Here is a 56001-nt window from a genome sequence, read left to right as displayed (position 1 = left end):
CGAGGTCGCGGCGGGCTACACCGCGATGGACGAACGGCAGGCGATCAAGGTGCTGCTGCGGCCCTGACCCCGGCTACCGGGACGGCGCCCGGCAGCTCCGGCGGCACGCAGTCGCAGCGCTCGCTGCACGGCAGGAAGCGGTGTGCCGGGTGCCCACACCGCGGGCATGGAAGGTCGTGTGAGAGATGGCGTGGACGCTCTCGGTCGGTGTCCCACATGCTCGGCTCCTCGGACGGTTCCTGCCTTGATCGGCAGCGCGACCGGACTCCTGAGGGATCCCACTCAGCCCAGTGCGTACGCCGTCACCTCGGTCGCCTTGACCGTGAAGACCACCGGCATCCCGGGGCGCAGGCGCAGTCCGAGCGCGGACGCCGCGGTGATGTCGGCGCTCAGCGCACCCGCACGGACCCGCACCAGGTCGCCGTGCGGCTCGATCGCGCTGACCTGTACGGGAAGCTCGTTGCGCGGCGACCCTTCGGTGTGCGCGGCATAGATGGCGACCGCGGTCGGGCGGAAGACGGCTCGACAGCGAACCCCGGGAGCGAGGGCAGGCGTCGGTGCCACGTGGATCCGCTGCCCGTCCGACGCGCGGACTGCCTCGCCGTCCCAGGCACCGTCGATCAGGTTGAGTCCGGCGATCCGCGCTGCGAAAGCGCTTCGCGGAGTGGCCAGCACCTCCGCGGCACGGCCGAGCTCGACCACGGATCCGTCCTCGATGACGGCGACCCGGTCTGCCAGCAGGACTGCGTCCAGCACGTCATGGGTGACGACGACCGTCGTCAGCCCCGGCAGGAGCTCGAGCAGGACCTGCCGGACCTCGGGCTTGGCGTCGATGTCGAGCGCGGAGAGTGGCTCGTCGAGCAGCAGCACCTCGGGGGCGGCGGCGAGTGCGCGGGCCAAGGCGACCCGCTGTGCCTGGCCGCCGGAGACCTGGTGGGGGCGTCGGGCGGCGAGCTCCGCCAGGCCCACACGCTCCAGAAGCGCCATCGCCTGTCTCTTGGCGGCAACCCGCTTGCTACCCAGGGCGCGCGGTCCGAAGGCGACGTTCTCCAGCGCGGTCAGGTGCGGGAAGAGCAGGGGGTCCTGGGCCAGCAGCCCGACCCCGCGCGCGTGCGGGGGAGTCCACACGGAGCGTCCCTCGGCAAGGTCGACGAGGGTGCGTGACCCCACCTGCACCCGTCCACTGTCCGGACGCACGAGTCCGGAGAGGACACCGAGCAGGGTCGACTTCCCGGCGCCGTTCGGCCCGAGCACCGCGAGCGTCTCACCGGGCTCGATCTGCAGCGAGAGCTGGACGCCGCGCTCGGCGACCGTCGCCTCCAGCTCGACGGCGACGCCCTCCGGACCGGAGGAGCCTCGAGCACTCACCATGCCCGCCCTCCTCGACGTGCCCAGCCCAGCACGACCACGGCGACGAGCACCAGCACCAGCGAGAGGGCCACCGCGGCGTCTGGGTCGGTCTCGCGCTGCAGGTAGATCTCCAGGGGCAGCGTCCGGGTCACGCCCTGGAGGCTGCCTGCGAAGGTGATGGTGGCACCGAACTCTCCGAGGCAGCGGGCGAAGGCGAGCACGGCCCCGGAGGCGAGGCCGGGCATCACCAACGGCAAGGTGATCCGACGGAGCACCGTGCCGGGTGAGGCGCCGAGCGTGGCCGCCACACGCTCGTACCGCTCACCGGCGGTGCGGAGCGCACCTTCCAGACTGACGACGAGGAACGGGAGGGCGACGAAGGTCTGAGCGAGCACCACCGCGGTGGTGCTGAAGGCGATCTCGATGCCGAGCACCTCCATGCTGTGCCCGAGCAGGCCCCGCCTGCCGAACGTGTAGAGCAGCGCGATGCCTCCGACCACGGGCGGAAGCACCAGGGGCAGCAGCACCAGCGAGCGCAGCAACCCCTGTCCCGGGAACCGGGTGCGGGCGAGCACCGTTGCCATCGGCACGCCCATCAGCACACACAGGAGCGTGCTCACGGTCGCCGTACGCAGGCTCAGCCAGAGTGCCGCGACCGACGACTCGCTGGTCACCAGTGCGAGGAAGTTCGTCCAGTCGACGCGCGCGACGATCGCGAGCAGCGGGACCAGCACGAAGGCTGCCCCGAGGAGTGCCGGAAGGAACACCCATCGGGGCAGCCCGACGCTGGAAGGCTCGCTCACGGAAGTGCGAATCCGGCACCCTCGAGGATGCTGCGCCCCTTCTCGGAGAGCACGAGGTCGGCGAAGGCGTTGGCGAGCTTCTCGTTGTCGCTGCCCTTGACTGTCGCGATCGGGTACTTGTTGAGGGTCGCCTCCGCCTCGGGGAAGGCGATGCCCTCGACCTTGTCGCCGGCAGCGATGACGTCGGTGACGTAGACCAGGCCGGCGTCCGCCTCGCCCGTGATCACCTTGTTGAGCACGTCGGTGACGCTCGCCTCCTCGCTGACCGGCTTCCAGTCGAGCTCGGCCGCCGCCTCAGCGCGGCCGGCGGCGGCACCGCACGGGACCTCCGGCGCACAGACGACGAGCTTGACTCCCGACTTGGCGAGGTCGGCCAGCGAGGTGATGCCTGCCGGGTTGCCCTTCGGCACGGCGATGATCAGGGTGTTCGTCGCGAAGAGCTGCGGCGCGTCGGCAGCGAGATCGTCGTCGACGAGCTTGGTCATGTTCGCCTCGTCGGCCGAGGCGAACACGTCGGCTCCCGCGCCGTTCTGGATCTGCGAGACCAGGTCGGAGCTGCCCGCGAAGTTGAACTCGACCTCCACGTCGTCATGCTGGTCCTCGAACTCGTCGGCCAACTGCTCGAAGGTCGTCTTGAGCGAGGCTGCGGCGTAGACGTGCAGCACTGTCTCGTCATCGTCGCTTCCGCAGGCGCCGAGGGTGCTCCCCAGCAGCAGGGCGGCCAGCCCGAGACTGACAAGCTTCGGGGTGCGGCGCATCTTCATGAGTGGTTGGCTCCTTCGACTTCCACGACGACATTGGTTGACTTGATCGAGGCGACCGCCACCGAGCCCGGCTCCAAGCCGAGCTCGCGGACCGCTTCGGTGCTCATCAGCGAGACCAGGCGGAACGGTCCGCACTGGATCTCGACCTGCGACATGACCCGGTCACTCACGATCTGGGTGACGAGCCCGACGAGCCGGTTCCTGGCGGAGCTCCGGGCATCGTGCGGAATCTCCGGTGCGACGGCATGGTCGCGAGCGACCAGCGCAACGTCCAGTCCGTCGACCACCTGACGCCCAGCATCGTCTGTCTCGGAGGACAGGAGGCCGCGCTCTACCCAGCGACGCACCGTGTCGTCGCTGACCCCCAGGTGGGCCGCCGCATCTTTTATCCGCAATTTCGGCACGAAGTGCAGATTGGTCCCGCATCTGCGGGTTGTCAAGGGTGTGGTTGGCTGTCTGCGTGTCGTCCTCCGCCTACTTCTCCCGCTCTGGCCCCGATCGCTTCGTCCCCACGGCACACGTCGGCGGCGCCTGGGCGCCGAACGAGCAGCACATCGCCCCCGCGTTCGGGTTGCTGTGCCACGCGGTCGAGCAGGACCGAGATCGGCGCCGTGCCGACGGCCTCCTGCTCAGCCGGCTCTCCTACGACATCCTCGGACCATTGCCGCTGGAGGAGGTCGCCGTCACGGTCTCGGTCCAGCGTCCAGGTCGCACCGTCGAACTGGTCGAGGCTGAGCTGTCCTGTGCAGGCCGGGTCGGCGTACGGCTACGCGCCTGGCTGCAGCGGCCGGAACGGACGGAAGAGCTGGCCGGCACCGAGCTTCCGGCGATGCCGCCCCGGGACCTGTTGCCGCGGGTCGCGAGCAGCGAGATCTGGCCGGGTGGGTTCATCGCCTCTCTCGACGTGCACCGCAGGCTCCTGACGCCCGGCCGCGGACAGGTCTGGGTGCACACCGACGTCCAGCTCATCGCGGGCGAGGAGGTCAGCCCGACCGCGAGCGCAGTCGGTCTGCTCGACGTGGCGAACGGCCTCTCCGTCCGGGCTGATCCCAGCAAGGTCTTCTTCCCCAACGTCGATCTCACCGCTCATCTCGTCCGCCGACCGGCCGGCGAGTGGATAGGGCTGGACACCACGGTCACCTTCGGTCCTGACGGCCTCGGACTGACCAGCACCGTCATCCACGACCTCGATGGGCCGCTCGGCGCCCTCCAGCAGGCACTCACCGTCCGTCCGCGCGCGGACCTGCCGGAGCGCAACGCATGAACGCACCCACGATCGTCGTGAGCGCGGTCGCGTTCGTGCGCGCCGGTCAGGTGCTCACGGTGCGCAAGCGCGGCACCGAGCGCTTCATGCTCGTCGGCGGCAAGCCGGAGCTGGGGGAGAGCGCTGCCGACGCCGCCATCCGCGAGACTCGTGAGGAGGTCGGCCTGGAGATCAGCGGGCTCCGGCTGCTCGGTGTCTTCGAGTCCGACGCGGCCAACGAGCCCGGTCACCTGCTCCGCTCGACGGTGTACACCGCCGCGTTGCCGGGGGAGCCGGCCCCCGCCGCGGAGATTGCCGAGCTCCGCTGGGTCCCTCTCGACAGCACGGACCCGCTGCTTGCGCCGATGCTGCGCGATCACGCACTCCCACGGCTGCGCGCGCTCGGAGAGACTGCGCGCAGCGCGACCGGCCCACACACCACGGAGTAGCGTGCCGGTATGAGCACTTCCACGCCTGCACTCGTCGTCGACCAGCCCGGAGGCCCCTTCGTGGCGCGCACGGTGGAGCGTCGTGCGCTGCGTGATGACGACGTGGCGATCGCGATCAGCCATGCCGGCATCTGTCACAGCGACATCCACCAGGTGCGCGAGGAGTGGGGTCGGGCCATCTTCCCGATGGTCCCGGGGCATGAGATCGCCGGCGTGGTCACCGAGATCGGTGCGGCCGTCACTGACGTGCGCGTCGGTGACCGGGTCGGCGTCGGCTGCATGGTCAACAGCTGTGGCGAGTGCGCGATGTGCAAGGACGGCTTCGAGCAGCACTGCGAGCGCGGTGCCGTGATGACCTACAACGGCCGGGACTACGACGGAGTCGTCACGCTGGGCGGCTACTCCCGGTCGGTCGTCGTGGGCGAGCGCTTCGTCTGCCCGATTCCGGAGGGGATCAGCAGCGCCGAGGCGGCGCCGCTGCTCTGTGCAGGCATCACCACCTACTCGCCGCTCCGGCGCTGGGGCGTCGGTCCCGGCAGCCGCGTCGGCGTGCTCGGCCTCGGTGGCCTGGGACACATGGGGGTGAAGTTCGCCGCCGCGATGGGGGCAGAGGTGACCGTCTTCTCGCGCACCTCGGCAAAGGCTGCCGATGCCTTGGCGCTCGGTGCGAGTCGGCACGTGGCCACCTCCGACCCAGACGCGCTGCGGCCGCTGCGCAACCACTTCGACGTCCTGCTCAACACCGTGAGTGCCGATCTCGACATGAACGCGCACCTCCGCACGGTCCGGCCCCGCGGGGTGATGGTCAACGTGGGTCTGCCCGGTGGCGACTACGGGGTCCGGCCGAGCATGCTGGTCGGCAACAGCCGGGTGCTGGCGGGTTCCAACATCGGCGGAATCGCCGAGACTCGCGAGATGCTGGAGTTCGCGGCGGCGCACGGCCTGGGCGCGAGCGTCGAGGTCATCGACGCCGACGATGTAGCCGACGCCTACGACCGTGTCGTCGCCGGCGACGTCCGCTATCGGTACGTCATCGACGTGTCGACGATCGAGGCCTGAGACACGGCGTGATGGGCTGAGTACGTGTACTAGCCACGGCCTAGGGGCCGCGCGATCGGCTGTTGCCGAGCAGCCAGGCGGCGGGCGGCGTGCCGCACCACGTCGCGCTCGGCTGGGTCGCGGACGACCTCGTGCGGGACGCCGCCCGAGAGCAGGGCCACCGGCTCGGTGAGCCAGGCCCAGGCGGCCCATGGTTCGACGCCCGCTGCCAGCAGTACGTCGAGGACACCGTCGAGATCGGTGCGCAGCTCGCCCATCGGGTCGAACTGGAAGGCGGGGATCATCGCCCCGCTCTCGGTGGGGACGATCAGGGCTCGACCAGCCGAGGCCGCCTTGTGCACCCAGAACCGGGCGGTGTCGAGGTGCTCGCCACGCAGTCTCCCGAGCGCCGCGTAGTCGAACCAGGGGGTGGTCACCAGGCGGGCACGCACTTCGGCCCGACGCCGGACCTGCAGCAGCCCGAGGGGAACGGCATGTGCGGGATCCTCACCCTGGTCACGCAGAGTCGCCTCCAGCTCGGTCAGCTCAGGCTCGGTCAGCGGCTCGCCCGTGCGCGGTGCTGTCCAGTGCACGCCGCGCGGGCTGCGCACGTAGGTCGGCAGGCCCGCCTCGGCAAGGGCGCCGGCCAGGTCCAGGGACTCGAGCCAGTCCGCGAGGTCGCGGCCGGCGTCGCGGGCCGCGGAACCCTCCGATCCAGATGTCATGGCGACTAGCCTGCCTCATGCCAACCACCGGGCGACGAGGTACTCTCCCGTCGTCGACCGGCTGCCATGCTGAGCTCCACGCTACGAACGCCGGAGCCCCCTCCCGACAGGCACCCTGAACCATGAGCGCACCGTCCACGCCCTCCCTTCACCGGACCTTCGTCAAGGTCTGCGGACTCCGTACCGCGGCTGATGTCGAGACGGCGATCACCGCGGGCGCGGACGCTGTGGGCTTCGTGATGGCGGCCGGCTCTCCCCGCCACCTCGAAGAGGCGGAGCTCGCCACTCTGGTGGCCGCCGTCGGCGGCCGGGCCCAGATCGTGCTTGTGCTGCGCGGCGTGCCGGTCGCCGAGGCTCTGGCGCTCCACGACCGCGTCGGCGCCGACGTGCTGCAGCTGCACGGCTATGCACCGGCAGACGAACAGCTGGTCGTCGCCGCAGGCGTGCCGCTGTGGATCGCCCGTGGCCCCGCCGACGCGAGCGGCGGCCAGGTTGGCGGGAGCGGAGAGACGGCCTGGCTCGTCGACTCGCCCGAGGCCGGCTCGGGCGAGGCCTGGGACCACTCGGCGTTCGTGCCGCCGCATGGCCGGTGGCTGGTAGCCGGCGGGTTGGCACCGGAGAACGTCACGGCCGCCATCCACGAGCTGCGTCCGTGGGGCGTGGACGTCTCGAGTGGCGTCGAGTCCACCCGGGGCGTGAAGGACCAGGCCCGGATCCGGGCCTTCCTTGCCGCGGCTCGTAGCGCATGACGCGACCCTGGACCCCCTGGCGGACGATCTTCGCCTTCGGGCTGGTGTCGCTGACCGCAGACATGGTCTACGAAGGCATGCGCTCGGTCGCCGGCCCGTTCCTCGGCTCGCTGGGTGCCTCAGCGCTTGTCGTCGGCATGGTCACCGGTGCGGGCGAGGCGATGGCGCTGGTGCTGCGCCTCGTGACCGGCCCGTACGCCGACCGCTCCGGCGAGCACTGGCGCCTCACCTTCGTCGGCTACGCGATGACGGCGGTCGCCGTCCCCCTGCTGGCGATCGCACCGTTCGTCGGCGGGGCCGGTCTGGTGGTCGGCAGCGCACTGATCCTGATCGAGCGCACCGGCAAGGCGGTGCGGTCACCTTCGAAGTCCGCTCTGCTGGCGGGGATGACCGAGACGGTCGGTCGGGGGAGAGGGTTCGGCGTACACAAGGCGCTCGACCAGGTCGGCGCCTTCGCCGGGCCTTTGGTGGTCGCGGCAGTGGCCGCCTGGACGGGTCACCTCTGGGCGGCGTTCCTGGTGCTCGCGATCCCCGGGATGATCTCGATCATGCTGCTGGCGTTGTTGCGCCGACGGATGCCTGTGGTGCTGGAGGGCGCCGACGGCGTGCCGCCCCCAGGAGTCGCTGTCGGGAAGCAGCGACTTCCGCTGCGCTTCCACCTCTTCTCCGCCGGCTGCGCGCTGAGCACGCTCGGCCTGATGACCTTCGGCGTGATCTCCTACGCGCTGGTCGAGCAGGGCACAGTCCGGGCCGCCTGGGTGCCGGTGGTCTATGCCGGAGCGATGGCGGTCGGTGCCGTCGCCGCTCTCGGCACCGGCGTGATCTACGACCGCGTCAGCGGGCGGATCCTGCTGGCCCTGCCGTTCCTGGTGGCTCTGGTGCCGGTCCTCGCGTTCCGTAGCTCCGTCGCTCCTGCACTGGCAGGCATCGGGGTGTGGGCGCTGGCTACCGGCGTCCAGGACTCCACCGTGAAGGCATTGGTCGCCGACCTGGTCCCGCGTCAGCGGCTCGGCAGTGCCTACGGCACCTTCGCCGCCCTGCTCGGCGTGGCGGCGCTCGCCGGCGGCACGCTGGCGGGCGCCCTCTACGAGCACCACGCCGGCACCCTGATCGCCGTCGTCGCGGCGGCGCAGGTAGCAGCTCTCGGCCTGGTCATGGCCGCACTGCGTGGGCGAAATGCAGTCCCCGTCGGCTGATCCGCACCACTAGGCTTCTCGGTTATGAGCAGCGCGCATCCAGCCGACAGCCACGAACTCATCCGCGTGCAGGGAGCGCGCGTCAACAATCTCAAGGACATCACGGTCGAGATCCCCAAGCGCCGGCTGAGCGTCTTCACCGGCGTCTCCGGCTCGGGCAAGAGCTCGCTGGTGTTCGGCACGATCGCCTCGGAGTCCCAGCGGATGATCAACGAGACGTACAGCACCTTCGTGCAGGGCTTCATGCCCTCGCTGGCCCGACCCGACGTGGACGTCCTGGAAGGCCTGACGCCTGCGATCATCGTCGACCAGGAGCGCCTCGGAGCCAACCCGCGATCCACCGTCGGCACGGTCACCGACGCCAACGCCATGCTCCGGGTGCTCTTCAGCAGGCGGAGCACGCCGTACGTCGGCCCGCCTCCAGCCTTCTCGTTCAACATCCCCACCCGCAAGGCAGGCGGCGCGATGATCACCGAGAAGGCGGGGGGCAAGGTCGAGAAGAAGGTGGTGCGCAACCAGGTCTATCTCGGTGGCATGTGCGCCGAGTGCGAGGGGCGCGGCACCGTCTCCGACCTCGACCTCAGCCAGATCGTCGACGAGAGCAAGTCGCTGGTCGATGGAGCCATCCTGGTGCCGGGCTACACCGCAGACGGCTGGATGGTGGCCGCGTTCAAGGTTGCCGTGCCGGCTGACGTGCCGATCAGCGAGCTCACCCCGGAGCAGCGAGCGGACTTCCTCTACGCCGAGCCACGCAAGGTCAAGGTCGAGAAGATCAATGTGACCTACGAAGGCCTCATCCCCAAGATCCGCAAGTCGATGTTCAGCAAGGACATCGACTCGCTGCAGCCGCACATCCGGGCGTTCGTGGAGCGCGCGGCGGTCTTCGCGGCCTGCTCGGCATGCGGCGGGACCCGGCTCAACGAGGCTGCCCGCAGCGCCACCATCGACGGCGTCTCCATCGCGGACGCCTGCCAGATGCAGATCACCGACCTCGCCGCCTGGCTGCGCAGCGTCGATCCGACCGGCATCGAGCCGTTGATCGCCTCGCTCCAGCATCTGCTCGACGCCTTCGCCGAGATCGGCCTGGGCTACCTCTCGCTGGACCGGCCCTCGGGGTCGCTCTCGGGCGGGGAGGCGCAGCGCACGAAGATGATCCGGCACCTCGGCTCGTCGTTGACCGACGTCACCTACGTCTTCGACGAGCCGACCATCGGACTGCACCCGCACGACATCCAGCGGATGAACGAGCTGTTGCTGCGACTGCGCGACAAGGGCAACACCGTGCTGGTCGTCGAGCACAAGCCTGAGACGATCGCCATCGCCGACCACATCGTCGACCTCGGCCCCCGGGCCGGTGGCGCCGGCGGGCAGATCACCTACCAGGGCGACCTTGCCGGGCTCCGGGCCAGCGACACGCTGACCGGGCGGCACCTCGATGACCGGACGACGGTGAAGGAGACGGTGCGCACGGCCACCGGGAGTCTGGAGATCCGTGGTGCCCGCGCGCACAACCTGCGCGACGTCGACGTCGACATCCCGCTCGGCGTCTTGGCCGTGGTCACGGGCGTAGCCGGATCGGGCAAGAGCACGCTGATCCACGGGTCGGTAGCCGGGCGTGAGGGCGTGGTCGAGATCGACCAGGGAGCGATCAAGGGATCACGGCGCAGCAATCCTGCGACGTACACGGGTCTCCTCGAGCCGATCCGCAAGGCTTTCGCCAAGGCGAACGGCGTCAAGCCTGCGCTCTTCAGCGCGAACTCGGAGGGTGCCTGCGAGGCCTGCAAGGGAGCCGGCGTGATCTATACCGAGCTCGGCTTCATGGACACGGTCTCGACGCCGTGTGAGGACTGCGGGGGTGTCGGCTTCCAGGCAGAGGTGCTCGACTACACCTACGGCGGCAGCAACATCGCCGAGGTGCTCGCGATGTCGGCGGCCGAGGCGCTCGAGTTCTTCTCCGCAGGTGACGCGAAGCTGCCGCCTGCGGCGAAGATCCTCGGCCGGATCGTCGACGTCGGGCTGGGCTACCTCACGATCGGCCAACCGCTGACGACGCTCTCCGGTGGCGAGCGGCAGCGTCTGAAGCTGGCCGCGCAGATGGCCGACAAGGGGGAGATCTACATCCTCGACGAGCCGACCACCGGCCTGCACCTCGCCGACGTCGAGAACCTGCTCGGTCTCCTCGACCGCCTCGTGGACTCCGGCAAGTCCGTGATCGTGATCGAGCACCACCAAGCCGTGATGGCCCACGCCGACTGGATCATCGACCTCGGCCCCGGTGCGGGCCACGACGGCGGGACCGTCGTCTTCCAGGGCACCCCGGCCGAGCTGGTCGCCGATGCCTCCACGCTCACCGGCCAGCACCTGGCGGCGTACGTCGCCCCCTGAGCAGCTCCCCAGAGAGGAATCATCGATGTCACGAGCGGTCCAGATCACCTTCGACGCCCACGACCCGCGCCGGCTCTCCCTCTTCTGGGCGGCCGTGCTGGGCTACGTACATCCGGCTCCGCCAGGAGTGGAGCTGGCCGAGGGCGAGGACCCGCTGGCCGCCTGGGACTGCTTCCTGGCGAGCATCGGCGTACCGGAGCAGGCATGGAACTCCCGTTCGGCGATCGAGGACCCCGCCGGCACCGGCCCGCGGCTCTTCTTCCAACAGGTGCCGGAGTCGAAGACGGTCAAGAACCGCGTGCACCTCGACGTCCGGATCGCCCCCGGGCTCGCCGGTGACGAGCGGATGGCTGCGCTCGAGGCCGAGTCGGACCGGCTCGTCCTGCTCGGTGCCACACGCGGCCAGCGCACGGATCCGGCTCCGCCGATGGAGGCCGGCTTCATCGTCATGGCCGACCCGGAGGGCAACGAGTTCTGTCTGGATTGAGAGGGTGACGGGCATGACGCAGAGCGCGCGTGTGGCGGCGGTCGCCAGGGAGCAGCTGCACACCTTCAGCAAGACCGTGCAGGACGAGATCACCCTGATCGAGGGAATGGGCGTCGCCGGGGATGCGCATGCCGGGACGCTGGTGCAGCACCGCTCCCGCAAGCGGCGCAACCCGAACGTCGTGAACCTGCGCCAGGTGCATCTGATCCACCGCGAGCTGCTCGACGAGGCCAGGGCCGCTGGACACGACGTACCGCCGGGTGCCCTGGGCGAGAACGTGCTGACCGAGGGTGTCGACCTGCTCCGACTGCCCACCGACACCCGGCTGCAGATAGGCGAGACGGTGCTCCGCCTGACCGGGCTGCGCAACCCGTGCAGCCAGATCAACGACTTCTCGGCAGGGCTGCTCAAGGTCGTGGTCGCACGTGTGGACGGCATCCACTCGGAGTCGGAGGTGGGGCTCGGCCCGACGGGAGGGGCAGAGAGCATCGACGGTGTCGGCATCGTGCGCAAAGCAGGGGTGATGGCGGTCGTCGAGCGGGGCGGCGTGATCCGAGCCGGAATGGAGATCGCTATCGAGCTGCCGCCCGCACCGCACCGCCCGCTCGCGCCGGTCTAGGCGGCGAGCGCATGGGTTGCGAGACCGAAGACGTGGAGATCCGCAGGGCCGGGCCGCGGGACGCCGAGCCGCTGGCCGACCTCCACCTGGATGTCTGGGAGGAGGCCTATACGGGCCTGATCCCCGAGCGGATTCTGCTGGAACGGCGCGACCGCCGTCGCGAGCGGATCGAACGCTGGCGGCAGATCCTGACGGTCGATGCCCATCCCTCCTGGGTCGCGGTGGATACCGAGCCTGGTCTCCTCGGCTTCGCCACCTCGGGATACAAGCCCGATGCCTCCTCCGCAGAGCTGCCGTCCCTGCGCCTCATGGCGCTCTACGTGCGCCAGCGCTGCTACGGCACCGGCCTCGGCTCCCGGCTGCTTGCTACGGCCGTCGGCGATCGTGCAGCGCACCTGTGGGTGCTGGACGGCAACCTGCGCGCGATCTCCTTCTACCGGCGGCACGGATTCGTCTTCGACGGGCACTCCGAGCTGGACGATCACGGCCGGGAGCGTCGCATGGTCAGGGCTCGATCGCAGGTGCGCTGAGTACGACGAGCTCGCGGGTGGCGCGGGTCATCGCGACGTAGCGGTCGACCCCGCCTTCGATGCCGCTCCCGAACTGCTCCGGGTCGACCAGGACGACGAGGTCGAACTCGAGCCCCTTGGCCAGTCCCGGTGTCAGCCACTGCACCCGAGGGTCGCCCGGCTGCTCGGCGGCGCCGATGACGCAGACGGTGCCCTCCGCATGGTGGGCACTCCACGCCGCCAGGAGCGTGTCGAGCTCGTGCACAGCACCCTGCCGCACCTCGATCCCAGAGGAGCGGACCGAGCGCGGGATGTTGGCATCGGGCAACACCTCGCGGATCTGCGCTGCAGCGCGCTCCATCACCTCGCGCGGAGTCCGGTAGTTCACCGTCAGCAGGGCGTGGCGGATCCGCTGCACCCCCACCCTGGCAAGACGCTCCGCCCAGCTCTCGCTGAACCCCCGGCGGGCCTGGGCGCGATCGCCGACCACGGTCAGGCTTCGCGCGGGGCAGCGGGCCAGGAGCATCTGCCATTCGGCGTCGGTGAGCTCCTGCGCCTCGTCGACCACGATGTGCGCGAAGGGACCGTCCAGACGCCCGATGTCCGAGCGTGCGGCGGGCGCATGCTCGACCAACGCGGCGCGCAGGTCCTCGCCGTGGAGCATCGCCATCACACCCTCACCGTGGATGTCGGAAGCCTGCAGGTGGCTGACCACGTCGTCCATCTCGGCGCGCTGTGCGGCCTCCTCGGCGGCAGCCCGCCGGGCGCGCCGGGCCGTGTGCCGGTCGCCGAGCCGGCGGCGGGCAGCGTCGATCAGGGGAACGTCCGACCTCGTCCAGGCATCGCCCTGCTCGCGTCGCAGCAGCCCACGCTCCGCTGCGGTCAGGTCGGGCGCGCAGCGGCGCAGGTAGGCAGGGACGGTCCAGAGATCCGCGACGAGTTCCTCGGCATCCAGCACCGGCCAGGCGCCACCGATGGCGTCGAGCAGCGCCGGACACTGGGCCAGCGCTCGCCGGGCGCCGGTAGGGGAGGCGCCGGACTCCAGCTGAGCGTGCTTGTCGACCAACCGGTCGAGTAGCGCCTCCCAGACCTGCTCCCGTGCCTCGTTGTGCGGCGTACCGGGGTCGGGTGCGGCGAAGGCCTCGGCCCAGTCCTCGGTACTCAGCCACACCTCGGCCCAGGGGGTCTCGACCAGGAGGCCCTGGCTCGGCGGCTCCTCGTAGAGAGCCACGGCCGGCTCGACGGCCTCAACCAGGTCGGCGCGCGCCTTGAGCGCGGCGACGTCCGGGTCGGCCTCCGGCGGCAGGTCCCGGCCGCCAGGGACGAGATCGAGCACCGTGCACGTGAGCACACCCTCCTCTCCGAGGCCCGGCAGGATGTCGGCGACGTAGTTGAGGTAGGGCTGGTGCGGTCCTACGAACAGGATCCCGCCCCGCCCCTCGCGCAGCCGCGGGTCCGCGTGCAGGAGGTACGCCGCCCGGTGCAGGGCGACGACCGTCTTGCCGGTCCCGGGGCCACCGTCGACCACGAGCGTGCCCTGGGATCCCGCGCGGATGATGGCGTCCTGGTCCGCGGCCAGCGTGCTCAGGACGTCCCGCATCCGCGCGGTCCTGCTGGCGCCCAGGCTGGCCAGGAACGCCGAGTCCGCGTCGAGAGCGAGCGGGGTGCCGATATCGGGTCCGAGCGACTCGTCCCAGTAGTCGACGATCTGCCCCTGCCACCAGCGGTAGCGCCGCCGGCTGGCCAGGCCACGCGGATGGGCCGACGTCGCCGCGAAGAACGGCTCGGCAGCGGGTGCTCGCCAGTCGACCAGGAGCCGTCGGCCGTCGCGGTCGGAGAGGCCGATCCGTCCGAGATGGATCACCTCACCCTCGGTGGTGACCATCCGCCCCAGGCACACGTCGAGGCCCGCGCGACGCAGGTGGGCCGCCCGGGCCGCGAGGCGGCGTACCTCCTGATCGCGGTCCAGCGCCCGCTGTCCTCCCCCCGCGTCGAGACGGCGGGCTGCGGTGAGCCGAGCCTCCACGCGATGGAGGTCGTCCGCGAGCGCCTCGGCGACGCTTCGGAGATGCTGTTCGTCGGCCTCGATCAGCTCGGCCGCGCGCTTGGCGTGCAACTCGTCGGGCAGGGCGAAGACAGGGGTCGGGGTGGGCGGCACTCGATCAACTCCGGGGCAGGCAGGGCGGGGGAGTGGCGATTGTGGGGCACGGTGGGGGCCTTGCCGCAAGGCCCCCACTCGGCTATACCTTGGAAGTGGCGGAGGGTTGCCTGACCCGACGGGTCACTGCGTCGCGCGGCCCATCTCCCGGAACTGGTCCACCATCGTCGCGAACGCGTCGGGGGCGTGTTCGCCCGGTTCGTAGGTGACCGACTGCAGGACGCCGGTCCACGGAAAGGTGCCCTTGCGCTGCGCCAGTTCCCAATGCACCGGGGAGCGGCGGTCGCGGCCGATGTTGAGCCCGTTGAAGGGCACCAGCCAGGTCAGCTGGACGAACTCCTCGCTGGTCGCCACCACGGCGCCGTCGATGAGCACCTCGACGAGCCAGCGCGCCTTGCCCGGGGCGGTGACTGCGACACTGATCCGGCGTGCGCCAACGGGCACCGGAGCGGGAGTCGTGCTCACCATCGGGCCGAAGGCGTTCTCGGCGAAGACGACATGGCCTTCCTCCACATAGAGGAGATAGCCCGCCTCCTGCCCGCCGTGGGCCACCAGCACGCCCTCGTCACCAGGCCGGTAGCCGGCCAGGTCGGCATGGATCTGGAACGACCGCCCGTCGATGAGGTGACTGGATCGGTAGCGTTCCACCGTGCCGTTCTCCGGGAGGAAGAGCTGGGGTCGGGTGGAGAGCTGCTCGTCGACCGGGTTGCGGGAGAACCAGTGCACCGGCGTGCCGTCGACCATCGGGAGCACCTGGTTCTGGTCAGCGGCCTCGTCCCATGCTGCCGTCAGCTCGGCGACCAGGTCTGGGTGCAGCTCCGCCAGGTCCCGCATCTGGTTGACGTCGGTAGCGGTGTCGTAGAGCTCCCACCGGTCGTCACGGAAGGGGGTGAGCGGCTTGCGGATCGCGACCGCCTCCCAGCCGTCGCGGTAGTAGGCACGCTCGCCGAAGCACTCCAGGTACTGCTCGGTGTGGGCGGTGGGAAGGGAGCCGTCGCGCAGGTGCGGGGCACAGCTCACCCCGTCGAGGGGATCGGCGGCGAGTCCTTGCCGCTCGGTTGCCGTCGGTACGCCCGCCAGCTCCAACAGGGTCGGCATGATGTCGGTGACATGCGTGTACTCGTGGCGGATCTGGCCACCGACCTCGCCCAGGCCGCGCGGCCAGGAGACGAGACACGCGACCTGGTTGCCCCCGCGGAAGCTCGAGAACTTGTGCCGGCGGAACGGGGTGTTGGAGGTGGTCGCCCAGCCGACCGGGTTCGCCGGCCACGTGCGTGGGCCACCGATCAGCTCGAGCAGGGGCAGCTCCTCGGGGATCCGCTCCTCCATCGGTCGCCTGGCGTTGCCGTTGAGCGACGACATGTGCTGCGGGTTGCCGATGTGCGTGCCGCCGTCGGAGGCGGCGCCGTTGTCGGAGAGGAAGACGAAGACGGTGTTGTCGAGCACGCCCAGCCTGTCCAGGACGCCTCGGATCCGGCCGACCGACTCGTCGATGGTGCCGACCATCGCCGCGAAGACCTCTTGGTAACGGGCAGCGAGGCGCTGGCCGCCCTCCGGCATCTCCGCCCAGGGGAGCACGGGCTTGTCCGGGGCGTCGCTGAGGGGCGGGAGAACGGCGTCCCCAGGCACCAGGCCCATCTCCTTCTGACGAGCGAAGCGCTCCGCCCGCACCTCGTCCCAACCGCGGTCGTACTGTCCGGCGAATTCGGCGATGTCCTCCGGCTTCGCGTGCAGCGGCGTGTGTACGGCGCCGTGCGCGTAGTAGAGGAAGAAGGGCTTGGCAGGCTGGTCGGTCACGGCGTCGGTGATCATCCGCAGCGCCCGCTCGGTGAGATCGTCGGTGAGGTAGTAGCCCTCGGGGTACTGGTCGACGTCGACCGGGTTGTTGCCCTCGTAGAGCTGGTGGGGATGGAAGAAGTTGGTCTGCGCCTCGAGGAAGCCGTAGAACTGGTCGAACCCGCGCTGGAGCGGCCAGGAGTGCTTGCTGCCCCCGACGCCGAGATCCCGCTCCTTGCACAAGTGCCACTTGCCGACCATCAGCGTGCTGTAGCCCTGGTCGCGCAGGGTCTCCGCGATGGTGGGCTGGTTCGGCGGGAGCTCGGCGGCATAGCCCGGGTAGCCGGGATCGACGTTGCAGACGCCGCCGATGCCGACCGCGTGCGCATTGCGGCCGGTGAGGAGAGCAGCGCGCGTGGGAGAGCAGGTGGGCGTCACGTGGAAGTTGGCCAGCCGCACCCCCTCGCCAGCGACGGCGTCGAGGTGCGGAGTCGGGATCTCGGAGCCGAACGGGCCGATGTCGGAGTAGCCCAGGTCGTCCACGATCATCACGACCACGTTGGGCGCGCCCGCGGGCGAGGACACCCGCGGCGGCCACCAAGGCTTCGACTGCGACATGGCATCGGTGATCTTGCCGGCGAAGGCGGGCGTGGGCTCGGGCATGCAGACTCCTTGGTGGGGGACCGCCCGAGGTTAAGACAGTGTCTTAACCAGGAGGGGTCGGGGTCCCGTCGAGTGGGCACCGCGACTACGCTGCCGGGGTGCCGCCACCGACCGACCCTCGCGAGGCGCTCATCGCCGTGGCTGAGCGCCTCTTCGCCGAGCACGGTCCGGACGGCGTCTCCCTGCGCGACATCGCCCGCGCGGCCGGGCAACGGAACAACTCAGCGGTGCAGTACCACTTCGGGGGCCGCGACCAGCTGGTCGCCGAGGTCTTCCGCCGCCGGATGACCGAGATCAACGCCGTCCGGGTCGCCCGGCTCGACGACGCGGAGGCAGGACCAGATCCCGACCTTGCCGACCTGGTGACGTTGGTGCTCGAACCCCTGGCCGACCACGTGCGGCGGGCGGGCTCCGGTTCGACCTACGCCCAGTTCATGGTGCGCACGATGACGACGGTGGACTTCCGCCAGTCCCTGTTGGCCGAAGCCAACGAGGTGCAGGTGCGGATCGGTGAGCGGATGCGGCGCCACCTCGCCCACCTCGACGATGCCACCGCCAGGCGTCGCATCGAGCTCGGGTTGGAGATGGCGGTCGGCGCCTTGGCCGCCTTCGAGCGCCGCTGGAACATCGGTGCCGTGGACGAGGGCGACCTGCCTGAAACGGTGGCTGAGATCGTGGCGATGACGGCCGCAGGACTCCAGGCGCCGGACGTCTCGTCAGCACGATAGGCAGCGGCACGAGCCCGGAGTACCGTGGACGAGGGGGTGGTTGCAGACGCAGGAGAGGAGCCCTGGCCATGGCACACGGCGACATCACTCACATCGACATCCCGGTGGCGGACATGGAGCGCGCGAAGGCGTTCTACTCCTCGGTCTTCGGCTGGCAGATCGCGGCGCCACCGGGCTTCGAGGACTACCCGATGTGGCAGGCACCGAACGAGATCAGCGGGGGAGGACTGGCGCCTCGCAGCCCCGACTTCCAACAACCGCGCTCCTATGTCGAGGTCGACTCCATCGATGACGCGATCGCCGCAGCGATCGACGGCGGCGGCCAGCTGGCGATGCCGCGGGCCCAGATCAGCCCCACCAGCTGGTGGGCGGCAGTCACCGACCCGGACGGCAACGTCATCGGGCTCTACGAGGGCAGCACCGAGGTCTCCTGACGCAGGGAGGTCGCTCAGGCGTCACGAGAGCGAAGCTCGATGACCGTGACGTCGGACGGCGCCCCCACGCGGGTGGGAGGACCCCACGCACCCGCACCGCGGGTCACATAGAGCTGCGTGTCGCCGTACCGCTCGAGTCCGGCGACCGTCGGATTGGCCAGGCCGGCCACGAGGTTGCCGGGCCACAGCTGCCCGCCGTGGGTGTGCCCGGAGAGTTGCAGGTCGACGCCGTACTCGACGGCCCGATGCACCTGGACCGGCTGGTGAGCCATGAGTACGACCGCCCGCGCGGGGTCGCGGTCGCCGAGTGCCCGCTCGTAGTCGGGCCCGGCGTCGTAGCGCGAGCCCATCTCGTCGTTGACGCCGGCGAGATCGAAGCCGGGGAGCTCGACGCGTGCGTTCTGGAGCGGGAGGAGCCCCAGATCCTGGAAGTGGTCGACCCACTGGCCCGCACCGGAGATGTACTCGTGGTTGCCGGTGACGAAGAAGGCACCGTGCCGCGCACTGAGCCGCGCCAGGGGAGCGGTGGCGCGGGCGAGATCCTCCACGTCGCCGTCCACCACGTCGCCCACCACAGCGACGAGGTCGGCGCCGGTGTCGTTGACCGTCGCGACCACGCGCTCGGCGAAGCCGCGCCCCAGTGTCGGGCCGAGATGGATGTCGCTCACCACGGCAATGCGAAAGCCGTCGGCCGAGCGGGGCAGCCGGTGCAAGGGCACCGTGACACGCCGGACCTTAGGTCCACGAAGCACCGACCACGTGCCGTGGCCGACCGTCGCCACTGCGACGCCCACCGCACCTGTCGCCACTGCCCGGGCGACCAGCTGACGGCGGTCCAGCACAGCCTGCACCGGTGCCGTGGGCGGTGGCGGCTTCGCTTGCTCCGAGACGGTGGATGCAGACTTCTCCCGAGCGATCCGGCGCGCGGCGCATCGCACGGCGCATCGCACGGCGTCGGCCGCGGCGAGTGCCAGCACCAGATAGAGGAAGACGGCCAGCCAGAGGTACCCCGGCCACGCCAGGAGCCGCACCAGCCAGAACGGAGGGTCCAGGAGCCTGGTTGTGATCGTCCCTGCCACGCAGAACGGGCCCGCCAGGAACAGCACCGTGCCGACGCGTCGTGCCCGGGTGGTGCGCGTCGTGTCACGCACCAGCCGTCGCCAGGCGTAGACGTGGGCGGCGATCACGAGACCGAGAACGGCGAGTCCGATGAGCACGCCGATCACGATCACCTGGGAAGTCTCACATGCCGCCCCAGCGATGCCGTCGCTCGCTACCCCTTGTCGCGCGGGGTATACGGTGTAGCAAGCGAGGCTTCCAGTGCGGCGGCCACTGCGGCGGCGTCGCGCTGAGCGAGCCCTTCCGGGTAGGCCGGCAGCAGGTCGTCCCAGACCGGAAGCCAGGATCCGAAGAACTGCGCCTGTCCCTCGGGGCGGGCGAAGAACCAGATGTGCAGATGCGCCCCGCCGTCACCGATGCGATAGGTGTGCGCACGCGCGACGTGGGGGAGAGCCTCCATGGCACGGGTGATGTGCACCTGCAGGACGCCCAGCTCAGCGGCGAGCTCGTCCGGGAGGTCGGCCATGTCATGGTGCGCGCGGGGGATCAGCATCAGCACCAACGGCACACCGACGCCGTCGATCCGCTTCAGGCGCCAACGCTCGTTGGACCAGACTGCATCGTCTTGTCGACATGTCGCGCAGGTAGCCGGATCCTCGTCGAAGCGCGGCTTCTCCGGCTCCGGGTCACGCAGTGGTACGACGCGCAGCCCGTCCTGCTCGAAGGGCGCCACCTCCCACATCGTCATGCGAGAGAGCGGGAGCCGGCGCTCGTCGTCGGCCGCTGACAGGGCGTGTTTGTGGAACTCCTCCGGTGTCATCGCCATGAGGCGAGCGTAGGTGCTTGCCCGCCACGGAGGACGTATCCCCGCGGAGTCCGGCTACCGAATGAGTCGACTCAAGGGCGGTCGGCGGGCGGCGTCAGCGTGTTCTGGCGACGAACGATCCACCAGGCGCCGGCGCGGCGTACGAAGACGTAGAGGGCGCTCATCTCCGGCGCCTCGCCCCGGTCTGCTTGGTCGGCGGTCGACCAGGCGAGCTTCGTGACCACTGCGACATCCGGCGCCACGAGGGTGAGGTCGCTGACCCGGCAGTGGGCGGTTGCGGTGGTGAGCGCTCCGCGGGCAAGTCCCGCCCGGGTCGCCTCATCGATGACGGGACGGCCGCGCAGCACCGCGCCGACGGCGGTCGTGACGATGGCGTCCTCAGCCATGCGTCGCATGAGCAGGTCGGGCTGGTTCGTGTTGAAGCCGCGCTCGACGTCGGCGATCACGGCGTGCAGTTCGGCGACGTCGGCGGCGGTGGGTTCCAGGGTGGTGGCAGTCATGGGTACAGTCGACTTCATCAAGTGCACTTGACGTCAAGGACGGACCATGACCGAGATCCCGAGTGCTGCGATCTGGCTGAAGCCCGGCCAGGTCGCCCGCCGTGCCGGCGTGGCCGTCTCCACGCTGCACTACTACGAGCAGGTCGGGCTGATCACAAGCCGGCGTACCCCGGGGGACCGGCGCGAGTACCGCCGCGACACACTCCGGTTGATCGCCTTGATCCGGGCGTCGCAGACGCTGGGAATCCCGCTGGCCCGGATCAAGGCGGCGTTGGACGAGCTCCCGCACGAGCACCCACCGACGAAGCGAGACTGGGCGCGCCTGGCTCGACAGTGGCGCACCGATCTCGACCGCCGGATCGCGCGCCTGGTTGCGCTGCGGGACAACCTGGCGAACTGCATCGGGTGTGGCTGCCTGTCGCTGACGTCGTGCCCCTACACGAACCCCGAGGACACGTTGGGGGAGGAGGGGCCAGGAGCGCGGCGCCTCGTCTCAGAGTGAGGCCGCGTCGTCGGCGCCGGGTAGTCCGGTCGGCAGGCCGTCGATGCTCCACCGGTTCTTCTCCTGCTGATAGGCGACCAGGCCGTCGTCACCCTTCTTGCGCGCCCAGCGCTCCATGAGGTCACGCTGGCCCTCGAACTCCATCAGCGGTACGCCGTAGCCACAGGAGGTCTGCACCAGGTCGACCTCGAGATCGTAGATGTTGCGGGCTCCGAGCAGCGGCGGAAAGAGGGCCTGGAGCTGGTCCCACTCCGGATCGCCTGCGTGCAGGCAGCGCGCGACGCCGTACAGGCGGAGGATCAGGGGCTCGCGTGCGAAGGAGCAGAACATCAGGGTCATCCGCGGCGTGTCCAACAGGTGCGCCGCAGTCTCGTTGCCGCTCCCTGTGCCGTTGACCCAGACAACGCGGTGGGGGGAGAGGACCCGCAGCGAGTCCAGGCCCTTCGGCGAGACGTTCACGCGCCCGTCGCGGGCAGCGGTGCCCACGAAGAACATCTGCTGCGCATCGATGAAGGCGCGCAGGCGGTCGGTGATCTGGTGAAGCTGCGTGGCCATCGTCCGCCCCTGTCGTCTGTGCCGGTGGGGTGACAGCCTAGGGCCGTGGGCTAGCCCTGCCCATCCGGAGTGCGCAACCGTTCGAGGTTCGCCAACGGCGTCCACGCACCCAGGACGGGATGGTCGATCACCACCCCCACCACGCCGCCGCGAGCGAACGCCAGCACCCAGTCGACGGCCTCCGGCAGCGGTACTCCGAAGAGCGGCGCTGGTTCCCCGTCTGCGATGAGCCCACTGGTCCGAGCCGCTCCGCTGGCACGCTCCGCGCTACTGAAGATGCAGAGCATCGCTCCTTGCGCTGCATCGACGGCGTAGGGCTTGGGCGCCTCAACGGTGCCGCGGTTGATGAAGAACCACCGGTCGAGCGCTGCGACCGCCTTCCAGAGCTGCACCTGCGGTGCGATCTCACGAGGGGCCGCGCGACAGGCCTCGCTGAGCCGGTCGAGCCGCGCGACAACAGCGGGATCGGTCTCGAACTCCATGGCCCCGACACTGACACAACACACCTGAACGCGCAGGGAAGCGCAGGCTCGACAACGCCTGCGACCTAGGTAAAGTGGTACCGTAACCTCGTACCACTCCAAGGAGGTCCTCGATGTCCGTGACCGCAAGCGAGGCTCGCAAGCAGCTCTTCCCGCTGATCGAGAAGGTGAACAACGACCGCATCGCGGTCGAGATCACCTCGCGGCGCGGCAACGCCGTTCTGATCTCCGCCGACGAGTTCGCGGCCCTCGAGGAGACCGCCTACCTGCTGCGGGTGCCCGCCAACGCCAAGCGCCTCCTGGAGAGCCTTGAGCAGGCCAAGACGGGCGATCGGCACGAGCACGAGCTGACCGAGTGAGGCTCGTCTTCACACCGCACGGCTGGGACGACTACAAGCACTGGCTCCGGGCCGACCGGCAGATCCTCAAGCGGATCAACCGGCTGATCGACGACGCACTTCGCGATCCGGCGGACGGCATCGGCAAGCCGGAGCCCCTGAGACACCTGTTCGCCGGCGCTTGGTCACGCCGCATCACCGATGAGCATCGGCTCGTCTACCTCGTCGACAACGAGGACCTGGTGGTCCTGCAGGCTCGCTTCCGCTACCGGTGAAATACTGCCGATAACTGACATTATGTCAATCCACGGTCTGTTTGCTGCACCGACTGACCTACGCAACCGCCTCCCCTGGGCCTGCTGCCCGACCTGGGCCTAACTGTCGACTCGTCCGAAGCGCGCCAGGCAGTGCCAGACCTGCTTGATCGCTTGGGGTGGATGCGCGCCCGTCCGGGCGGCGTCACCGACGATCCGCGGCGTCAGATCGTCTCCGAGCAAGCGAGCGAGTTCGACGATGTGGGCGCCGCGGTACTCCGGATCGAAGTCGTCCGGCGATGCGCGGAATCCCGGGTGAAACTCGATCCGGCACCCCAACCGGTCTGCAGCATCCGCGACATCCATCCCGATGAAGCATGGATCCAAGACGATGGCCTCCACATCGGCGCCGAAGCGAACCGCGCCGTGGACGTGCGCCTCGACGCACGCGTCGAGATCGTCGAAGCCCGACTCGGCGGCCATGCGACAAAGACGAGGGAGCAGTGTGGCGTCTCCGACATCCACCGGCTCCAGGACCGAGTCCGGGAAGCAGAAGGTTGACCTGTTGATCGCCTCAGGACGCAGACGCACGTACGACGAGCCGAACCGAATCGCCCCGCCGTACGGATCGGCCCGACGGTTCCAGGCGCCATAGACGGGTCGCTCTGACGCGGGCCCGTCGTCGTACCTCCCGGCGAACAGCCTGCTCTCCCACCGCCACCGGTCGCCGCCGCGGAACGCCGTCAAGCCGCCGTTGGAGATGCCCGTCGCGAACTGGGACCTGTAGTACCGGTCAGCGACCATCGACTCGATCACCTTGCCGGTTCCATGCGGCCAATCCGGATGGAACTGCAGCGTGACGGCCTCAACGCGAGCGGCCGGCAGATGGCCTCCAGCATCCTGCCGCTCATGAGCCGATCGGGTCATGAACGGATCCTACGAAGGTTCGGCCCCTCGCATGCCCTAGGCTGCTGGCATGTTCAAGCGGGACTAGGGACCAGGTGGCCGACGACTTCGCGGTCGTCGGCGCATTCAGCGTCCCCACCAACGCGGCCCGTGGCCGCACCGTCCCGAAAGATGCTCATGTCCGGCACTCTCGTTGCCGGGGGCTACGCCCATCTGTTCCGACGGCCAGGCGTTGCGCGCACGTTCGTGCTCGCTCTCGCTGGCCGCCTCACCTACGGCGTTCTCCCGCTCTCGCTCCTCTTCACCGTCCAGCACGCCACCGGCTCGTTCTCCACGGCAGCGACGGCCATGGCGCTCAACGGCCTCGCCTCGCTCTCCATGCCGCTCAAGTCCCGTGCCATCGACCGCTACGGGCAGCGGCTCGTCCTGCCCCTGATAGCAGCTGCCATGGTGGCTGTACTCGTCCTTGCCGCCGCCATGGCTCACGCCAGGATCGCGACGCCGCTCCCCTGGCTCGTTGCCGGCTTGACCGTCGGGTTGGCTAGCCCACCACTGGGGTCCAGCATGCGAGCTCAATGGCGCACGCTTGTGCCGGAGGAAGCGATCGGCAAGGCCTACTCCCTCGACGCCGTGGGCGAGGAGACCCTCTACCTCATCGGCCCGATGATCGCGGCGGGCATCATGGCCTTCGCCCCGGCGTATGCAGGTCTTCTCATCTGCGCGGCGTTTGTCGTCGTCGGAGCCGCCGGTCTGGCAGCCTCCCCCGCAGCTTCCGCGCCACTGGCTCTGGAGCAGCAGCGAATCGCCCGTGGCCCGCTCCGACATGTCGCGTTTCTCAGATTGCTCCTCGTCATGGGAGCCGTTGGCGCGGTGAGCGCAACGATCTACACCGCCACCGCAGCGCGGGCACTCGCTGCAGGTCATCCGTCCTGGGCTGGTCTGGCGGATGCCGGCATCGCCGTCGGATCGGTCGCCGGCGGTCTCCTCTGGGGCCGCCTCCAGCCAGCCTGGTCGGCCTGGCGGAGCCTCTGCCGGCTGCTGGCGGTGATCGGCGCGGCTGCCCTCATGGCGAGCGCAGCCACTCCGTTCTTGCTGTTCGCCGTCGCACTCGCCGTGGGTGGCCTCGCGATCTCACCGATCTACGTCGTCGCCTACCAAGCGAGCGACCGGCTCGTCGACGCGGCCGAGGTCACGGAGGCCTCCACGTGGGTCAACACCGCCACTAACCTCGGAGTCTCGCTCGGCGGCGCGGGATCCGGAATCCTTGTCGGTCACGTCGGCGCCCGCGCCCCTGGTTGGGCGGGCGCCGTGCTCGCGCTGGCACTTGCCTGCGCGATCGCGCTTGTGCAGGGTCGAGCGCGGACGCGACCCGGACGCCGGGCTAACGGCCTGCGGTAGCCCGAGCTGGCCAGTCGCGTCGGGTTCCATGTCGCGGTGACCGTCACCTCGCGTGACGGATGAGACAGGACGCCTTGTGCCGGCCCGCTGGATACTGGCTGCCGTGATGACCGTCGGCTTCCTGCACACCGCGTCTCTGCATGTCGCCACCTTCGATCGCTTGCTCGACGAGATGGGTGGCGATGCGGCGCGGGTCCACGTCGTCGATGAGGCGCTTCTTGAGCGCTGCCGGGTCGAACCGACGCATGCCGTACGGCCCGCCGTCCAGCGTCGCGTGCAGGAGTTGGTAGCCCAGGGCGTGGACGTCGTCTGCTGCACCTGCTCGACGATCGGCGGTCTCGCCGAGGCCGTCCGATCGCCCGTGCCTGTGATCCGCGTTGACCGGCCGATGATGCGACGCGCGGTCGAACTGGGCGGGCGGATCGTCGTGCTGGCAGCGGCGGAGTCGACCCTGGTGCCGACGCACTTCCTCCTGCAGGAGGAAGCCAACCGAATCGGCGTTCCTCTCACCGCGGAGATGGTCACGGTCGCCGGAGCATGGGACGCCTTCCTCCGTGGTGACCGGGAGTCCTATCTCAGTGAGGTCGCGGCTGCGGCCCGGCACGCTGCCCGCCGCGCAGACGTCCTTGTGCTTGCCCAAGCCAGCATGGCTGATGCGCTAGCCACGATCGGCAACGTGGGGGTGGCGGTGTTGTCCAGTCCTCGTCTTGCCGTCGAGTGGCTCAGCGCCACGCGACGGAGCTCGGAGGAAACCGCCCCTCCCCTCCCCTAGGCTTGGCGGTGTGAAACTGCTGGCGGACGCCCCCCACCGCTATCTCGATGCGGATGCCATCGTCGATCACGAGACGCCCGCCATCCGGGAGCTGGCTGGCAGCCTGCGCGAGAACACTGCCGGCGATCCCGCGTTCGCTCGGGTCGCCTTCGAGTACGTCAGGGACCAGATCACCCACTCCTGGGATGCCCAGGATCCACGGGTGACCCTCAGCGCCTCCGAAGCCCTCGTAGCCGGGACAGGCCTCTGTTACGCGAAGGCGCATCTGTTGGCAGCGATCCTGCGCGCGGAGGGCATACCTACGGGATTGTGCTATCAGTTGCTGACTGATGACGGCGACAACTTCATGGTGCACGGACTCGTTGCTGTGTATCTCGACGGCGCGTGGCACCGCCAGGATCCGCGCGGCAACAAGCCAGGAGTTGACGCGCAGTTCTCCTTGAGCGGGGAGCAACTGGCATGGCCGACGCGTCCCGAGGCCGGCGAGGTCGACTATCCCGAGGTACGTCGTACCGCGAGCCCCGCTGTTGTCGCCGCACTTCGCGGCGCGTCGTCTCTGCTCGAGCTCTATCGCTCGGGACTGCCCACGTCGTTGTAGTGGGCGCGAAGCTCACCGCCGCCTGTGGAATCGGACTCCGCCGTCTGGTAGCCGGTCGACTTCGTAGCGGTCGTCGTGGGCGCGATGGTGGTGGTGACTGCAGAGCAGCCCTCCGTTGTCGAGGTCGGTGCGGCCGCCGCCTGCCCAGGAGAGCCAGTGGTGGGCTTCGCACCAGGTGCCCGGGATGTCGCAGCCCTCGGCGACGCAGGTCTTGTCGCGCAGGAGCATCGCCCGGCGCTGGGCTCGGGTGAAGAGGCGCTGTGCGCGCCCGACATCGAGCACCTCGGAGGCGCCGCCGAGCACGACCGGGACGATCTGGCCGGTACAGGCCAGGCGTCGCGCCTCGGCGGCCGTGATCTGGTCACCGGGGTCGCCGGGCAGGTGGATGCCGATGGCCGCGGTGCCGAGCTCTCGGCGCAACTGGTCGAGCCCCATCGTGACGACCAGGGTGGTGGCGTCGCCCCCGTGAACCGGCAGCCGGCCAGGGTCGAGGGTCTCGAGCAGAGAACAGAAGGCCCAGCCGAAACGCCGGGGATAGGGCTGCTTCTTCAACGGGTCGTCCGGGCGGATCGGCTCCTTGCGGGGATTGGTGAATGCCTCGAGGTATCCGGCGAGTCGAGCGGCGGCCGCGTCGGGGATCCGGGCCGACAGCCAGGTCGTGCCATCGCCCTTTGCACGCAGGGTGAGGCTGGTCTTGTCGTGGGCATCGCGCTCTTCGGCTGCGAGGCGGCGGGCCTCTTCTGCCTCGGCGAGCTCCGGGGCGACGACCTCGAGGATCTTGCGGCCCAGCTTCGTCAAGCGGGCCGAATCGTGCGGCTTGCTCGACCAGGTGCCGTTCGGCCATCTCTCGGACGGCGGCGCCAAGCCGGCACGGGATCGCATCGAGGGCCCGTGCGATCGCCTGGGCCTGTGCCTGGTTGACCCTTCCTGCTCGCATGGCGGCAGCCAACTCGGTCCAGTTGCGATCCAGACCGGCGGCGAGTTGCGCCTCGGCCCGCAGCACCCCCGGGTGACCGCGGGTGTGCTGGCCCATCCACGAGGCAATGTCGCGGGCACCGCTGGAGGCAGCCAGATCAGCGGCGGCGGCCATCACGCGGAGCTGGAGTTCGTCGAACTGGGAGCGGGCGGCGGTGAGCTCCCGGAGGATCTCCGCCTTCTCGACGGTGGTGAGGAAGGTGGGGTTGGCGTCGGCCACCTTGGCCAGCGTGGCCCGGAGATCGCCGACCGCGGTGCTGATCGGGTCGGTGGTCGTCACCATCGCTGCCACCTCCTTCGGCTGGAAAACGACTGGTGATTCCAGGCTAGGAAGCGGCTCCGACACAACCCGGACGGCCAGCCGACGTGACTGTGGCCCCCGTTGGAAGGGGCGGCTCGGCCGGGTCAGGGGCGCGCGCCGAGGCCCATCCGGATCCGCCGCAGGTCCTCCATCAGCGAGCCGACAAGGATCCACCGCGTTCCCTTCGGCGCCTTCAGGCGCAGCGGAGCGGTCAGTGCCGGGTCGGTGTCAGCGAAGGTCGGGTAGGTGACAGCGAGGGTCAGACGCAACTCCCGGCGGATGTCGTGCGCGGCCCGGCGGAGCTCCTCAGCGATGCCCTGCACCGCGGGCTCGGTGGCCAGCTCGTCCTCGTACTGGTCGACGAACGCCCGCGTCATGCCCAGGGTCTGGGTGACGATCGGCATGAAGCTGTGCAGGCTCTCGCGCATGGCCACCAGCTCGTCGCGGTGTCGATGCCGGCGGGGATTGAGCGCAAGCGAGTCCTCGAGGTCGTCCAGCGCAGACTCGGCCGCCTCCCCCAGCGGACGCATCCGGCGGGCTCGCATGAGCAACTCGTCGAGCTCGCGCCGCGAGTGCATGGTCAGCAGCGCCCGGGCGAGTCGTTCCTGGGACGCGGCGATCTCCCCTCCCAGCTCGTCGAGCGCGAGCCGGGCCGGTTCAACGGCCACAGGGGGAACCAGCGCCAGATGCACGACGATTCCGATCGCCGCGCCGATGATCGTCTCCAGAACCCGCACGCCGGCGTACCCGGGCGTCGTTGCTCCCATCACCATCACCAGCAGTGCGCTGATGGCGACCTGGTTGCCCGAGCCGGTGGTCATCCGCAGCACCCAGGCGAGGGCCAGTGCCGAGGCGACCGCGCTCAGCACGACCACGGCACTGTGGCCGAAAGCAATGCCCAGCGCCGAAGCGAGGACGACACCGGCGATAGCACCGACACTGCGCTCGATGGCCTTGGTCAGCGACTGGTTGAGGCTGGGCTGCACCACCAGCATGGCTGCGATCGCAGCGAAGATCGGCGGGGGGCCGTCGTGGATCGTCAGGCTACAGACGACCCAGGCGAGCACGGTGGCGACCGCGGTCTTCACCAGTTGCAGCGCCGGCGGTCGGCTGTTGGCGCGGATGGCGGCGGTGAATCCCATGAGGCAACCGTAGATCGCCGCGCCTGCGTCCGGTCCGAGTCACCGTGATCATCGAAGCCAGTGCGTCGGGGCTCTTTCCTAGACTGCCTGCGTGCACCACGAGTTCCTCTATCTCGCGGGCGGTGGCCTGGTGATCTCGATCATCGCCGTCGCCTTCTCCCGGCGTACCGGGGTGGCGACGCCCCTGCTGCTGCTCGCACTCGGCTTCGCAGTGAGCTTCATCCCGAGCGTGCCGCCGATCCATGTGCACCCCGAGGTGATCCTCACCGGCGTCCTCCCGCCACTCCTCTACGCAGCAGCCGTCAACCTGCCCGTGCTCGACCTGCGGCGCAATCTCGGCATGATCTCCTGGCTGGCGCTGGTGCTCGTCGTGGTGGGAGCGCTTCTGGTCGGTGGCGTGGTGCACACCCTCTTCGGCATCCCACTCCCCCTGGCGATCGCGCTCGGCGCCGTCGTCTCTCCGACCGACGCGGTGGCCGCGACGGCTATCGGCCGGCGCCTGGGGCTGCCGCCGCGCGTCATGTCCATCCTCGAGGGCGAGAGTCTCGTCAACGACGCGTCCGCTCTCGTCGTACTCCGGTCGGCCCTGGCAGCCCTCTCGGTCGGGAGCTTCAGCCTCGGTGAGGCCACGGTCGACTTCGGGTGGGCGGTGCTCGGGGCCATCATCACCGGCTGGCTGGTGGGCTGGGCGACCGTGCTCGTGCGGCAGCGGCTGGCCGACCCGGTGCTCAACACCTCGATCTCGTTCGCGGTCCCCTTCCTCGCCTTCATCCCGGCCGAGGAGATCGGCGCCTCCGGCGTGCTCTCCGTGGTCGTGGCAGGCCTCGTGACCGGCCATCAGGCCGGACGCCGGTTCACGGCCCGCGACCGGCAGATGGAGCGCACCAACTGGGCGACGATCCTCTTCCTCCTGGAGACCGCTGTCTTCCTCGTCATGGGCCTGGAGCTGCCACGCCTGGTGGAGGAGGCACGGGGCGAGACCAGCGATCTCCGCATCCTGGCCATGGTGGCCGTGGTCGTCGCCCTGCTGATCCTGATCCGCTTCGTCGGCGTCGCCGGCCCGCTGCTGATGGATCGGCGGTTGCGACCCGAACGCACCACTCGCAAGCGTCAGCGGCTCGAAGACGTGCAGGCCCGGCTGGAGGAGTTCAGTCCGGAGACCACGCGCGAGATGGCACGCGTTCAGGTGGCCCGCCACCACATCCGACGCAGCCACGCCGACGTCGAGTTCGGCGTCCGCGAGGCACTGACCGGACGCTCGGGGCTCGTCCTCGCCTGGTGCGGCATGCGCGGTGTGGTGACGCTCGCCGCGGTGCAGACGTTGCCCGTCGACGCCGACCAACGTGCAACGGTCGTCGTGGTGGCAGTGCTCGTCGCCGTGGTCACCCTGGTCCTCTTCGGACTCAGCCTCCCTCCCCTGATCCGGCGTCTCTCCCTGCAGACCACCAGCCCGGAGCGCAAGCGGGGCGAGTTCTTCGCACTGATGAAGCAGCTCTCGACCGCTACCGTCGACGCGCTCGGTCCGATGGAGGAGTTGGTCATCGACGGCGAGCCGATCGACCCCGACCTGGCCGACTCACTCAAGCGCCGCTTCCTGCCGATCCTGCTCGGCCAGATCCAGCATCTACGGACCACGAAGCCAGGCACCCGCGAGAAGTCGCTGGTCGTGCAGCGCCTCTACCTCGATGCGATGCGTGAGGCGCTCCTGGTGGAGCGCTCCATCGGTGCCTACACGAGCGAGACGTACGCCGCCGCGGAGGCGCTTCTCGACCGTGAGGAGCAGCGGCTCAACGCCGGCATCTGAGGGTGCGCACTGCACCGCCCACTACGTTGGTGACCATGACCGCTCGTGCAGGCATCGTCGTCACCGGCACCGAGGTGCTCACCGGCCGAGTCCAGGACCGCAACGGGCCGTGGCTGGCCGAGCAGCTCCGCGAGCGAGGAGTCGACGTCGGACGCATCGTGGTGGTCGGCGATCGGCCCGACGATCTGTCGGCGGCTCTCGCCTCCCTGGACGACCACGACCTGGTGATCACCACCGGGGGCCTCGGCCCCACCGCGGACGACCTCACCGCCGAGCTCGTCGCGCGGCACCAGGGCCACTCCTTCCAGTTGGACACGGCCCTCGAGTCGCGGATCCTCGCCATCGTCGAGCGGCTGGCGAACGCCCGGGGTTGGGAGGTCACCCCGGCCCTCGCGGCGGGTGCCCGCAAGCAGGCGTTCGTGCCCGCAGGCGCGCATGTCCTCGAGCCCACCGGAACCGCTCCCGGCCTGGTCGTCCCTGCCGAGGCCGGCCCGCCTGTCCTGGTGCTGCCCGGCCCCCCGGGCGAGCTCCGGGCGATGTGGCCCGCGGCGGTCGCTGACCCACTGGTGGCCACGGTGCTGGGGCAGGTCGATCCGATCCAGCAGGAGACGCTCCGGATCTGGGGCGCGCCCGAGCCCGAGCTGGCTGCCGCGCTCCGCGAGCACGAGGCATCCTCTTCGGTGGAGGGCTTGGAGGTCACCACCTGCATGCGTGAGGGAGAACTCGAGGTGGTCACTCGCTTCTCCCCCGCTGCCGAGGCGCGCTACGCCGACCTTGCGGGGGCGCTCAGGAGCCACTTCGGTGACGATCTCTTCAGCACCGATGGTCGCGACCTTGACCGTATCGTCGCCGACCTGCTCCGCCACGCCGGAGCCACGGTCGCCACGGCCGAGTCTTGTACGGCGGGCATGCTCGCCAGCAGGCTTGCTGACCTCAGCGGCTCCTCCGCCTATCTCGTCGGCGGCTTCGTGACCTACTCCAACGAGGCGAAGACCACCGAGGTCGCTGTGTCGCCGGAGCTGCTCCAACGAGTGGGAGCCGTAAGCGAGGAGGTCGCGCGGGCTATGGCGGAGGGTGCGCGCACTCGGCTCGGGACGACGTACGGGCTCTCGACCACCGGAGTCGCCGGCCCCGACGGAGGTACGCCGGAGAAGCCAGTCGGACTGGTCCATGTCGCCGTCGCCGGGCCGCGGGGCATCGTGCACCGACGCCTCCGCCTCGCGGGCGGTCGCTCGGCGGTGCGCAGCCGCGCCGTGGTCAGCACGCTGCACCTCCTGCGCGAGGTGCTGACCAGCAACGCCTGACGCGGTCAGCGGTGATGGCTGTCAGCCTGCATCGAGCGCCCGGGTCGCCCCTGCCTCGATCTCCTTCATCAGGTCGACGACGTAGCGGGCGAAGTCGATCTGGATCGTGTGGCGTGGCGCGTCGTAGTACTGCTCGAGGTGCGCCGCCTCGTCAGCCGCCATGATCTGCAGCTGCTCCTCGACCGACGGCAGCACGTAGTCGCCGCGCAGCAGGCGGGCCAGCAGCTTGGACTGCTGCTCGGCCAGGTTCACGATCGTCGGCGACGACTGGGCGAGGCCCAGGAAGAAGAGGTGGTCGACGCCCGGCTTGATCATCCGCTTGAAGAGTGGGTAGCGGTGCTCACTGTCGGGATGCAGCTCGGCCTCCCCCTCGTCGAAGAAGGGGAACGACATGTTGTAGCCGGTTGCGCAGACGATCACGTCGGCCTCCACGCTCGTGCCGTCGGCGAGGTGCACGGTGTGGCCGTCGAGCCGGGCGATCTCCGGGAGCATGTGGATGTCTCCCGACCCTGCCTTGGTCAGGAAGTCCGCGCTCACCGACGGATGCGCGGCCAGCGGCTCGTGGTCCGGCTCCGGCAGGCCGTAGTTGCTCATGCTGCCGACCAGCTCTCGAATGATCTGCCGCGAGGCGGCGAGGGCCTGCTCCTTGGGGATGTCCGGCGGAGCCATCACCTTGTCGGCCGCCACCCCGTTGCGGTACTTCGGCAGCACCCAGACTCCGCGGCGCGCGGAGACATAGAGCTTCTCGGCCATCCAGCGGCTCGAGAGCTCCGAGGCGATGTCCATCGCGGAGTTGCCCATGCCGACGACGATGACGCGCTTACCGCGCATCTCCACCGGCTCGAACGGATTGATGTAGTGGTGGCTGTGGATGAGGTCTCCGGCGAACTCGCCCGGGTAGTCCGGGAGTCGGGGGCTCCAGTGGTGCCCGTTGGCCACGACGAGATCGGTGTAGGAACGGGTCTCTCCGGTCGAGAGCGTCACCTCCCACCCCGCGCCGGTGCGGGTCGCCCGGGCCACCTCGGTGTTGAACTCGATCTTGTCGCGCAGACCGAACTCGTCGACGTACGACTTGAAGTAGTCATGGATGAGCGTGTGGTGCGGGAAGTCCGGGAACTCGGCGGGCGCCGGGTACTCCTCGAACTCGAGGCGCTTGGTGGAGGTGTCGATGTGCAGCGACTCGTAGACCGAGGAGCGGCCGTTGGGATTGCGGAAGTACCAGTTGCCACCGACCTCATCGCTCATCTCGAACTGGTCGTAGGAGATGCCGAACTCCTTGAGACGCTTCGCCGTGGTGATGCCGGAGCAGCCGGCTCCGATGATGCAGACGTGCGGTGTGGTGTTCACAAGGCCTCCAGACAGTCGAATGCGGTGCGTAGATACGCGTCGGTACGCGGCGACGCGAGCATGTGGTCGGCCAGCTTGTTGGGCGTGTAGGCCACGGTCGTGCGGGTGTCGGCGTCGTTGACGACCACCGCGCCCCCGTACCCGGTCCACCAGCAGACCCGGCGGTCCGGCACCGCTGGGGCGCTCGAGCACGGGAGCCCGTAGCCGATGCCGAAGCGCACCGGCCGCATCAGCAGCAGATCGGTCCCGTCAGCCTGGACCTCCCAGATCCGGTCGATCGTCTCCTGCCGCAAGAGGCGCACGCCGCCGAGCTCGCCGCCATGGGAGACCAGCGCCTGCGCCTGGGCGATGCCGCGGGCATGGCCGTGGCCACCGGCGCCGCCGACCTGGCCACGACGCCAGTCCGGCTCGTTGCACCGCTTCGGTGTGAGCAGTGGATTCGCGATGGTGCGAAGAAGGAAGGCGTCCGGCGGCAGCGCCGCATAGTCCGTGCCGCTTCCGGGCGGCGAGATCAGGTCCGCGCAGCGGTCCTGGTCCCCGTCGGGCACGCCGAGCAGGAAGTCGACGCCGAGCGGGGCCAGCACGTCATCGCGCAGCACCTCGGCCACGCCGCGTCCGGTCGCGCCACGGACGATGCCGTCGACCAGATGCCCGTGTGCCACGATCTGGTACGCCGGCGCACTGCCGGGTTCGTACCAGGGTGCCTCGTCGGCGAGCAGTGCCTCCGAGGCGACGAGGTCGAGCGCCTGCTCGACACTGATCTGGGGTGTCCAGCCGGGCACGCCGCTGCTGTGTCCGAGGACGTGACGAACCAGCACGTGCTCCTTGCCGTGGGCGGCGAACGCCGGCCAGCTGGCGGCCACCGGCGCATCCAGATCAAGCTCGCCGCGGTCGGCCAGCACGAGTGCGGCGAGACCCACCATCACCTTGGTGACGGACCAGACCTGCACCACGGTGTCGCGTTCCCAGGGCACTCCGGGCCGGGCCTCCCCTCCCCAAAGATCCACGACGAGCTCGCCATCGTGAACGACCGCGACAGAGGCGCCGGCATCGACGCCCTCCGCGAGGTTCCGGGCGAGCAGGTCGCCGAGGGGTTGGAACGCGGCGTGACAGTCTCCGTTGACCACCCGAGCACCGTAGAACGTGTTCTATGTCACTGGCCAGCCTGCGATCCCGTCAGACGGCATCAGGGCCTGGTGCACCCCGCACCACGCCGGCGCGCACCACCCGCGCCTCCACCCCGAAGATCGGCTCGCCGCGCGCGTTGGCGGGCCGATAGCCGGCCAACGCCTTGAGCACGGAGAGGTCAGCCTTGCCCGTCAGCGGCGCCTGGTTCGGTACGCCGCACCGTCCGATCAGGCCGACCACCTCGACGATCGCACCGTCGAGCGCGATGGTGCGTCCCAGCCACGTGTCCTCCTCGGCGGGCCGACTGGTCTCCACCAGGAAGGTCGAGCGGAAGCGTTCGGATTCCTCCCGGAGCTGCGGCGTGCGCATGCGTGCCGCGAGGTCGTCGAGCGAGGCGCTGCCCAACAGGCTCACCGGGGCGCCGTACACGATCGCGCCGCGGGGCACCCGACAGAGGAGGGCGTGACGGCCGACGAGCTCCGCAAGCGCCTCGCCGACCCGTCCGTGGTGGGGCGTAGCGGTGATCGAACGTCCCCAGTAGTCGGCGACGAAAGGATCGCCCGTGGCCTCCGGCCGTTCGACGACCTGTCGGCCACCCGGGAGGGTGACTGCCAGGGAGCCCGAGCTGCTCCCCATCGTGGTGATCATCTGAAGCGGTGTCGACACGGTGCTGAGCACACGTGCCCGTGCTGGGTCTACCAGGCACCACTCCCGATCCCCGACCGGACCGTGCGCATCCAGCCGCACAGCCTTGTGGCTGACATGACGCGTGCCCTTGATCGCCGCGAACCCGGCTCGGAGAACGACCGGCGAGATCTCCGCAGCATGGCTCATGTCGGCGACACTACCCACCCCACGGAGTCTGAAGCGCGCATCTCCCCCACCGAGATCCCGAAAACACGCCACAAACCGTGAACTTCCTCCACTTTTGAGGTAAGGTGAACGACAGGTGAACAACCCATGAACAAGGAAAGGCGGGTGAGTGAGATGGAGATGCGCTGGACGCTCGAGACTGATGAGCAGGGCCGCGAACGCCTCGTGGCCCACTGGGTCTCGACCGAGACTCCTGACCTGACCGCTCGCGTCGCGGCCTGACCGCACGCACCCACACCGACGAGATGGCGCCCGGCGTTCCGGGCGCCATCTTCTTGTTCCGTGGCGGTTCCTGCCCGAGCCGGGCGATGCCGCCGACCTACGTGCCTCAGCCCTTGCGTACCGCGAGCAGCACGACGTCGACCTGTGGGCGGGGAGCCTCCTGTCCGTGCGCGCCATGGTGGTGCGCGCCATGGTGGTGCACGCCATGGTGGTGCACGGCCGGACCGTCATGGCGGCTCACCTCCACCGACCAGCCCTGCGCCCGCAACGGTGCGGCCAGCTCCTCCCCCACGACGCTCGGGTCGGCGGGAGCATGGAGTCGCGCCGGATCATCGGCGTGATGCCCCACCACGAGCAAGGCGCCACCGGGCGCCACGAGCCCGGCCAGCCGGAGGACGAAGTCAGTCATCGGACCGTCGGGGTGCACGTGGAAGCTGCAGACGAGGTCCCATCCCGCGGCCGGGCCGATCGGCCGCCATCCGCTGAGCACGTCGCCCACCTGCCACGACGGTGGGGTGTCGAGCCCGGCGGTACTGGCCCTCGCGGCCTCGATGGCGGCGGGCACCACGTCCACACCCGTTACGCGCCACCCCTGCTCCGTCAGCCACCGGACCGAACCGCCGTGTCCGCAGCCGACGTCGAGGGCGCTACCCGTCCGACGCCCGGCGACCAGCTCGCGCAGGTGGGGATTCACTGCGCTGCCCAGCGGCCCGGCCGCATGCTGATCCGCCCAGAAGTCCGCTCCGAAGTCGGTCATCGGCCCTCCCCGCGCGGCCCTGTCTCGTAGGCCGCCACCGCGGCGGCGCCCTCCTCGACCACCAGATCCATGTTGATCATCGCTCCGGCAAGCGCGCCGGCGGCCGCGGCCGCGCCGACCTGCGCCGACAGATCGGCGACGTTTCCGGCCGCCCACACACCGGGGACGGAGGTGCGTCCCTGCGGGTCGACGGCCAGGTGCACGCCCATCCCGGAGACGTGTGGCACCGGCTCCAGGCCCACGTCGGCCAGATAGTCCGCGCGCGCCTCCATCAGGGTCCCGACCGCGAGGATCTCCCGCTCCAGCACCGTGCCGTCATCCAGGCGCAGGCCAGCGATACCGGCCCCGTCCGAGAGGACCTCCTCGATCCGGGCGTCGTGGTAGACGATGCCGCGGGCGTCCATCAGCCGCCGCTGCTCCGGGGCGGGCTCGGGTGCGTCGTGGCGCACGAAGTGCAGGTCGTCGGTCCATTGGCGGAAGAGCTGGACGCCGTGGAACGACATCGGCCCCGTCCCGACCACGGCGATCGGCCGGTCGCGGACCTCCCAGCCATGGCAGTACGGGCAGTGCACGACCGCGCCGCCCCAGTGCTGCGCCAGCCCTGGGATCTCGGGCAGCCGGTCGCGCACTCCGCCCGCCACCAGCAGCTGACGCGCCTGCCAGCCACGCCCGGAGGCGAGGGTCACCTCGAAGCGACCGCTCTCCCCTCTCACTCCCGTGACGGTGTCGTCGACGATCCTTCCGCCGTACGTCGCCACCTCCGCGCGGCCGCGGGCCACCAGTTCCCGAGGCGCCAGTCCTTCGTGCCCGAGCAGTCCGTGGATGCCCGCCGCAGGCGCGTTGCGCGGTTCTCCGGCATCGATCACGACCACGCTGCGCCGGGCCCTCGCCAGCATCAGGGCGCCGCTCAGCCCCGCCGCTCCTCCGCCGATCACCACGACGTCCGTCTTCTCAGTCTCCATGGCGACCAATCTCCCCGACGGCCCGCACGATGCGCAAAGTTCTTTGCCATAGTGGCAAACTGGAGCCATGAGCGACACCACCCTCGACAACATCGGCCCGCGACTCCGCGCGCTGCGCGCCGATCGGGACCTGACCCTCACCGAGCTTGCCGAGCGGACCGGGATCTCGGTCAGCACCCTCTCCCGTCTCGAGTCCGGGAGCAGGCGGCCGACGCTTGAGCTGCTGCTCCCGCTCGCACGTTCCCACGGCGTCACGTTGGACGAGCTGGTCGACGCGCCGGAGACCGGAGACCCCCGGGTGACGTTGCGTCCGACCACGCACCACGGGATGACGGTGATCCCCCTGACGCGCCGCCCCGGCGGCATCCAGGCCTACAAGATGGTGTTGCCGCCCCAACGGGTCCGCGAGCAGCAGGTGCATGAGGGCTACGAGTGGATCTACGTGCTCGACGGGCGGCTGCGACTTCTGCTCGGCGACCAGGACCTGGTGCTCACCCCGGGCGAGGCCGCCGAGTTCGACACCCGGGTGCCGCACTGGTTCGGCCCCGCCGAGGATCGCCCGGTCGAGGTGCTGAGCCTCTTCGGCACCCAGGGCGAGCGCGCCCACGTGCGTGCCCGGACCCGTCGTGGCACGACCTCGTAGGCTGGGTGACGAGGGGGTGGACGATGGCCGAGGACCCTCGCTCCAGCAGGCGAGCAGGCGACGTTCCGGCGCAGCCGCGTGACCCGGAACGCGGTGCAGCTGCGCGACGGATCGCCGACCAGACGCGCTGGGTGGACCTGCAGGTCCGCCAGGCGATCGAACGGGGCGACTTCGACGACCTGCCCGGCACCGGACGCCCGATCGCCGACATCGACGTCGATCGCCCCCACGACCCGGACTGGTGGCTCAAGAAGCTGATCGCCCGCGAGCAGATCACCGGGGTGCTCCCGCCGGCGCTGGCCCTCCGCAAGGAGGCGCTCGAGCTCGACGACGCACTCGATCGGCTGGGCACCGAGCGCGAGGTGCGCGAGCACCTCACCGACTTCAATCGGCGTGTGGTCGAGGCCCGCCGCCAGCTGACTGGTGGGCCACCCGTGGTGACGCCGACCCGTGATGTGGACGACGAGGTGCGGCGCTGGGCTGGCCGGCGTGCCGACCGGCGCTCGCGCCCTGTGCCACAGTCCACCCGACGTTCCGCTCGCCGGCTGTGGCGCCGCCGCAGCGGGCACGACTGATCAGCGGTTCCTGAGGAACCCCTGCACCTGCGCCAGGGCCTGCTGCCCGGCCTCTGCCGTGAGGTCGAACTGGAACTCGTGGCCGGCTCCACGGTCGTCGGTGATCCACAGGTCGACCTCCGCGCCGAGCCCCGCCAAGTGCGCGTGGAAGGGCACGCTCTGGTTCGCATGCAGCGGGTCGGCCACCGCGGAGAGCATCAGGGTCTGCGGCGGCGGCACCGTCATCTGGAGCGCATCGAGGTCTGCGGCCACCGGGCTCCGCTGCCATCTCCGGGTGCGGGCGAGGGCCCAGAGCGAGGAGCCCAACGGAGTGGCGAACCAGCGGCCGGCCTCCTGGGTGCCGCGTGGGCTGAAGACGCCGCAGCAGAGCAGCAGCCCCTCCAGCAGGTCGCGCGGAACGACCGGCTCCAGGCCCACCCGGGCTGCGTAGTCCGGCTCCAGCGTGAGACGAGCCACCGCGACCGCCAGCGCCGTGCCCGCGGAGTCGCCGGCCAGGATCACCTTCTCCCCCGCCAGATCGTGGGCGGCCAGAAGCTCGCGAATCCCGGAGGCCACTGCTAGCAGCGGGTCCGGGTGGCGGCTCTCCGGGGTCAGCGGATAGTCGAGCGCAAGCCCGGTGACGCCGGCGGTGGCCAGCGTCCGTAGGTACGGCGTGACCTCACGCCTGCTTCCGAAGAACCATCCGCCACCGTGCAGCCAGACCACCACCGGACCGCGACCGCCCTCGGCGGGGCGGACCAGATCCGCGGCGTACCTCTCTCCGCGGAAGGCGTACGACGCTCCCCCGGGCTCCGGTCGCCAATCGGGGCGCCCCATCCCGAAGCTGTAGCGGAAGAGCCGCAGGGTGATCTGCGGTGGGAGCCAGTGCTGACAGCGCAGTCGGAGCAGGAGCGGCAGGAGCATGCCGGCTGCGCGGCGGCGTACCGAGGCGAGGGTCCGTGGCATGTCCGGATTCTGGCAGGTTCCCCGGCCCCGCTACCCTCGGCGCATGCTGAAGCGAACCCTGGTGGCCGCGGCTGCCCTCTCCCTCATCACGTTGGCCGGCTGCTCCTCCGACTCCGGCGACGACAAGGACAAGAAGGCCAGCGACCCGGCTGCCCAGAGCAGCGAGACGCCGGCCGGGGAGAGCCCGTCGGCCGCCACCCCGACCGAGACGTCGGCCGTGCCGGCAACCGGCGACTGCGCCTACACCGAGGACGGCCAGGAGCCGGCCCGGAAGGTCACCCTCCCGCCGAGCACCCCGACCGTCGAGGGCGATGTCAAGGCGGTCATCAGCACCACCGTCGGCGACCTCCCGCTGACCCTCGACGCCGGACACGCGCCGTGCACGGTGAACTCGTTCGTCTCACTGGCCAAGCAGGGCTTCTACGACGACACGCCCTGCCCACGCCTCGCCACCAGCCCCGGCTTCGTGCTGCTGCAGTGCGGAGACCCGACCGGCACCGGTGCCGGCGGCCCGGGCTACACCGTCCCCGACGAGTACTCCGCCGACGAGACCTACCCGGCCGGCACGCTGGCGATGGCCAACACCGGTGCCCCCGACAGCGGTGGCTCCCAGTTCTTCGTCTGCATCGAGGACACCCAGCTCCCGCCCGCCTACACCGCCTTCGGCAAGGTGGACGCAGCCGGCATCAAGGCCCTGGAGAAGGTCGCGGCCAAGGGGGACGACGGCACGCACCCGGCCGGTGGCGGCAAGCCGAACATGCCCGTCGACATCACCAAGGTGACCGTCTCCTGACGGTCCCACCTCCTCATCGCCCGGGGAAGGTCACCCCGGTCAGGGCCTCGGAGAGGTCCCACAGCTCCCGACCGATCCGTGGGTCGCTCGCTCCTGGCGAGCGACCCACGGTCGTCGGCCGCCCCAGCAGCTCGCCGAACCGGTCCGGGCCCAGGTAGGTGTCGGAGTCGATGTCGAGGGTCGAGGCGCACAGGAGCGACAGTGCGCCCTGGGAGGGCTTCATCCCGACCAGGGCGTTGCCCAGCCTGGAGAGCTCGGTGAAGAAGCGGTTGCCGGTCGCCACGGTGATCGCCGTCGCGGTGTAGCCGGGATGACCGCCAACCGAGCGCACCGTCGACCCGGACGACCTGAGCCGGCGATGCAGCTCGCCGAGGAAGCTCACCTGTGCCAGCTTGGACTGGCAGTACGCCGGATAGGCCGCGTAGCCACGTCGGGCGAAGTCGAGATCGTCCAGCACGAGCTCACCCTGCCGGTGCGCGTGCGAGCCGACCGTCACGACGCGATCCGTCAGGACCGGCAGCAGCAGATTGGTCAGCGCGAAGTGGCCGAGATGGTTCGTGGCGAACTGGAGCTCGTAGCCGTCCACGCTGCGGCTGAACGGCACCCCCATGATGCCGGCGTTGTTGATCAGCACGTCGAGCTGCTCGATCTGCGCCGCGAAGGCCCGCACCGACCCGAGGTCGCTGACGTCCAGCCACCGCACCTCGACCCGGCCGACGGCACCCGTCCGACGGATGCGGTCCGCGGCGGCCTCGCCCTTCTCGACGCTCCGTACCGCCATCACCACCTCGGCACCCGCTGTTGCGAGAGCACGACAGATCTCCAGGCCGAGCCCGCTGCTCCCACCGGTGACGACGAAGCGCCTGCCGCGCTGTCCGGCGTACTGCGGGGTCAACCCCCGTGCCTGCACGCTCAACGCGCCAGTCGGAAGGTCACGGGCGTGCCGAGCGCCACGGTTCGGGAGACCGTGCACAGCCGGTCCCGGGTCTGCTCGAGGCTGCGCGGCAGCACCGCGCGGGCGGCGTCGCCGGCCTCGCCCTCGGGGTAGACGAGGTCGAAGGTCACGGTGATGTTGGTGAGGTGGTTGCCGTCGCCGTCGCGCACCTTGTCGCCGCTCGCCTCCACCCGGAACGCCTCCGGTTGCGCACGCTTGCCGGCGATCAGGTCGACGTCGATCGCACTGCAGCCGGCGATGCCGGCCAACAGCAGCTCCACCGGAGTGAAGTCGGGATCGTGACCGCTCCCGACGGGGAGCACCCCGCCGCGGGCGTTGGTGGCCTTGTAGCGCCCGTCGCCGATGCGCTCGAGCTGGATCTTCCGGTGGCTGTCGCTCATGGAGCGAATCCTCCCAGACCGGCACCTTCTAGAGTGGCGGCGTGACGGAGCAGCAGAAGACCCCCCTCAGCCTGAAACTCACCGAAGCGCAGGCACGTCGCGCCCTGCTCGAGGTCACCGGGTACGACGTGACCCTGGACCTCACCGGCGAGGAGACGTTCTCCTCGCGCACGCGGATCACCTTCGCCAGCGGGCGCGGCGAGACCTTCCTCGACCTCAAGCCCGTCTCGGTCGACGCCATCGTCCTCGACGGTCGGCGGGTCGATCCCGCGCTGCTCCGGCGTGGGCGCGTTCCCCTCAGCCTCGAGGCCGGCGATCACGAGCTGGTGGTCGAGGCCGTCATGCGGTTCCGCAACGACGGGGAGGGTCTGCACCGCGCCGTCGACCCGGCGGACGGCGCGGCGTACGTCTACGGGATGTCCTTCATGGACGCAGCTCCCAGCATCTTCGCCTGCTTCGACCAGCCGGACCTCAAGGCGCCCTACACGTTCCACGTCCGCGCTCCACGGGAGTGGAGCGTCTTCGGCAACGCGCCGGGAGCGCAGGTGGAGCCAGGCGTCTGGGAGTTCGAGACCAGCCAGCCGCTGTCGACGTACTTCGTCACCCTCGTCGCCGGCCCCTGGCACGTGGTGCGTTCCGAGCACGACGGCATCCCGCTCTCGATCAGCTGCCGGGCCTCCATCGCCCAGCATCTCGATGCTGACGTGCCCGAGTTGTTCCGTCTCACCGAGCAGTGCTTCGACGAGTTCCACCGGCTCTTCGGCATCCGCTACCCGTTCGGCAACTACCACCAGGCGTTCGTCCCGGAGTTCAACGCCGGCGCGATGGAGAACCCGGGCTGCGTCACCTTCCGCGACCCCCTGGTCTTCACCAGCAAGGTCACCCGTGGGGAGCGGATCCAGCGGGCGACCACGATCGCCCACGAGATGGCGCACCAGTGGTTCGGCAACATCGTCACTCCGGCCTGGTGGGACGACCTGTGGCTCAACGAGTCGTTCGCCGAGTACATGGGCAACCGGGTGACCGCGACGGCGACCGAGTACGCCGACGCCTGGGACCAGCTCGCGTGGACCCGGCGGCAGTGGGGCCTGATGGCCGACCAGGCGCCGTCCACCCACCCCGTCGCCGGCAACGGGGCGGTCGACGCCACCGCTGCGCTGCAGGACTTCGACGGGATCTCCTACGCCAAGGGCTCCAGCGTCCTCAAGCAGCTCAACGCCCGACTGGGCGACGACGTCTTCTTCGCCGGCGCCATCGATCACTTCGAGCGGCACCGCTTCGGCAACGCCACCATGCACGACCTCTTCGGCTCGTGGGAGCGCGCCGGTGCCGGCGACCTCTCCGAGTTCGTCGACGGCTGGCTGCGCGTCAGCGGGCTCGACGCGCTTCGCCTCGACCGGGGCGCGGGAATGCTCCTGCGCCGCTCTCCGGACTCGGCGCCGGACGGCCGTGCGCACCGCCTCTCTCTCGCCCGGCTTGCGGGGCCCGACGCCTCGTGGCAGCTGGAGCCCGTCACCGTCGACGCCCCGGCCGTGCCGCTCCCGGTGGCACCGGAGGAGATCGTGGTCGTCGACCCGCACGAGGAGACCTGGGCACTCACCACGCTCGACGCCGAGAGCCTGACGCGCCTCCCTGCGGCCATCACGACGACCACCGAGCCCGCGATCCGCTCGTCGGTGTGGAACGGCGTACGCAGCGGCTGGCACAACGCCGAGATCGACCCCCACGCGGCAACCGCCCTCGCGGTGGCCACGCTCCGCAGCGAGACCGTCGACTTCGCCGTGCGCAGCCTGGTGCTCTGGCTCGGTGGCCGCCTGCTCCCGCTCCACCCTGAGGCCGAGGCGGCGTCGGCCGCTCTGTACGCCGCCGCATCGGAGCGAGCCGCCACCGCCGAGCCCGGGTCGGGTCTGCAACTCGCTGCGTTCCAGGGCGCCGTCGCCACCACCGCCGACACAGCAGTCCTCCGCGGTTGGCTTGCCGGAGAGCTTCCCGCGGGCATCCACCTCGACACCGACCTGCGGTGGCGGATCCTCGGTCGCCTCGCACGCACCGGTGCCGCGGAGGTGGAGGAGCTCGACCGCGAGCTGGCGGCCGCTCCGGACATGCAGGCGAGTGTGCACCATGCGCGGTCCCTCGCCTCACGGCCGACGTCCGAGGCGAAGGCCTGGGCCTGGCAGCGCTTCCTCGGCGAGGTCCCGGCCAGCAACTACGAGCTCGAGGCGATCGGTCTGGGCATGTGGCAGTCCGGCCAGGAGGAGCTGACCCGGCCCTACGTCGACCGCTTCCTTGCTGCCCTGCCGGGTCTGCCGGAGGTGCACTCCGGCTGGGTGCTCGGCGACGCGATCGAGGTCTTCTTCCCCCGGACGGAGCTGTCGGCCGACCTGCTCTCCCGTGCCGAAGCCCTCAGCCACGACACCTCCCTCGACCCGACGGTCCGGCGACGCCTCACCGACGCTGCCGACCGCCTGCGCCGCGACCTCGCCGTCGTCGAACGTTGGCCGCGCACCTGAACGTCGAGTGCGCGCAAATGCCGCGTCGAGTGCGCGCGAATGCGGTGTCGAGTGCGCGCGAATGCGGTGTCGAGTGCGCGCGAATGCGGTGTCGAGTGCGCGCGAATGCGGTGTCGAGTGCGCGCAAATACGGGCCCAGGTACGTCGTCCCGGCGTGGGTGCCCGATTGTGTCGGGCCCCTTCCCTAGGTTCGTCCTGTGCGCATCCTCCACACCTCCGACTGGCATCTAGGGCGGTCTTTCCACCGTGTCGACATGCTTGGCCACCAGGCGGCGTACCTCGACCATCTGCTCAGCGTGGTCGCGGAGGAGCAGGTCGACCTGGTGGTCGTCGCCGGTGACGTCTACGACCGCGCACTGCCGCCCGTCGACGCCGTCCGGCTCGCCTCCGAGACGTTCGCACGGCTCGCCTCCTCACCGGCCCGTGTCGTGGTCAGCAGCGGCAATCACGACTCGGCCCATCGGCTCGGCTTCGCCGACGACCTGATCGACGCCGCGGGCGTGCATATCCGCACCCGCGCCTCCCGGGTCGGAGAGCCAGTGCTCCTGGAGGACCGGCATGGGCCGGTCGCGGTGCACGCCCTCCCCTATCTCGACCCCGACCTGGTGCGCGAGCCGTGGGGGCTGACCGACCGCGGCCACGCAGCGGCCCTGGGCGAGGCGATGCGACGGGTTCGCGCCGACCTGTCCGGCCGCCCCTCCGGCACCCGCTCGGTCGTCCTCGCCCACGCCTTCGTCTCCGGTACGACGCCGGTCCAGGTCAGCGACTCCGAACGCGACATCAGCGTGGGAGGCGTGAGCCGGGTGCCGACCTCGCTCTTCGAGGGCATCGACTACACCGCACTGGGTCACCTGCACGGACGGCACACCCTCACCGAGACGATCCGCTACTCGGGCTCGCCACTCGCCTACTCCTTCTCCGAGACCGATCACGTGAAGGGCTCGTGGCTGGTCGACCTGGGGCCCGGCGGGCTCACCTCGGCGACGTTCATCCCGGCACCGGTGCCTCGCCCTCTAGCGCGGATCAGTGGCAATCTCGCCGACCTGCTCCTGGCTCCGGAGCACGAGCCTCAGGAGGCGTGCTGGCTGCAGGTGACGCTGACCGACGCCGTCCGCCCGCTGCGTGCGATGGATCAGCTCCGCGAGCGATTCCCCCACGTGCTTCAGCTCGGCTTCGCTCCGCACTCGGGTGGGCCTCAGCTGCCGGTGGCCCAACCGGCTGCGGGCCGCAGCGACCACGCGATCGCGCTCGACTTCGTCGCCGAGGTCCGAGGCAGCGCGGCTACGGACGCCGAGGCCGCGCTCCTCCTCGATGCCTGCGACTCCTGCCAGCCCGACCGCGACCTCGATCGCGAGGTCGGCTGATGCGCCTGCACCATCTGGAGATCCAGGCGTTCGGTCCGTTCCCCGAGCCGGTAGAGGTCGACTTCGACGAGCTCTCCGAAGCGGGCCTGTTCCTGCTCGCCGGCCCAACCGGTGCGGGCAAGACCTCCGTGCTCGACGCCGTCTGCTTCGCGCTCTACGGCGACGTGCCCGGCGACCGGGGCGCCGCCAAGCGCCTGCGCTGCGACTCCGCGCCGGCTGACCTGGCGCCGCGGGTCCGGCTGGAGGTGACCCTTGCCGGAAGGCGGTTCCGCTTCACCCGCTCCCCGCTGTGGCAGCGACCCAAGCGGCGGGGTGCGGGGCTGACCACCGAGCAGGCCAAGGTGGTCTGCGAGGAGCGGCGCGGCGACTCCTGGCACCCACTCTCGACCCGCCTCGACGAGACCGGCCACCTCGTCACCGGCCTGCTCGGCATGACGATGGGCCAGTTCTGCCAGGTCGCGCTGCTCCCACAAGGCGAGTTTCAGGGGTTCCTGCGGGCCCGCTCCGAGGAGCGCCACCACCTGCTCCAGCAGCTCTTCGCCACAGGTCACTTCGAGGAGATCGAGCGCTGGCTGCGCGAGCATGCGCGCGAGGCGGGACGCAACGCGCAGCAGCTCGCCGACCGAGTTGCCCACCTGCTCAGCCGGTTCGGGGAGGCAGCCGACGGGCTGACCCGCGAGGTGCCTCTCGACCCCGTCCTCGACGGCTCGGAGGGTGCTCAGCGCCTCCGGGAGCACACCACGGAGCTCCTCACGCTCTCCGAGCAGATCGCCGCCGACACCGAGGTCGCGGCACGGGCGGCCCGGACGACCGCGCAGCAGAGCGGCCTGGAGTGGCGCGCGGCACGCGAGACACACGCCGCCCGGCTCCGGGGCCGGGAGGCACAGCAGCAGCTGGGCAGGCTGGCGCTCGCCGACGAGCGTCGAGCGCAGGACCAGTCCCGGCTCTCAGCCGCCGGGCGAGCGGCACCGCTGCTCCCGCTCCATCGGCTGCTGCTCGACCACACTCGCACGGCAGCAGCGGCGGCGGAACGGAGCAGCCGTGCCTGGGAGCGACTCGCTGTCGCGAGCAGCGCACTCGGCCCCGGGTGGGGCACGGGCCCGTCGGCCGACACCGACGAGGAGCAGCTGCGCAGTCACCTCGACCGGCAGCGCGAACGACTCAACACGGTGGCGGGCCGACTGGGCACCGTGCGCCCCGCGGCCCAGCGCCGTCAGCGTGCCGAGGAGGAGGTCCGCGGTCTCGACAGCCGCCTTGCAACGCTCGGCTCCCGCAACGACGAGATCACGGTCGCGCTCGAGACGCTGCCGCAGTCGCTCGTTGAAGCGGAGAGCGAGCTCACCACCGCGACCGACGCCCGCCGGGAGCATGCGCTCCTGACCGATGCCCGGCCGCGCCTGGAGGCAGCCGTCGACGCTGCTCAGCGGCTGCGGGAGCGGGACGGCCTGCTGATCGCCGCCCGCGCCGCCGTCGCGGCGGCGACCGACGAGGTCCAGCAAGCACGTGAGGTGTGGCTCGATCTACGCGAGCAGCGGATCAACGGCATGGCAGCCGAGCTCGCAGCCGGACTCGCCGTGGGTGCGCACTGCCCGGTCTGCGGCTCCGACCACCACCCCGCGCCCGCGACGTCGCTCACCGGGAGCGTGACGGCGGCCGACGAGCGGGCCGCACGCGCCCGGCTCACCGATCTCGAGTTCGCCCAGACCAGCGCCCGTGAGGAGGAGCGCGCGCTGGCTGAGGAGGTCACGGCGCTCCGTGCGACCGTGGGCGACCGCGACCTCGCGACGCTCGACGCCGAGCTGGTGGCCCTTGACGAGAGGCGGCGTACGGCGCAGGCACTGGCAGCCCGCGAACCGGAGCTGACCCGCTCGCTCGAGTGCCTGCGAGAGCGTGAGCGACAGCTCAACGACGAGGCCGGCTCCCTGCGCAGCGAGCTGGCGTCGCTGGAGGCGCGGCGCGCGCTGCTCGTCGAGACGATCGAGGAGGCGGGCACGCACGTCGCCGCCCTCCTGCAGGAGTACGCCGCACCCGACCTCGACACGCTCCAGCAGGCCGTCGCCTCCACCGAGGAGGCGCTCACCGAAGTCAGCACGGCACTGGCCGAGCTCGCCCCGACGCGCCTCGCCCTGGCCGCCGCCGAGGCAGAGCTGGCAGCCCGCCTCGCCGACTCCGCGTTCGTCGACATCGAAGAAGGGCTCGGGAGCGCGCTCGACCCTGAGACCGTCGCAAAGCTCCAGGCTCGCCTCGCCGAGGAGGACAGGTTGGAGCTGCTGGCGCGCGCGACGCTGGAGGAGGCCGAGGTCGCAGCCGCGCTCGATGCACCACCGGCAGACCTGGCGGAGCTGGAGCGCGTCGCGACGGCCGCAGAGGCGGAGCTGACGGCGGCGGCCGGCAGGGCCGATGCCGCCCGGCGCCGGGCGGCCCGGTTGCGCGCTCTTGCCGACGAGGTGAAGGAGGCTCTGGCGGTCTGGCAGCCAGCGCATGAGCGGCACCGTTTGGCTGCCGACCTGGCTGCCTTCGTCGAGGGCAAGTCGGTCGACAACGTGCTCAAGATGCGGCTCTCGGGTTACGTCCTCGCCTGGCGCCTGACCCAGGTCGTCGATGCGGCCAATGAGCGCCTGCACCGGATGACCGGCAGCCGCTACGCATTGGTGCACACGGACCGTCGCGGCAGCCGAGAGACCCGAGGTGGGCTCAGCCTTGCCGTGCTCGACGCGTGGACCGGAGAGTCACGGGAGCCCGCGACGCTGAGCGGCGGCGAGACCTTCGTCGTCTCCCTCGCGCTCGCTCTCGGCCTCGCCGACGTCGTCACGGCCGAGGCAGGTGGCTCCTCGCTCGACACCCTCTTCGTCGACGAGGGGTTCGGGTCGCTCGACTCCGAGACACTCGATGACGTCCTCGACACGCTCGACGAGCTCCGTGAGGGCGGACGGGTCGTCGGCGTGGTCAGCCATGTGGCCGAGATGCGCTCCCGGATCCCCACCCAGCTGCTCGTCACCAAGGATCCACGTGGCTCCAGCCTGCGCATCCGACACCACGCGCCTCGCTGATCGCGCAGAACTGTAACCTGTTCTAGCAAGGTGGGCTCGAGGTGCCTGCCGTCGAACAGGAGTCGCGATGTCCGCCATGGATCTGGTCCGTCGGGTGCACCTGCCGTGGGCTCCGTTGCCCGCCGGCCGGATGCTGGACCTGCCGGGCCGTGGCGGCGCGACCTGGATCACCGACACGCCAGGCCCCACTCCCGAGGCGCCTGCGGTGGTCCTCCTGCATGCCCTGGCCACCACCGGGCTGCTCACCTGGTACCCGTCGATCCCGACGTTGGCGGCACGTTACCGGGTGATCACGCTGGACCAGCGCTGTCACGGCCGAGGCATCACTACGAGGCCGTTCACCCTGGAGGACTGCGCCGACGACGTGGCGGCCCTGCTGGACACCCTCGGACTCGAGCAGGCCGTCATCGGCGGCTACTCGATGGGCTCGATCGTCGCGCAGCGGGTCTGGCGGCAGCACCCACAGCGCGTGCGTGGCCTGGTGCTCGGCGCCACCACCGATCGGTTCATGACGACGGCTCGGGAGCGCATCTTCCACCAGGCGACCGGAGCGACGATGCGCAGCCTGCGGTCCCTGCCGCTCCGCGGCCCTGCTCTGCCGCCGACCGAGGAGACCCCCACCGCCGACCTGCACACCTGGGCCCTGGCCGAGATGCGCGCGACCTCCCCGCTGGCGGTCGGTCAAGCCGTCGCAGCACTAGGTCGCCACCACTCTCGGCCCTGGCTGGGCCGGGTCGACGTGCCGACCGCGGTGGTGGTCACGCTGCACGACAAGGTCATCCCACCCCACCGCCAGATCGCTCTCGCACGCCGCATCCCCGGAGCTACCGTCCACGAGATCGCCGCAGGTCATGCCGCGGTGGTGCGCGAGGCGGAGCGGTTCGTACCGGCCTTCGCCCAGGCCGTGCACACGGTGCACGCCCGCGCCCGGAGCTGAGCAGCCGCGCCGCCCCAGCCGCGCCAGAGCGTGCCTGCGGAGGCGGGTGCCTGCGGGGACGAGCCGGGTCAGCCGACCGTCAGCCGACGGAGCTCCTCGAGCTGCGTCGGGAACCGGTCGACCAGGTCGTCGACATCGGGCATCGACTCGCGGCACGCCATGATCCCCACGTTGATGTCACCCGCGTGCGACATCACGGTGATGTTGATGCCCGCGCCGTGGAAGACCGGACCCAGCGGGTAGAGGGCATCGATCCGAGCGCCCGCGAAGTAGAGCGGGACGGGCGGGCCCGGCACGTTCGAGATGACCAGGTTGTGCACCACCGGATGCCGGTCGGCGAGTCGGAATCCGGCGTACGCCCGCACTGCCAGGCCGAACGTGCGCGGTGCTGCGAACTGGGCCCAGTCCTGGAGGGTGTCTGCGCTGATCGCCTGGTGATGCTCCTTGGCGTGCTTGTTGGCCGCCGACATCATCGTCAACCGCTCGACCGGATCGGCGATGTCGGTACCGAGCTTGGCGAAGAGGGCCGAGACCTTGTTGGCGCCGCCGGCCCGCGCGGAGTGGTCACGCACCGAGACCGGGACGGTGGCCGTCAGCGTGCTCTCCGGCAGCTCGCCGCGCTCCTGCAGGTAACTGCGCAGGGCACCGCCGGCCACCGTCAGCACCACGTCGTTGACCGTCGTCCCAGTGGCCTGCTTGATCGCCTTGACGTCGGCCAGCGACATGTCGGCGTACCCGATCGTGCGGTGTCCGGTGATCGTGCCGTTGAAGGAGGTGCGCGGCGCGGTGAACGGCGCCGCCATCGCGGTGCCGCTGCGCGCACGGCCCACGCTTCGCGTGATCAGCTGGCTGGTGGGTGCGAGCAGCTTCACCACCTGGACCGGCTTCGCCAGGGTGCTCACGACCGCGCGGCCGACCAGCTCCAGGTCGCCGGGCCGGCGGGCGATCTCGCCGCCGCCTCCGAGTGCCAGCGGCGGCGCGTCGGCCTCGAGGCTGCACAGGTGCGAGATCAGGTTCGCGCCGGAGACGCCGTCGACGGTCGCGTGGTGCATCTTCGAGAAGACGACGACCTTGTCGTCCTCGAAGCCTTCGATGACGTACATCTGCCAGAGCGGACGACTGCGGTCCAGGGGCTGGCTGGCCAGATGACCGGCCAGCTCGACGAGCTCGCGGTAGCCGCCGGGGGCCGGCAGCGCCATCCGGTGCACGTGCCGGTGCACCTCGAAGTGCTCGTCGTCGACCCAGACCGGATGGTCGAGCCGGAGCGGCACCCGCTTGATCTTGCGCCGGAAGAAGGGCACGTCTGCCACGCGCTCGGCGATGAGCCGCTGCATCGACTCGAAGCTGTAGCCCCCGGGCATGGTCGTCGGGTCCAGCACGAGCGCCGCGCACACGTGCATCAGCTGCTCCGGCGTCTCCAGGTAGAGGAAGCTCGCGTCCAGTCCACTCAGGCGATCCATGGCAACATCGTACGATAAATCTAGAACGTGTTCTATATTTGTTGTCTGCAATCAGCGGCACCGCTCGTGACGATGCCGGCCATCACCGACTGACGGATAGGGTCTCGACCGTGGGTTACTTGCGTCGACAGATGATCACCGCGGCACTCACCGCCAACGCGTTGCGGCCGGCCCGCAGCGTGCGAGCGGGAATCCCCTCCTTCGCGGCCGGCTGGCTCACCAGCGAGCTGGCCCCCCACCTGCTGGCCCTGACCGCGGCCGACACCGCTGTCCACCTGGCCCGCGGTCGCCGGAGCCCGCTCGGCGTCGCCCTCGCTGCCGCCAGCGCGGTCGGGCTGGGCAGCATCGTGCGCGAGAGCCAGCGCGCCCAGGACCGCGTCGAGAGCGCGCTGGTCGACGGCATCGGCGCGGACTACGTCGAGCAGCTCGACGCCCTGCCCTCCCCCGCTGACCTGGCCACGCCCTGGCGGAGCCTGGTCAACCCGTTCGCGATGCGCGACAAGCAGATCGAGCGGGTCCGCAACATCTCGTTCGGGCCCGCGGGCAAGCGCAACGTCCTCGACCTCTACCTGCCGTCCGAGATCGGGGCGGAGCCGGCGCCCGTGCTGCTGCAGGTGCACGGCGGCGCCTGGACCATCGGCAACAAGGACCAGCAGGGCATCCCGCTCATGCAGCACATGGCGCGTCGCGGCTGGATCTGCGTAGCCATCAACTACCGGCTCTCACCACGCGACGCCTTTCCGGCACACATCATCGACGTGAAGCGGGCCATCGCCTGGATCCGGGAGAACATCGCCGAGTACGGCGGGGACCCTCGCTACCTTGCGATCACCGGCGGGTCGGCCGGTGGGCACCTCGCCGCCCTGGCCGCCGTGACGGCGAACGACCCCGCCTTCCAGCCCGGCTTCGAAGACATCGACACCACGATCCAGGTGGCGGTGCCTCACTACGGCTTCTACGACATCGCCGCCTCCACCGGCCTGGCAAGCAGCCGAACGGTACGCGACAGCTTCCTCGCCAAGCGTGTGTTCCAGACCTCCTGGTCGCAGGACCCCCAGGCGTTCGAGGAGGCCGACCCCATCCTCAGGGTCACTCCGGACGCCCCCGACTTCTTCGTCATCCACGGCAGCAACGACACCCTCGTGCCGGTGGAGCAGGGCCGTCAGTTCGTCCGCCGCCTGCGGGAGGTCTCCCGCCGCAGCGTGGTGTACGCCGAGTTGCCCGGCACCCAGCACGCGTTCGACGTCTTCCCCTCCATCCGGGGAGCGCACGTCGTGCGCGCCGTCGACCGCTACCTCACCTGGCACTGGAACTCGTGGCGCACCGGTCGGCGGACGGTCCCGCAGGCCGAGACGTCAGCGCGGTAGGCCGAGGATCCGTTCGCCCACGACGTTGCGCAGCACCTGGGTGGTGCCGCCGGCGATCGAGAGACAGCGCGTGAGCAGTGCCTCGTGCACCGCCTCAGCGGCATCCGGGTGCCCGGTGAGCACCTTGTCGCCCAGCAGCTCCACGACGAGGGCCGACGCCTCCTGACGGGCTCGCACCCCCAGCAGCTTGCTCACACTCGACTCCGCACCCGGCCCCTGGCCGGCGAGCGAGCGCAGGATGCCGCGCACCCCGAGCAGCATGCCGATGGTGGCCAGGGCAACCTGCTCGCCGATCGCCGCCTCGGCGCCCGGCGCCTCACCGGCCGCCAGCAGGGCCACGGCCTGCTCCGTGGAGGCTCCCAGCCGGTGCCCGGCCATCGCGACCCGCTCGTTGGCCAGCGTCGTGCGGGCCAGCCGCCAACCGCCGTTGACTTCGCCCACCACCATCTCGTCCGGCACGAGGACCCCGTCGAGGAAGACCTCGTTGAAGAGCTCGTCACCGGTCATCTCGCGCAGGGGCCGCACGTCGATCCCCGGGCTGCGCATGTCGACGAGGAAGTAGGTGATCCCCCGGTGCTGAGGAGCGTCGGGATCGGTCCGCGCCAGGCAGATGCCGAAGTCGGCTTCGCGGGCCAGCGAGTTCCACACCTTCTGCCCGGTCAGCCGCCAACCGCCCTCGACCCGCTCCGCCTTCATCCGCAACGAGGCGAGGTCGGAGCCGGCACCCGGCTCGGAGAAGAGCTGACACCAGACCAGCTCGCCGGTCAGGCTCGGCCGGACGAATCGCTCCCGCTGCGCGTCGGTGCCGTGCGCGATGATGGTCGGCACCGCCCACCCAGCGATCTTGATGTCAGGCCGGCTCACACCTGCGGCAGCCAGCTCCTGGTCGATCACCAGTTGCTCGACCGGTCCCGCGCCGGCGCCGAAGGGAGCCGGCCAATGGGGCACCAGGTAGCCCGAGTCCACCAGCGCCGCACGACGCGCCGACCCGTCGGCAGCGGCGATCGTCGCCGCCGTCTCCCGGATCGCGGGCCGGATCGCCTCGTCGGCCCCGTCGAAGTCGATCGTTACCGTGCGGCGGGTCCCTGTGGCGGCGCGTGCCGCGAGGGCGGCGGCGTAGGACGCCCCGCGGCCCGCGAGCAGACGGAGCGCCGTGGCGCGGCGCAGCCGGAAGTGCGCCTCGTGCTCGAAGGTGAAGCCGATCCCACCGAGCACCTGGATGCAGTCCTGGGCGATCTCGACGGCAGCGTCGAAGGCGACCGCACCGGCGACCTCCACCGCGAACGCCCACTGCTCGTCGTCGCCGGCGGCCCAGGCAGCCGCAGCGTCCCATGCCACCGCGGTGATGGCTTCCGCCTTCTCCAACATCTCCGAGCACAGGTGCTTGATCGCCTGGAACGAGCCGATGGGGCGCCCGAACTGCTCCCGGACGCCGGCGTACTCCACGGCGGTGCTCAGGCACCACCGGGCGACGCCGGACGCCTCGGCCGCGGCGAAGGTGACCAGGCCGCGGCGGACCTGCGCGGCGGTGATCTCGGGTACCGGCTCGCACACGGTCAACGGCACCTGCTCCAGCTGCGCGGTGCCGAAGCGACGGCTCAGGTCCGGACCGATCCCGCTGCTGCTGGCGAGCGCCTCGGTCGGAATGAGGTACCAGGCATCGTCCGCGGTGCCGGCCAGAAGATGGGTGGCGCCCGGCAGGTCCAGCACCGCCCGCACGACGCCACTCAGCGTCGTGCCGTCGCTGGAGAGCTCAGCCGTGGGAGCCAACGCCACCCGCAGGTCTCCCGAAGCGAGCCGGCCGGCCGGATCGGTGTCGCCGAAGAGCGCCGCGGCCACCTGGTTGCCGAGAAGGGCACCTGGGAGCAGGCCGTAGGCGGTCGCCTCAAGGACCACCGCGACATCGACCGCGTTCCCTCCCCCACCACCCCGGGTCTCGGACACCAGGATCCCCGGAAGACCCATCTCGTGTGCCGCCTCCCAGGCGGGGGCGAAGGCTTGGTCGGCATCCGACTCGGCGGCGCGGACCTGGTCGACGAAGCCTCCGGCCAGGACCCACTTGCGCAGGGTCGCAGCGAGCTCGACGTGGTCCGACGTGATTCCGATCGACACCTGGGTGGCTCCTCGGCAGCAGGGCTAGAACGTGTTCCAATACTGCCATGAGCACTGACGTAGGACCGGTCCCGTCCGACCTGATGGAACACATCCGGGAGACCAAGGGCTTCATGCCGGAGGACGAGGGGGCCTTGCTCTACCGGGTCGCCGCCGAGCGTCTCCCCCAGGGACCGTTCCTCGAGGTCGGCACCTACTGCGGCAAGTCGGCCCTCCACCTCGGCGGCGCCGCCCGCGAGGTCGGCGGCGGTACGGTCTTCACCGTCGATCACCACCGGGGCTCGGAGGAGAACCAGGCCGGCTGGGAGCACCACGACACCGACGTCGTGGATCCCGAGTTCGGTCTGATGGACACCCTGCCGTTCTTCCGCAAGGCGGTCGCTCGCGCCGGCCTGGAGGAGTACGTCGTCGCCATCGTTGGGCACTCCACCGCAGTCAGCCGCTGGTGGGGCACGCCACTCTCGGGACTCTTCATCGACGGAGGCCACTCCGAGGAGCCGGCCCAGGCCGACTACGCAGGGTGGGCACCATGGCTGATGAACGGCGGCCACCTGGTGATCCACGACGTCTTCCCGGACCCCGCCGACGGCGGCCAGGCGCCGTACCACGTCTGGCTGCGTGCCGTGGACTCAGGCGACTTCGAGCCGGTCACGCAGGTCGGCTCGATGCGGGTGCTACGCCGGGTGCGCGGAGGAGCCGGCGACCCGGTCACCTGAACCGCAGCCGCACTCCAGGCCGATCTCGGCGAAGTGCGGAGCCAACGAGGTTCCGCGCATGATCCCCGAGCCGGGCGTCGAGTGACCGTAGGTCTCCCCCAGCGCGTCGACGGCCAGCAGCACTGCCGCGGCGGTGTAGGTGGTCTGTTCGTGGGGCCAGTAGACGTCGCGTGGCTCGTCGGGCGGCGCCGGCCGCGCCGGGTCGTCGTACACCCAGCCCGTCCAGTAGCGCCCGTCGCGCTCCCGCAGGTGCTGCATGTCGGCGACCAGGGTCCGGGCCCGCTCGTGATCGCCCAGGGTGTCCAGGGCCATCGCCAGCTCGCAGGTCTCCGCACCGGTGACCCACGGGTTCGTGTCGACGCAGTGGATGCCGAGGCCGGGCTTCACGAACTCGTCCCAGCGGCTCGCCACCAGCGCGCGTCCGGCCTCACCCCGCACCGCGCCACCGAGCACCGGGTAGTACCAGTCCATCGAGTACGACGACTTGTCGGCGAACTCCGCGGCGTGCTCCCGGATGGCGTGGCCCAGTCGGCCGCCGGCAAGCTCCCACTCGGGCTGTGGATCATCCATCAGGTCCGCGAGTGCCACACCCGCGCGGAGCGACTGGTAGATGCTGGAACTGCCGGTCAGCAGACAGAAGTCGTCGACCGGCGTCCAGCGGATTCCGCCGAACGGCGCCTGGAGGGAGACCACGAAGTCCAGCCCCGCGCGCACCGACGGCCAATAGCGGCGCACGAACGCCAGGTCGCGCTGCACCAGCCAGTGGTGCCAGACGCCGACGGCCAGGTAGGCGGACATGTTGGACTCGCCGCGCTCGTCGTCGGGAGCACCGCCGACGATCTTCATGGGCCAGGAGCCGTCGGCCCGCTGCATGGTCGGCACCCAGGCGTAGGCACGCTCGGCGGCCTCGACCTGACCGCCCACGAGCATGGCCATCGCCGCCTCGACGTGATTCCAGATGTCGACATGCTCGCCGGTGGTCCAGGGCACCGCTCCCCACGGCTCCTGCATAGCGGCGATCGCAGCCGCGGTGTCGGCGACCTGCTGCGCGCTGAGGACGCCGTCGAGGGAGGGCAGGCGACTGAGTGGGACCTCGGGGACGGCGGTCACACA

55 protein-coding genes and 1 pseudogene (2 of these 56 only partly in view) are annotated in these 56001 nt (G+C 70.4%); 29 read left to right on the top strand and 27 right to left on the bottom strand.

The genetic code is table 11. From position 1 onward, the window contains the following. Positions 1–67 carry the end of a zinc-dependent alcohol dehydrogenase family protein gene (locus DNK54_RS03500; RefSeq protein ID WP_110205525.1) on the top strand. Its footprint begins 950 nt before the window's first position, so the window shows 67 of its 1017 coding nt (coding positions 951–1017); the start codon falls outside the window, past its left edge; the stop codon is at positions 65–67. Positions 68–282: 215 nt separating this feature from the next. Here DNK54_RS03500 and DNK54_RS03495 read toward each other — a convergent pair whose 3' ends face one another. From DNK54_RS03495 to DNK54_RS03480, 4 genes are read right to left on the bottom strand one after another with little or no spacing between them, the layout of a single operon-like run. After that, entirely contained in the window at positions 283–1371 is a 1089-nt protein-coding gene (locus DNK54_RS03495; RefSeq protein WP_110205524.1) for a sulfate/molybdate ABC transporter ATP-binding protein, read from the bottom strand. Further along, complete coding sequence (locus tag DNK54_RS03490; protein ID WP_239459886.1) at positions 1365–2153, bottom strand: ABC transporter permease; 789 nt, start codon at positions 2151–2153, stop codon at positions 1365–1367. Before DNK54_RS03490 ends, DNK54_RS03495 begins: the two co-directional genes overlap by 7 nt. After that, the gene (gene modA, locus DNK54_RS03485; protein WP_110205523.1) at positions 2150–2917 is read right to left on the bottom strand and encodes a molybdate ABC transporter substrate-binding protein; all 768 of its coding nucleotides are present in this window, start codon (positions 2915–2917) and stop codon (positions 2150–2152) included. Before modA ends, DNK54_RS03490 begins: the two co-directional genes overlap by 4 nt. Continuing rightward, complete coding sequence (locus tag DNK54_RS03480) at positions 2914–3321, bottom strand: TOBE domain-containing protein (RefSeq protein ID WP_110205522.1); 408 nt, start codon at positions 3319–3321, stop codon at positions 2914–2916. The genes modA and DNK54_RS03480 overlap by 4 nt, the downstream gene beginning before the upstream one ends. 56 nt (positions 3322–3377) lie before the next feature. Between DNK54_RS03480 and DNK54_RS03475 the strand changes: the two genes are divergently transcribed. Genes DNK54_RS03475 through DNK54_RS03465 form a run of 3 tightly spaced genes read left to right on the top strand, consistent with a single transcriptional unit; the run spans position 3378 to position 5668 of the window. Next, positions 3378–4181, top strand: coding sequence for a thioesterase family protein (locus tag DNK54_RS03475; protein ID WP_110205521.1), 804 nt, complete (start codon positions 3378–3380; stop codon positions 4179–4181). Then, positions 4178–4609, top strand: a complete 432-nt coding sequence (locus DNK54_RS03470) for an NUDIX hydrolase (RefSeq protein WP_110205520.1) — start codon at positions 4178–4180, stop codon at positions 4607–4609. The genes DNK54_RS03475 and DNK54_RS03470 overlap by 4 nt, the downstream gene beginning before the upstream one ends. Positions 4610–4618: 9 nt before the next feature. Next, entirely contained in the window at positions 4619–5668 is a 1050-nt protein-coding gene (locus DNK54_RS03465) for an NAD(P)-dependent alcohol dehydrogenase (RefSeq protein ID WP_110205519.1), read from the top strand. A 29-nt stretch (positions 5669–5697) separates the two neighbouring features. On the opposite strand, the gene DNK54_RS03460 is transcribed toward DNK54_RS03465, so the two are convergent. Then, positions 5698–6372 (bottom strand): hypothetical protein, encoded by a 675-nt coding sequence (locus tag DNK54_RS03460; protein WP_110205518.1) that lies wholly within the window; start codon positions 6370–6372, stop codon positions 5698–5700. Between the two features lie 122 nt (positions 6373–6494). Between DNK54_RS03460 and DNK54_RS03455 the strand changes: the two genes are divergently transcribed. The 6 genes from DNK54_RS03455 to DNK54_RS03430 are packed head-to-tail and all read left to right on the top strand — an operon-like array spanning position 6495 to position 12338. Next, the gene (locus DNK54_RS03455) at positions 6495–7121 is read left to right on the top strand and encodes a phosphoribosylanthranilate isomerase (protein ID WP_110205517.1); all 627 of its coding nucleotides are present in this window, start codon (positions 6495–6497) and stop codon (positions 7119–7121) included. Beyond that, the gene (locus DNK54_RS03450) at positions 7118–8317 is read left to right on the top strand and encodes an MFS transporter (protein WP_110205516.1); all 1200 of its coding nucleotides are present in this window, start codon (positions 7118–7120) and stop codon (positions 8315–8317) included. The genes DNK54_RS03455 and DNK54_RS03450 overlap by 4 nt, the downstream gene beginning before the upstream one ends. Before the next feature lie 24 nt (positions 8318–8341). Next, positions 8342–10702: an ATP-binding cassette domain-containing protein gene (locus DNK54_RS03445; RefSeq protein ID WP_110205515.1), complete on the top strand. Its 2361-nt coding sequence runs from the start codon at positions 8342–8344 to the stop codon at positions 10700–10702. 25 nt (positions 10703–10727) lie between these two features. After that, entirely contained in the window at positions 10728–11189 is a 462-nt protein-coding gene (locus tag DNK54_RS03440) for a VOC family protein (RefSeq protein ID WP_110205514.1), read from the top strand. 13 nt (positions 11190–11202) lie between these two features. Further along, the gene (locus tag DNK54_RS03435; RefSeq protein WP_204164397.1) at positions 11203–11808 is read left to right on the top strand and encodes an MOSC domain-containing protein; all 606 of its coding nucleotides are present in this window, start codon (positions 11203–11205) and stop codon (positions 11806–11808) included. 11 nt (positions 11809–11819) lie between these two features. Next, the gene (locus tag DNK54_RS03430) at positions 11820–12338 is read left to right on the top strand and encodes a GNAT family N-acetyltransferase (protein WP_110205513.1); all 519 of its coding nucleotides are present in this window, start codon (positions 11820–11822) and stop codon (positions 12336–12338) included. Here DNK54_RS03430 and helR read toward each other — a convergent pair. Together helR and DNK54_RS03420 are read right to left on the bottom strand one after the other, a co-directional pair. After that, positions 12313–14475, bottom strand: coding sequence for an RNA polymerase recycling motor ATPase HelR (gene helR / locus DNK54_RS03425; RefSeq protein WP_110205512.1), 2163 nt, complete (start codon positions 14473–14475; stop codon positions 12313–12315). The genes DNK54_RS03430 and helR overlap by 26 nt on opposite strands. A 123-nt stretch (positions 14476–14598) precedes the next feature. Then, positions 14599–16914, bottom strand: a complete 2316-nt coding sequence (locus tag DNK54_RS03420) for an arylsulfatase (RefSeq protein WP_110205511.1) — start codon at positions 16912–16914, stop codon at positions 14599–14601. A gap of 98 nt (positions 16915–17012) precedes the next feature. Here DNK54_RS03420 and DNK54_RS03415 point away from each other — a divergent pair, with 98 nt between their 5' ends. Together DNK54_RS03415 and DNK54_RS03410 are read left to right on the top strand one after the other, a co-directional pair. Next, complete coding sequence (locus DNK54_RS03415; protein WP_110205510.1) at positions 17013–17642, top strand: TetR/AcrR family transcriptional regulator; 630 nt, start codon at positions 17013–17015, stop codon at positions 17640–17642. Between the two features lie 68 nt (positions 17643–17710). After that, positions 17711–18076 carry a VOC family protein gene (locus DNK54_RS03410; RefSeq protein WP_110205509.1) on the top strand — a complete coding sequence of 122 codons (366 nt, stop codon included), beginning with the start codon at positions 17711–17713 and terminating at the stop codon, positions 18074–18076. A gap of 14 nt (positions 18077–18090) precedes the next feature. Here the strand turns inward: DNK54_RS03410 and DNK54_RS03405 are convergent, their stop codons facing one another. The 3 genes from DNK54_RS03405 to DNK54_RS03395 all read right to left on the bottom strand — a co-directional run bounded on the left by DNK54_RS03405 (position 18091) and on the right by DNK54_RS03395 (position 20461). Next, the gene (locus DNK54_RS03405; RefSeq protein WP_110205508.1) at positions 18091–19308 is read right to left on the bottom strand and encodes a metallophosphoesterase; all 1218 of its coding nucleotides are present in this window, start codon (positions 19306–19308) and stop codon (positions 18091–18093) included. 41 nt (positions 19309–19349) lie between these two features. Beyond that, complete coding sequence (locus tag DNK54_RS03400) at positions 19350–19961, bottom strand: HIT family protein (RefSeq protein ID WP_110205507.1); 612 nt, start codon at positions 19959–19961, stop codon at positions 19350–19352. Positions 19962–20032: 71 nt separating this feature from the next. Further along, positions 20033–20461 (bottom strand): YybH family protein, encoded by a 429-nt coding sequence (locus DNK54_RS03395; RefSeq protein WP_204164396.1) that lies wholly within the window; start codon positions 20459–20461, stop codon positions 20033–20035. A gap of 46 nt (positions 20462–20507) precedes the next feature. Here DNK54_RS03395 and soxR point away from each other — a divergent pair, with 46 nt between their 5' ends. Then, entirely contained in the window at positions 20508–20963 is a 456-nt protein-coding gene (soxR, locus tag DNK54_RS03390) for a redox-sensitive transcriptional activator SoxR (protein ID WP_110205506.1), read from the top strand. Here the strand turns inward: soxR and DNK54_RS03385 are convergent. Next, on the bottom strand, positions 20955–21518 hold the full coding sequence (locus tag DNK54_RS03385) for a pyridoxamine 5'-phosphate oxidase family protein (protein ID WP_110205505.1): 564 nt from the start codon (positions 21516–21518) through the stop codon (positions 20955–20957). The genes soxR and DNK54_RS03385 overlap by 9 nt on opposite strands. A gap of 50 nt (positions 21519–21568) precedes the next feature. Then, positions 21569–22000 (bottom strand): hypothetical protein, encoded by a 432-nt coding sequence (locus DNK54_RS03380; RefSeq protein ID WP_110205504.1) that lies wholly within the window; start codon positions 21998–22000, stop codon positions 21569–21571. Between the two features lie 113 nt (positions 22001–22113). Here DNK54_RS03380 and DNK54_RS03375 point away from each other — a divergent pair, with 113 nt between their 5' ends. Further along, positions 22114–22359 (top strand): type II toxin-antitoxin system Phd/YefM family antitoxin, encoded by a 246-nt coding sequence (locus DNK54_RS03375; RefSeq protein WP_110205503.1) that lies wholly within the window; start codon positions 22114–22116, stop codon positions 22357–22359. Next, entirely contained in the window at positions 22356–22613 is a 258-nt protein-coding gene (locus DNK54_RS03370) for a Txe/YoeB family addiction module toxin (protein WP_110205502.1), read from the top strand. The genes DNK54_RS03375 and DNK54_RS03370 overlap by 4 nt, the downstream gene beginning before the upstream one ends. Before the next feature lie 99 nt (positions 22614–22712). Here DNK54_RS03370 and DNK54_RS03365 read toward each other — a convergent pair whose 3' ends face one another. Then, complete coding sequence (locus tag DNK54_RS03365; protein WP_110205501.1) at positions 22713–23519, bottom strand: DUF3626 domain-containing protein; 807 nt, start codon at positions 23517–23519, stop codon at positions 22713–22715. A gap of 156 nt (positions 23520–23675) precedes the next feature. Between DNK54_RS03365 and DNK54_RS03360 the strand changes: the two genes are divergently transcribed. From DNK54_RS03360 to DNK54_RS03350, 3 genes are all read left to right on the top strand, one after another. Beyond that, positions 23676–24896: an MFS transporter gene (locus tag DNK54_RS03360; protein WP_110205500.1), complete on the top strand. Its 1221-nt coding sequence runs from the start codon at positions 23676–23678 to the stop codon at positions 24894–24896. A gap of 106 nt (positions 24897–25002) precedes the next feature. Next, positions 25003–25668, top strand: a complete 666-nt coding sequence (locus DNK54_RS03355) for an aspartate/glutamate racemase family protein (RefSeq protein WP_204164395.1) — start codon at positions 25003–25005, stop codon at positions 25666–25668. 10 nt (positions 25669–25678) lie between these two features. After that, entirely contained in the window at positions 25679–26266 is a 588-nt protein-coding gene (locus DNK54_RS03350) for a transglutaminase-like domain-containing protein (RefSeq protein ID WP_110205499.1), read from the top strand. A gap of 12 nt (positions 26267–26278) precedes the next feature. On the opposite strand, the pseudogene DNK54_RS21395 reads toward DNK54_RS03350, so the two are convergent. Together DNK54_RS21395 and DNK54_RS03335 are read right to left on the bottom strand one after the other, a co-directional pair. After that, positions 26279–27356: pseudogene (locus DNK54_RS21395) on the bottom strand (HNH endonuclease signature motif containing protein). 290 nt (positions 27357–27646) lie between these two features. Then, a complete protein-coding gene (locus DNK54_RS03335; RefSeq protein ID WP_110205496.1) occupies positions 27647–28684 on the bottom strand; it encodes an FUSC family protein in 1038 nt (345 codons plus the stop codon). Between the two features lie 91 nt (positions 28685–28775). Here DNK54_RS03335 and DNK54_RS03330 point away from each other — a divergent pair, with 91 nt between their 5' ends. Together DNK54_RS03330 and DNK54_RS03325 are read left to right on the top strand one after the other, a co-directional pair. Beyond that, on the top strand, positions 28776–30488 hold the full coding sequence (locus DNK54_RS03330; RefSeq protein WP_110205495.1) for a cation:proton antiporter: 1713 nt from the start codon (positions 28776–28778) through the stop codon (positions 30486–30488). 35 nt (positions 30489–30523) lie between these two features. After that, positions 30524–31792 carry a competence/damage-inducible protein A gene (locus tag DNK54_RS03325; RefSeq protein ID WP_110205494.1) on the top strand — a complete coding sequence of 423 codons (1269 nt, stop codon included), beginning with the start codon at positions 30524–30526 and terminating at the stop codon, positions 31790–31792. Positions 31793–31813: 21 nt separating this feature from the next. Here DNK54_RS03325 and DNK54_RS03320 read toward each other — a convergent pair whose 3' ends face one another. The 5 genes from DNK54_RS03320 to DNK54_RS03300 form a co-directional block, all read right to left on the bottom strand. Next, positions 31814–33139, bottom strand: coding sequence for a flavin-containing monooxygenase (locus DNK54_RS03320; RefSeq protein WP_110205493.1), 1326 nt, complete (start codon positions 33137–33139; stop codon positions 31814–31816). Continuing rightward, complete coding sequence (locus DNK54_RS03315; RefSeq protein WP_110205492.1) at positions 33136–34266, bottom strand: serine hydrolase domain-containing protein; 1131 nt, start codon at positions 34264–34266, stop codon at positions 33136–33138. Before DNK54_RS03315 ends, DNK54_RS03320 begins: the two co-directional genes overlap by 4 nt. A 49-nt stretch (positions 34267–34315) precedes the next feature. After that, complete coding sequence (locus DNK54_RS21015) at positions 34316–35101, bottom strand: MOSC domain-containing protein (protein ID WP_162602290.1); 786 nt, start codon at positions 35099–35101, stop codon at positions 34316–34318. A 367-nt stretch (positions 35102–35468) separates the two neighbouring features. Beyond that, positions 35469–36119, bottom strand: coding sequence for a class I SAM-dependent methyltransferase (locus DNK54_RS03305; protein WP_110205490.1), 651 nt, complete (start codon positions 36117–36119; stop codon positions 35469–35471). Continuing rightward, positions 36116–37081, bottom strand: a complete 966-nt coding sequence (locus DNK54_RS03300) for an NAD(P)/FAD-dependent oxidoreductase (RefSeq protein ID WP_110205489.1) — start codon at positions 37079–37081, stop codon at positions 36116–36118. Before DNK54_RS03300 ends, DNK54_RS03305 begins: the two co-directional genes overlap by 4 nt. A 67-nt stretch (positions 37082–37148) precedes the next feature. Here DNK54_RS03300 and DNK54_RS03295 point away from each other — a divergent pair, with 67 nt between their 5' ends. Both DNK54_RS03295 and DNK54_RS03290 read left to right on the top strand, forming a co-directional pair. After that, positions 37149–37724, top strand: coding sequence for a helix-turn-helix transcriptional regulator (locus tag DNK54_RS03295; RefSeq protein WP_110205488.1), 576 nt, complete (start codon positions 37149–37151; stop codon positions 37722–37724). A 23-nt stretch (positions 37725–37747) separates the two neighbouring features. Continuing rightward, positions 37748–38299: a DnaJ family domain-containing protein gene (locus tag DNK54_RS03290; RefSeq protein WP_110205487.1), complete on the top strand. Its 552-nt coding sequence runs from the start codon at positions 37748–37750 to the stop codon at positions 38297–38299. On the opposite strand, the gene DNK54_RS03285 is transcribed toward DNK54_RS03290, so the two are convergent. Continuing rightward, a complete protein-coding gene (locus tag DNK54_RS03285; protein WP_110205486.1) occupies positions 38300–39244 on the bottom strand; it encodes an alpha/beta hydrolase in 945 nt (314 codons plus the stop codon). 43 nt (positions 39245–39287) lie between these two features. On the opposite strand from DNK54_RS03285, the gene DNK54_RS03280 reads away from it, so the two are divergent. Beyond that, complete coding sequence (locus DNK54_RS03280; RefSeq protein ID WP_110205802.1) at positions 39288–40037, top strand: peptidylprolyl isomerase; 750 nt, start codon at positions 39288–39290, stop codon at positions 40035–40037. Positions 40038–40050: 13 nt separating this feature from the next. Here DNK54_RS03280 and DNK54_RS03275 read toward each other — a convergent pair whose 3' ends face one another. Continuing rightward, positions 40051–40947: an SDR family NAD(P)-dependent oxidoreductase gene (locus tag DNK54_RS03275; protein WP_110205485.1), complete on the bottom strand. Its 897-nt coding sequence runs from the start codon at positions 40945–40947 to the stop codon at positions 40051–40053. 2 nt (positions 40948–40949) lie between these two features. Next, positions 40950–41372 carry an OsmC family protein gene (locus DNK54_RS03270; protein ID WP_110205484.1) on the bottom strand — a complete coding sequence of 141 codons (423 nt, stop codon included), beginning with the start codon at positions 41370–41372 and terminating at the stop codon, positions 40950–40952. 41 nt (positions 41373–41413) lie between these two features. Here DNK54_RS03270 and pepN point away from each other — a divergent pair, with 41 nt between their 5' ends. The 4 genes from pepN to DNK54_RS03250 all read left to right on the top strand — a co-directional run bounded on the left by pepN (position 41414) and on the right by DNK54_RS03250 (position 49233). Next, positions 41414–43882 carry an aminopeptidase N gene (gene pepN, locus DNK54_RS03265; RefSeq protein ID WP_110205483.1) on the top strand — a complete coding sequence of 823 codons (2469 nt, stop codon included), beginning with the start codon at positions 41414–41416 and terminating at the stop codon, positions 43880–43882. A 197-nt stretch (positions 43883–44079) separates the two neighbouring features. Further along, entirely contained in the window at positions 44080–45246 is a 1167-nt protein-coding gene (locus DNK54_RS03260; protein ID WP_110205482.1) for an exonuclease SbcCD subunit D, read from the top strand. Beyond that, entirely contained in the window at positions 45246–48296 is a 3051-nt protein-coding gene (locus tag DNK54_RS03255) for an AAA family ATPase (RefSeq protein ID WP_110205481.1), read from the top strand. The genes DNK54_RS03260 and DNK54_RS03255 overlap by 1 nt, the downstream gene beginning before the upstream one ends. Before the next feature lie 67 nt (positions 48297–48363). Further along, positions 48364–49233: an alpha/beta fold hydrolase gene (locus DNK54_RS03250; RefSeq protein WP_204164394.1), complete on the top strand. Its 870-nt coding sequence runs from the start codon at positions 48364–48366 to the stop codon at positions 49231–49233. Between the two features lie 68 nt (positions 49234–49301). Here DNK54_RS03250 and DNK54_RS03245 read toward each other — a convergent pair whose 3' ends face one another. Then, complete coding sequence (locus tag DNK54_RS03245) at positions 49302–50693, bottom strand: WS/DGAT/MGAT family O-acyltransferase (protein WP_110205480.1); 1392 nt, start codon at positions 50691–50693, stop codon at positions 49302–49304. 110 nt (positions 50694–50803) lie between these two features. Here DNK54_RS03245 and DNK54_RS03240 point away from each other — a divergent pair, with 110 nt between their 5' ends. Then, a complete protein-coding gene (locus DNK54_RS03240; protein WP_204164393.1) occupies positions 50804–52060 on the top strand; it encodes an alpha/beta hydrolase in 1257 nt (418 codons plus the stop codon). On the opposite strand, the gene DNK54_RS03235 is transcribed toward DNK54_RS03240, so the two are convergent. Continuing rightward, on the bottom strand, positions 52049–54172 hold the full coding sequence (locus tag DNK54_RS03235) for an acyl-CoA dehydrogenase family protein (protein ID WP_110205478.1): 2124 nt from the start codon (positions 54170–54172) through the stop codon (positions 52049–52051). The two genes, DNK54_RS03240 and DNK54_RS03235, sit on opposite strands and share 12 nt — an antisense overlap. 47 nt (positions 54173–54219) lie before the next feature. Between DNK54_RS03235 and DNK54_RS03230 the strand changes: the two genes are divergently transcribed. Further along, positions 54220–54888 carry a class I SAM-dependent methyltransferase gene (locus DNK54_RS03230; protein WP_110205477.1) on the top strand — a complete coding sequence of 223 codons (669 nt, stop codon included), beginning with the start codon at positions 54220–54222 and terminating at the stop codon, positions 54886–54888. Here the strand turns inward: DNK54_RS03230 and DNK54_RS03225 are convergent. Next, positions 54847–55998: a prenyltransferase gene (locus tag DNK54_RS03225; RefSeq protein WP_110205476.1), complete on the bottom strand. Its 1152-nt coding sequence runs from the start codon at positions 55996–55998 to the stop codon at positions 54847–54849. The genes DNK54_RS03230 and DNK54_RS03225 overlap by 42 nt on opposite strands. Continuing rightward, a protein-coding gene (locus DNK54_RS03220; protein ID WP_110205475.1) for a class I SAM-dependent methyltransferase crosses the window boundary here: on the bottom strand, positions 55995–56001 show its end. 743 nt of this gene lie beyond the right edge of the window; only the last 7 of its 750 coding nucleotides appear in the window; the start codon falls outside the window, past its right edge — the gene reads right to left on this strand; its stop codon occupies positions 55995–55997. Before DNK54_RS03220 ends, DNK54_RS03225 begins: the two co-directional genes overlap by 4 nt.

It is taken from the genome of Nocardioides daejeonensis (assembly GCF_003194585.1).
GTDB lineage: Bacteria > Actinomycetota > Actinomycetes > Propionibacteriales > Nocardioidaceae > Nocardioides > Nocardioides daejeonensis.
Note: the sequence above shows the minus strand (reverse complement) of the source record. Positions and strands in the feature narration are given on the sequence as shown.

Coding starts and splice junctions, on each gene's coding strand:
- DNK54_RS03460 (WP_110205518.1), bottom strand. CDS start 6,372: ATGACATCTGGATCGGAGGGTTCCGCGGCCCGCGACGCCGGCCGCGAC.
- DNK54_RS03270 (WP_110205484.1), bottom strand. CDS start 41,372: ATGAGCGACAGCCACCGGAAGATCCAGCTCGAGCGCATCGGCGACGGG.
- DNK54_RS03465 (WP_110205519.1), top strand. CDS start 4,619: ATGAGCACTTCCACGCCTGCACTCGTCGTCGACCAGCCCGGAGGCCCC.
- DNK54_RS03470 (WP_110205520.1), top strand. CDS start 4,178: ATGAACGCACCCACGATCGTCGTGAGCGCGGTCGCGTTCGTGCGCGCC.
- DNK54_RS03325 (WP_110205494.1), top strand. CDS start 30,524: ATGACCGCTCGTGCAGGCATCGTCGTCACCGGCACCGAGGTGCTCACC.
- DNK54_RS03245 (WP_110205480.1), bottom strand. CDS start 50,693: ATGGATCGCCTGAGTGGACTGGACGCGAGCTTCCTCTACCTGGAGACG.
- DNK54_RS03290 (WP_110205487.1), top strand. CDS start 37,748: ATGGCCGAGGACCCTCGCTCCAGCAGGCGAGCAGGCGACGTTCCGGCG.
- DNK54_RS03420 (WP_110205511.1), bottom strand. CDS start 16,914: ATGCCCGAGCCCACGCCCGCCTTCGCCGGCAAGATCACCGATGCCATG.
- soxR (WP_110205506.1), top strand. CDS start 20,508: ATGACCGAGATCCCGAGTGCTGCGATCTGGCTGAAGCCCGGCCAGGTC.
- DNK54_RS03300 (WP_110205489.1), bottom strand. CDS start 37,081: ATGGAGACTGAGAAGACGGACGTCGTGGTGATCGGCGGAGGAGCGGCG.
- modA (WP_110205523.1), bottom strand. CDS start 2,917: ATGAAGATGCGCCGCACCCCGAAGCTTGTCAGTCTCGGGCTGGCCGCC.
- DNK54_RS03380 (WP_110205504.1), bottom strand. CDS start 22,000: ATGGAGTTCGAGACCGATCCCGCTGTTGTCGCGCGGCTCGACCGGCTC.
- DNK54_RS03400 (WP_110205507.1), bottom strand. CDS start 19,961: ATGGCGATGACACCGGAGGAGTTCCACAAACACGCCCTGTCAGCGGCC.
- DNK54_RS03440 (WP_110205514.1), top strand. CDS start 10,728: ATGTCACGAGCGGTCCAGATCACCTTCGACGCCCACGACCCGCGCCGG.
- DNK54_RS03250 (WP_204164394.1), top strand. CDS start 48,364: ATGTCCGCCATGGATCTGGTCCGTCGGGTGCACCTGCCGTGGGCTCCG.
- DNK54_RS03445 (WP_110205515.1), top strand. CDS start 8,342: ATGAGCAGCGCGCATCCAGCCGACAGCCACGAACTCATCCGCGTGCAG.
- DNK54_RS03230 (WP_110205477.1), top strand. CDS start 54,220: ATGAGCACTGACGTAGGACCGGTCCCGTCCGACCTGATGGAACACATC.
- DNK54_RS03385 (WP_110205505.1), bottom strand. CDS start 21,518: ATGGCCACGCAGCTTCACCAGATCACCGACCGCCTGCGCGCCTTCATC.
- DNK54_RS03455 (WP_110205517.1), top strand. CDS start 6,495: ATGAGCGCACCGTCCACGCCCTCCCTTCACCGGACCTTCGTCAAGGTC.
- DNK54_RS03285 (WP_110205486.1), bottom strand. CDS start 39,244: ATGCCACGGACCCTCGCCTCGGTACGCCGCCGCGCAGCCGGCATGCTC.
- DNK54_RS03355 (WP_204164395.1), top strand. CDS start 25,003: ATGACCGTCGGCTTCCTGCACACCGCGTCTCTGCATGTCGCCACCTTC.
- DNK54_RS03410 (WP_110205509.1), top strand. CDS start 17,711: ATGGCACACGGCGACATCACTCACATCGACATCCCGGTGGCGGACATG.
- DNK54_RS03430 (WP_110205513.1), top strand. CDS start 11,820: ATGGGTTGCGAGACCGAAGACGTGGAGATCCGCAGGGCCGGGCCGCGG.
- DNK54_RS03365 (WP_110205501.1), bottom strand. CDS start 23,519: ATGACCCGATCGGCTCATGAGCGGCAGGATGCTGGAGGCCATCTGCCG.
- DNK54_RS03295 (WP_110205488.1), top strand. CDS start 37,149: ATGAGCGACACCACCCTCGACAACATCGGCCCGCGACTCCGCGCGCTG.
- DNK54_RS03305 (WP_110205490.1), bottom strand. CDS start 36,119: ATGACCGACTTCGGAGCGGACTTCTGGGCGGATCAGCATGCGGCCGGG.
- DNK54_RS03450 (WP_110205516.1), top strand. CDS start 7,118: ATGACGCGACCCTGGACCCCCTGGCGGACGATCTTCGCCTTCGGGCTG.
- DNK54_RS03255 (WP_110205481.1), top strand. CDS start 45,246: ATGCGCCTGCACCATCTGGAGATCCAGGCGTTCGGTCCGTTCCCCGAG.
- DNK54_RS03360 (WP_110205500.1), top strand. CDS start 23,676: ATGTCCGGCACTCTCGTTGCCGGGGGCTACGCCCATCTGTTCCGACGG.
- DNK54_RS03435 (WP_204164397.1), top strand. CDS start 11,203: ATGACGCAGAGCGCGCGTGTGGCGGCGGTCGCCAGGGAGCAGCTGCAC.
- DNK54_RS03395 (WP_204164396.1), bottom strand. CDS start 20,461: ATGACTGCCACCACCCTGGAACCCACCGCCGCCGACGTCGCCGAACTG.
- DNK54_RS03375 (WP_110205503.1), top strand. CDS start 22,114: ATGTCCGTGACCGCAAGCGAGGCTCGCAAGCAGCTCTTCCCGCTGATC.
- DNK54_RS03495 (WP_110205524.1), bottom strand. CDS start 1,371: ATGGTGAGTGCTCGAGGCTCCTCCGGTCCGGAGGGCGTCGCCGTCGAG.
- DNK54_RS03280 (WP_110205802.1), top strand. CDS start 39,288: ATGCTGAAGCGAACCCTGGTGGCCGCGGCTGCCCTCTCCCTCATCACG.
- DNK54_RS03335 (WP_110205496.1), bottom strand. CDS start 28,684: ATGGGATTCACCGCCGCCATCCGCGCCAACAGCCGACCGCCGGCGCTG.
- DNK54_RS21015 (WP_162602290.1), bottom strand. CDS start 35,101: ATGAGCCATGCTGCGGAGATCTCGCCGGTCGTTCTCCGAGCCGGGTTC.